At 70.2% G+C, this 56,155-nt stretch carries 55 protein-coding genes and 1 pseudogene (2 of these 56 only partly in view); 30 read left to right on the top strand and 26 right to left on the bottom strand.

What is annotated here, in order from left to right:
• Positions 1–138: pseudogene (locus OG194_RS20565) on the top strand (DUF5994 family protein); its annotated part reaches 318 nt to the left of the window's first position; the annotation flags it as partial.
• A gap of 10 nt (positions 139–148) precedes the next feature.
• Here the strand turns inward: OG194_RS20565 and OG194_RS20560 are convergent.
• A complete protein-coding gene (locus OG194_RS20560; protein WP_327402279.1) occupies positions 149–973 on the bottom strand; it encodes a SigB/SigF/SigG family RNA polymerase sigma factor in 825 nt (274 codons plus the stop codon).
• 252 nt (positions 974–1,225) lie between these two features.
• Between OG194_RS20560 and OG194_RS20555 the strand changes: the two genes are divergently transcribed.
• Entirely contained in the window at positions 1,226–1,900 is a 675-nt protein-coding gene (locus OG194_RS20555; RefSeq protein WP_327402278.1) for a hypothetical protein, read from the top strand.
• A 151-nt stretch (positions 1,901–2,051) separates the two neighbouring features.
• Here the strand turns inward: OG194_RS20555 and OG194_RS20550 are convergent, their stop codons facing one another.
• The 4 genes from OG194_RS20550 to OG194_RS20535 all read right to left on the bottom strand — a co-directional run bounded on the left by OG194_RS20550 (position 2,052) and on the right by OG194_RS20535 (position 5,971).
• Positions 2,052–2,441 carry an ANTAR domain-containing protein gene (locus tag OG194_RS20550; protein WP_327402277.1) on the bottom strand — a complete coding sequence of 130 codons (390 nt, stop codon included), beginning with the start codon at positions 2,439–2,441 and terminating at the stop codon, positions 2,052–2,054.
• Between the two features lie 81 nt (positions 2,442–2,522).
• Positions 2,523–2,855 carry an SCO4225 family membrane protein gene (locus tag OG194_RS20545; protein ID WP_327402276.1) on the bottom strand — a complete coding sequence of 111 codons (333 nt, stop codon included), beginning with the start codon at positions 2,853–2,855 and terminating at the stop codon, positions 2,523–2,525.
• A gap of 63 nt (positions 2,856–2,918) precedes the next feature.
• Positions 2,919–3,611: a response regulator transcription factor gene (locus OG194_RS20540; protein ID WP_327402275.1), complete on the bottom strand. Its 693-nt coding sequence runs from the start codon at positions 3,609–3,611 to the stop codon at positions 2,919–2,921.
• Complete coding sequence (locus tag OG194_RS20535) at positions 3,608–5,971, bottom strand: sensor histidine kinase (protein ID WP_327402274.1); 2,364 nt, start codon at positions 5,969–5,971, stop codon at positions 3,608–3,610. Before OG194_RS20535 ends, OG194_RS20540 begins: the two co-directional genes overlap by 4 nt.
• 207 nt (positions 5,972–6,178) lie before the next feature.
• Here OG194_RS20535 and OG194_RS20530 point away from each other — a divergent pair, with 207 nt between their 5' ends.
• From OG194_RS20530 to OG194_RS20515, 4 genes are all read left to right on the top strand, one after another.
• Entirely contained in the window at positions 6,179–6,643 is a 465-nt protein-coding gene (locus OG194_RS20530) for a DUF5707 domain-containing protein (protein ID WP_327402273.1), read from the top strand.
• 117 nt (positions 6,644–6,760) lie between these two features.
• Entirely contained in the window at positions 6,761–7,237 is a 477-nt protein-coding gene (locus OG194_RS20525) for a DUF3052 domain-containing protein (protein ID WP_327402272.1), read from the top strand.
• Positions 7,238–7,364: 127 nt separating this feature from the next.
• Positions 7,365–8,258, top strand: coding sequence for a glycosyltransferase family 2 protein (locus OG194_RS20520; RefSeq protein ID WP_327407147.1), 894 nt, complete (start codon positions 7,365–7,367; stop codon positions 8,256–8,258).
• Between the two features lie 479 nt (positions 8,259–8,737).
• Complete coding sequence (locus OG194_RS20515; protein ID WP_327402271.1) at positions 8,738–13,006, top strand: AfsR/SARP family transcriptional regulator; 4,269 nt, start codon at positions 8,738–8,740, stop codon at positions 13,004–13,006.
• A gap of 47 nt (positions 13,007–13,053) precedes the next feature.
• Here the strand turns inward: OG194_RS20515 and OG194_RS20510 are convergent, their stop codons facing one another.
• A complete protein-coding gene (locus tag OG194_RS20510; protein ID WP_327402270.1) occupies positions 13,054–14,742 on the bottom strand; it encodes a bifunctional 3'-5' exonuclease/DNA polymerase in 1,689 nt (562 codons plus the stop codon).
• Positions 14,743–15,006: 264 nt separating this feature from the next.
• Between OG194_RS20510 and OG194_RS20505 the strand changes: the two genes are divergently transcribed.
• On the top strand, positions 15,007–15,552 hold the full coding sequence (locus tag OG194_RS20505) for a Uma2 family endonuclease (RefSeq protein WP_327402269.1): 546 nt from the start codon (positions 15,007–15,009) through the stop codon (positions 15,550–15,552).
• 23 nt (positions 15,553–15,575) lie between these two features.
• On the opposite strand, the gene OG194_RS20500 is transcribed toward OG194_RS20505, so the two are convergent.
• Positions 15,576–16,292 carry a Clp protease N-terminal domain-containing protein gene (locus OG194_RS20500; protein ID WP_327402268.1) on the bottom strand — a complete coding sequence of 239 codons (717 nt, stop codon included), beginning with the start codon at positions 16,290–16,292 and terminating at the stop codon, positions 15,576–15,578.
• Between the two features lie 159 nt (positions 16,293–16,451).
• Between OG194_RS20500 and OG194_RS20495 the strand changes: the two genes are divergently transcribed.
• Positions 16,452–17,222 carry a hypothetical protein gene (locus tag OG194_RS20495; protein ID WP_327402267.1) on the top strand — a complete coding sequence of 257 codons (771 nt, stop codon included), beginning with the start codon at positions 16,452–16,454 and terminating at the stop codon, positions 17,220–17,222.
• A 62-nt stretch (positions 17,223–17,284) separates the two neighbouring features.
• Here the strand turns inward: OG194_RS20495 and OG194_RS20490 are convergent, their stop codons facing one another.
• Complete coding sequence (locus OG194_RS20490; RefSeq protein ID WP_327407146.1) at positions 17,285–17,728, bottom strand: TetR/AcrR family transcriptional regulator C-terminal domain-containing protein; 444 nt, start codon at positions 17,726–17,728, stop codon at positions 17,285–17,287.
• Positions 17,729–17,965: 237 nt separating this feature from the next.
• Positions 17,966–18,589: an HAD family hydrolase gene (locus OG194_RS20485; protein WP_327402266.1), complete on the bottom strand. Its 624-nt coding sequence runs from the start codon at positions 18,587–18,589 to the stop codon at positions 17,966–17,968.
• A 201-nt stretch (positions 18,590–18,790) separates the two neighbouring features.
• Here OG194_RS20485 and OG194_RS20480 point away from each other — a divergent pair, with 201 nt between their 5' ends.
• The gene (locus OG194_RS20480) at positions 18,791–19,906 is read left to right on the top strand and encodes a DUF2786 domain-containing protein (protein ID WP_327402265.1); all 1,116 of its coding nucleotides are present in this window, start codon (positions 18,791–18,793) and stop codon (positions 19,904–19,906) included.
• 6 nt (positions 19,907–19,912) lie between these two features.
• Here the strand turns inward: OG194_RS20480 and OG194_RS20475 are convergent, their stop codons facing one another.
• The 4 genes from OG194_RS20475 to rpmB all read right to left on the bottom strand — a co-directional run bounded on the left by OG194_RS20475 (position 19,913) and on the right by rpmB (position 22,167).
• Entirely contained in the window at positions 19,913–20,434 is a 522-nt protein-coding gene (locus OG194_RS20475) for a DUF4232 domain-containing protein (RefSeq protein WP_327402264.1), read from the bottom strand.
• A gap of 559 nt (positions 20,435–20,993) precedes the next feature.
• Entirely contained in the window at positions 20,994–21,470 is a 477-nt protein-coding gene (locus OG194_RS20470; protein WP_327407145.1) for a hypothetical protein, read from the bottom strand.
• A 155-nt stretch (positions 21,471–21,625) separates the two neighbouring features.
• Positions 21,626–21,931 (bottom strand): 30S ribosomal protein S14, encoded by a 306-nt coding sequence (gene rpsN / locus OG194_RS20465; RefSeq protein WP_327402263.1) that lies wholly within the window; start codon positions 21,929–21,931, stop codon positions 21,626–21,628.
• Positions 21,931–22,167, bottom strand: coding sequence for a 50S ribosomal protein L28 (gene rpmB / locus OG194_RS20460; protein WP_327402262.1), 237 nt, complete (start codon positions 22,165–22,167; stop codon positions 21,931–21,933). Before rpmB ends, rpsN begins: the two co-directional genes overlap by 1 nt.
• Positions 22,168–22,242: 75 nt before the next feature.
• Here rpmB and rpmG point away from each other — a divergent pair, with 75 nt between their 5' ends.
• From rpmG to OG194_RS20435, 5 genes are all read left to right on the top strand, one after another.
• Complete coding sequence (rpmG, locus tag OG194_RS20455) at positions 22,243–22,407, top strand: 50S ribosomal protein L33 (RefSeq protein WP_327402261.1); 165 nt, start codon at positions 22,243–22,245, stop codon at positions 22,405–22,407.
• A gap of 5 nt (positions 22,408–22,412) precedes the next feature.
• On the top strand, positions 22,413–22,661 hold the full coding sequence (locus tag OG194_RS20450) for a type B 50S ribosomal protein L31 (RefSeq protein ID WP_327402259.1): 249 nt from the start codon (positions 22,413–22,415) through the stop codon (positions 22,659–22,661).
• Between the two features lie 2 nt (positions 22,662–22,663).
• A complete protein-coding gene (locus OG194_RS20445) occupies positions 22,664–24,019 on the top strand; it encodes a GTP-binding protein (protein WP_327402258.1) in 1,356 nt (451 codons plus the stop codon).
• A 2-nt stretch (positions 24,020–24,021) separates the two neighbouring features.
• A complete protein-coding gene (rpsR, locus tag OG194_RS20440) occupies positions 24,022–24,267 on the top strand; it encodes a 30S ribosomal protein S18 (protein ID WP_327402257.1) in 246 nt (81 codons plus the stop codon).
• A 287-nt stretch (positions 24,268–24,554) separates the two neighbouring features.
• Positions 24,555–24,773, top strand: a complete 219-nt coding sequence (locus tag OG194_RS20435; RefSeq protein WP_405953234.1) for a DUF397 domain-containing protein — start codon at positions 24,555–24,557, stop codon at positions 24,771–24,773.
• A gap of 74 nt (positions 24,774–24,847) precedes the next feature.
• Here OG194_RS20435 and OG194_RS20430 read toward each other — a convergent pair whose 3' ends face one another.
• Complete coding sequence (locus tag OG194_RS20430) at positions 24,848–25,360, bottom strand: ATP-binding protein (RefSeq protein WP_327402255.1); 513 nt, start codon at positions 25,358–25,360, stop codon at positions 24,848–24,850.
• A 353-nt stretch (positions 25,361–25,713) separates the two neighbouring features.
• Between OG194_RS20430 and OG194_RS20425 the strand changes: the two genes are divergently transcribed.
• From OG194_RS20425 to OG194_RS20400, 6 genes are all read left to right on the top strand, one after another.
• Positions 25,714–26,538 carry a helix-turn-helix domain-containing protein gene (locus OG194_RS20425; protein WP_327407144.1) on the top strand — a complete coding sequence of 275 codons (825 nt, stop codon included), beginning with the start codon at positions 25,714–25,716 and terminating at the stop codon, positions 26,536–26,538.
• A 119-nt stretch (positions 26,539–26,657) separates the two neighbouring features.
• Positions 26,658–28,118, top strand: a complete 1,461-nt coding sequence (locus OG194_RS20420) for an aldehyde dehydrogenase family protein (RefSeq protein WP_327402254.1) — start codon at positions 26,658–26,660, stop codon at positions 28,116–28,118.
• Positions 28,119–28,275: 157 nt separating this feature from the next.
• Complete coding sequence (locus OG194_RS20415) at positions 28,276–28,824, top strand: DinB family protein (RefSeq protein WP_327402253.1); 549 nt, start codon at positions 28,276–28,278, stop codon at positions 28,822–28,824.
• Positions 28,825–28,848: 24 nt separating this feature from the next.
• Positions 28,849–29,490 (top strand): PadR family transcriptional regulator, encoded by a 642-nt coding sequence (locus OG194_RS20410; protein ID WP_327402252.1) that lies wholly within the window; start codon positions 28,849–28,851, stop codon positions 29,488–29,490.
• Positions 29,491–29,564: 74 nt separating this feature from the next.
• Positions 29,565–30,590 carry an ATP-binding cassette domain-containing protein gene (locus OG194_RS20405; protein WP_327402251.1) on the top strand — a complete coding sequence of 342 codons (1,026 nt, stop codon included), beginning with the start codon at positions 29,565–29,567 and terminating at the stop codon, positions 30,588–30,590.
• Complete coding sequence (locus OG194_RS20400; RefSeq protein ID WP_327402250.1) at positions 30,587–31,348, top strand: ABC transporter permease; 762 nt, start codon at positions 30,587–30,589, stop codon at positions 31,346–31,348. Before OG194_RS20405 ends, OG194_RS20400 begins: the two co-directional genes overlap by 4 nt.
• Positions 31,349–31,621: 273 nt before the next feature.
• Here the strand turns inward: OG194_RS20400 and OG194_RS20395 are convergent, their stop codons facing one another.
• Together OG194_RS20395 and OG194_RS20390 are read right to left on the bottom strand one after the other, a co-directional pair.
• A complete protein-coding gene (locus OG194_RS20395) occupies positions 31,622–33,028 on the bottom strand; it encodes a glutamate decarboxylase (protein WP_327402249.1) in 1,407 nt (468 codons plus the stop codon).
• Between the two features lie 38 nt (positions 33,029–33,066).
• Positions 33,067–34,350, bottom strand: a complete 1,284-nt coding sequence (locus tag OG194_RS20390) for an ion channel protein (RefSeq protein WP_327402248.1) — start codon at positions 34,348–34,350, stop codon at positions 33,067–33,069.
• Between the two features lie 137 nt (positions 34,351–34,487).
• Between OG194_RS20390 and OG194_RS20385 the strand changes: the two genes are divergently transcribed.
• On the top strand, positions 34,488–35,273 hold the full coding sequence (locus tag OG194_RS20385) for a MerR family transcriptional regulator (protein ID WP_327402247.1): 786 nt from the start codon (positions 34,488–34,490) through the stop codon (positions 35,271–35,273).
• Positions 35,274–35,293: 20 nt separating this feature from the next.
• Here the strand turns inward: OG194_RS20385 and OG194_RS20380 are convergent, their stop codons facing one another.
• Positions 35,294–35,659, bottom strand: a complete 366-nt coding sequence (locus OG194_RS20380; protein ID WP_327402246.1) for a YbjQ family protein — start codon at positions 35,657–35,659, stop codon at positions 35,294–35,296.
• Positions 35,660–35,800: 141 nt separating this feature from the next.
• Here OG194_RS20380 and OG194_RS20375 point away from each other — a divergent pair, with 141 nt between their 5' ends.
• A complete protein-coding gene (locus tag OG194_RS20375) occupies positions 35,801–36,718 on the top strand; it encodes a DedA family protein (RefSeq protein WP_327402245.1) in 918 nt (305 codons plus the stop codon).
• 95 nt (positions 36,719–36,813) lie between these two features.
• On the opposite strand, the gene OG194_RS20370 is transcribed toward OG194_RS20375, so the two are convergent.
• The gene (locus tag OG194_RS20370; RefSeq protein ID WP_327402244.1) at positions 36,814–38,469 is read right to left on the bottom strand and encodes a threonine/serine ThrE exporter family protein; all 1,656 of its coding nucleotides are present in this window, start codon (positions 38,467–38,469) and stop codon (positions 36,814–36,816) included.
• 104 nt (positions 38,470–38,573) lie between these two features.
• Complete coding sequence (locus OG194_RS20365) at positions 38,574–39,065, bottom strand: inorganic diphosphatase (RefSeq protein ID WP_026151575.1); 492 nt, start codon at positions 39,063–39,065, stop codon at positions 38,574–38,576.
• Between the two features lie 79 nt (positions 39,066–39,144).
• Here OG194_RS20365 and dacB point away from each other — a divergent pair, with 79 nt between their 5' ends.
• The 6 genes from dacB to folE all read left to right on the top strand — a co-directional run bounded on the left by dacB (position 39,145) and on the right by folE (position 46,894).
• Positions 39,145–40,839, top strand: a complete 1,695-nt coding sequence (dacB, locus tag OG194_RS20360; protein ID WP_327402243.1) for a D-alanyl-D-alanine carboxypeptidase/D-alanyl-D-alanine endopeptidase — start codon at positions 39,145–39,147, stop codon at positions 40,837–40,839.
• Between the two features lie 114 nt (positions 40,840–40,953).
• Positions 40,954–42,075, top strand: coding sequence for a zinc-dependent metalloprotease (locus OG194_RS20355; protein WP_327402242.1), 1,122 nt, complete (start codon positions 40,954–40,956; stop codon positions 42,073–42,075).
• A gap of 193 nt (positions 42,076–42,268) precedes the next feature.
• Positions 42,269–43,309, top strand: coding sequence for a tRNA lysidine(34) synthetase TilS (gene tilS, locus OG194_RS20350; RefSeq protein WP_327402241.1), 1,041 nt, complete (start codon positions 42,269–42,271; stop codon positions 43,307–43,309).
• A 65-nt stretch (positions 43,310–43,374) separates the two neighbouring features.
• Entirely contained in the window at positions 43,375–43,935 is a 561-nt protein-coding gene (gene hpt / locus OG194_RS20345) for a hypoxanthine phosphoribosyltransferase (protein ID WP_019064278.1), read from the top strand.
• 186 nt (positions 43,936–44,121) lie between these two features.
• On the top strand, positions 44,122–46,155 hold the full coding sequence (gene ftsH, locus OG194_RS20340) for an ATP-dependent zinc metalloprotease FtsH (RefSeq protein ID WP_327402240.1): 2,034 nt from the start codon (positions 44,122–44,124) through the stop codon (positions 46,153–46,155).
• Positions 46,156–46,288: 133 nt separating this feature from the next.
• Positions 46,289–46,894, top strand: coding sequence for a GTP cyclohydrolase I FolE (gene folE / locus OG194_RS20335; RefSeq protein ID WP_317773667.1), 606 nt, complete (start codon positions 46,289–46,291; stop codon positions 46,892–46,894).
• Between the two features lie 120 nt (positions 46,895–47,014).
• On the opposite strand, the gene OG194_RS20330 is transcribed toward folE, so the two are convergent.
• From OG194_RS20330 to OG194_RS20305, 6 genes are all read right to left on the bottom strand, one after another.
• Entirely contained in the window at positions 47,015–47,503 is a 489-nt protein-coding gene (locus OG194_RS20330) for a DUF3180 domain-containing protein (protein ID WP_033286138.1), read from the bottom strand.
• 59 nt (positions 47,504–47,562) lie between these two features.
• Positions 47,563–48,174, bottom strand: a complete 612-nt coding sequence (folK, locus tag OG194_RS20325; protein ID WP_327402239.1) for a 2-amino-4-hydroxy-6-hydroxymethyldihydropteridine diphosphokinase — start codon at positions 48,172–48,174, stop codon at positions 47,563–47,565.
• The gene (folB, locus tag OG194_RS20320) at positions 48,171–48,530 is read right to left on the bottom strand and encodes a dihydroneopterin aldolase (protein WP_019064273.1); all 360 of its coding nucleotides are present in this window, start codon (positions 48,528–48,530) and stop codon (positions 48,171–48,173) included. The genes folK and folB overlap by 4 nt, the downstream gene beginning before the upstream one ends.
• 246 nt (positions 48,531–48,776) lie before the next feature.
• Positions 48,777–49,280, bottom strand: coding sequence for a nuclear transport factor 2 family protein (locus OG194_RS20315; protein WP_327402238.1), 504 nt, complete (start codon positions 49,278–49,280; stop codon positions 48,777–48,779).
• Positions 49,277–50,185 (bottom strand): dihydropteroate synthase, encoded by a 909-nt coding sequence (folP, locus tag OG194_RS20310; protein ID WP_327402237.1) that lies wholly within the window; start codon positions 50,183–50,185, stop codon positions 49,277–49,279. Before folP ends, OG194_RS20315 begins: the two co-directional genes overlap by 4 nt.
• Before the next feature lie 535 nt (positions 50,186–50,720).
• On the bottom strand, positions 50,721–52,532 hold the full coding sequence (locus OG194_RS20305; RefSeq protein WP_327402236.1) for a phosphatidylglycerol lysyltransferase domain-containing protein: 1,812 nt from the start codon (positions 52,530–52,532) through the stop codon (positions 50,721–50,723).
• A 224-nt stretch (positions 52,533–52,756) separates the two neighbouring features.
• Between OG194_RS20305 and OG194_RS20300 the strand changes: the two genes are divergently transcribed.
• Positions 52,757–53,893 carry an alpha/beta hydrolase gene (locus OG194_RS20300; RefSeq protein WP_327402235.1) on the top strand — a complete coding sequence of 379 codons (1,137 nt, stop codon included), beginning with the start codon at positions 52,757–52,759 and terminating at the stop codon, positions 53,891–53,893.
• Positions 53,894–53,981: 88 nt separating this feature from the next.
• Positions 53,982–55,373 carry a hypothetical protein gene (locus OG194_RS20295; RefSeq protein ID WP_327402234.1) on the top strand — a complete coding sequence of 464 codons (1,392 nt, stop codon included), beginning with the start codon at positions 53,982–53,984 and terminating at the stop codon, positions 55,371–55,373.
• Between the two features lie 7 nt (positions 55,374–55,380).
• Here the strand turns inward: OG194_RS20295 and OG194_RS20290 are convergent, their stop codons facing one another.
• Positions 55,381–56,155 carry the 3' portion of a PH domain-containing protein gene (locus OG194_RS20290; RefSeq protein ID WP_327402233.1) on the bottom strand. Its footprint extends 578 nt past the window's final position, so only the last 775 of its 1,353 coding nucleotides appear in the window; the start codon falls outside the window, past its right edge; its stop codon occupies positions 55,381–55,383.

Here is a 56,155-nt window from a genome sequence, read left to right as displayed (position 1 = left end):
TACCGGACGAGCCGCTGGGACCTGCTGGTCGTACCCCCTGAGACGGACCCGACCACGGCGGCCTGGCTGATGACCGCCGCGAGTGATCCGCTGCGTACGTCGACCGGGAGTCAGCTGGTCGCCGAGGCGGCGGACCTGCCGGGTGTCGTTACGACGCCTTCCTGAACGCGCGCGGTTCGGCCATCACCTGGTCGTGCAGGCGGGCGCAGGTGCGGGTGATCAGGCGGGAGACGTGCATCTGGGAGACGCCGAGCCGCGCGCCGATGCGGGCCTGGGTCATCTCGCAGTAGAACCGCATGTAGAGGATCTCGCGCTCCCGCTCGGGCAGGGCCCGCAACAGGGGGCGCAGGGCCTCGCGGTTGACGATCAGGTCGAAGTCGGGCTCGACGTCGCCGAGAGTGTCCGTCAGTGGGTGGCCGTCCGTGGGATGGCCCGGTACGGCGTCCAGGGACCAGGCGGTGTAGGCCTCCAACGCCCCCTGGCCCAACCGTACTTCGGCCTCCGTCAGCCCGGTGTGCGCGGCGATCTCCCCGACGGCGGAGACCGTTCCGCCCCGCGTGGCACTCAACTCGTGGTCGGCGGACCGGACTTGACCGCGCAGCTCCTGCACCCGGCGCGGGACGTGCACGACCCAGAGCTCGTCACGGAAGTGCCGCTTCACCTCGCCGAGGATCGTCGGGATCGCGAAGCTGGGGAAGGCCGTACCGAGACTCGGGTCGAAGCGTGACACCGCCTTGACCAGGCCGAGTTGGGCGACCTGCGTGAGATCCTCGGCGGACTCGCCGCGGTGCCGGAAGCGCCGGGCCAGCCGTACGGCCATCGGCATCCACGCGCACACCACCTCCTGGCACAGCGCGGCCCGCTCCGGACCGTTCGGCAGGGTGGCGATACGGCGGAACGACTCGGCGGTGTCGGGGGAGTCGTCGTAGGAACGCTTGGTGGTACGGGTCCTACGGGTGCGGTCGGCCTGCATGGGGACGTGCTCCCTCTTCGGTGGTGTCACTCACCGTGGGGTCGGCGGACCGCAGCACACTGGGGAGCAGCGAACACCGCTCCCACGGGGGTGCCTCCGGTCCGAAGCACACCGGACGAGTGCCCGGGGGGACGGCTTTCAAACGGGCTCATTCGAACGGGTTTTCGTGATACCCGTGGCTATGCTGCTGTACAGACGTCCCGGACCCCGGCGCCGCACCACCCCACCGAGTCTTCCGAACCGAGGCGTCGAATGAGCAGCCCGCTGCAAGCGCACGAACCCGAAGGCCAGAAGCCGGAGCCGACCGTCATGGGCGTGGCGGACGCCCTGGACACGGTGCGGCTGCGCCGGCTGAACCGCTGGCAGGCCGAGGGCCTGCGGGAGGATCTCGCGGACCTGTACGTCGAGTCCTCCGACGCCGAGGCTGGCGAGGAGTTCAACGACCGGCAGAAGTTCCTGCTCCGGCTCGCCGACGACGTGAAACTGCCCGGCTTCGACATGCTCGTCGCCGAGGCGGAGGCCCTGGCCGGGTGTGTCTGCGGCTTCTCCGTGCCGCGTGACGGGTCCTGGTGGCAGGGATTCGACGGGCAGTTGCCCCAGAACCTGGAGCAACTCACCGCGTCCGGGCATGTGTTCGCGATCCTGGAGACCCTCGTCCATCCGCACCAGCACGCGCACGGACTCGCCCGGATGATGCAGGAGCGGCTGCTCACCGACCACCAGGCCTCCCTGGGCGTCACGTTGGTGGACGAGTCCGCCCGGTGGGTCCTGGCCGCGCTCAAGGGCTGGGGGTGGCAGGAGGTCGGGCGGATCCAGCGCGAGGACGATACAACTCCCGTACAGGTACTGGTACTTCCGCTCGGCGAGCGTACGGAGGACCATCCGGACGGGCTGGCGCACAACGACCGGACGCAACGTCCGGAATAGGTCCCGGACGGGTCCCGCAGTTCACGTAGTTCTCGAACTGTTTAGGTTCGCCGGGCCGGGCTACCCAGCAGGGGCGTCCGTCGGCCGTTCTGAACGAAGGCACCGGAGAGTTGGAACCACAGCTCCCGGTGCCGACCCCATCCTGCACGGGCTACGGCCGGTCCGCCGCGTGGAGGCGGCGCAGTGCGCGGCGCAACTCCCGCCGGATGTCGGCCGGGAGCGTCTGGTCCTCCGTCGTGGCCACCAGCGCCGCCGCCACGACCCGGAGCTTGATGTTGCAGTGCTGGGAGACGCCCACCAGCAGGTCCCAGGCCCGTTCGCCGGTGCACGGCGCGAGGGCCATCACCATGCCGCGCGCCTGGTCGATCACCGCCCGGGTCTCCAGCGCCAGCGTCAACTGGGTGTTCTGGGCGCGTAGTTGGACCAGTTCGGTCAGCAGGTCCAGGTCGGGGGGAGGGGGAACGGCCGTCAACAGAGGTCGTAGGGGCCGTTCTTCGTGGGTTGTGGTCGGTTGGTGCGTGGTGCAGGGCGCGTGCCTCATGCCGCAGTCCTTCGACGCGGTGGTTGTGCCCGATGCGAAGCAGGGCGAACACCGCGCCGCCAGCCTAGTCCTGCCCGGGGCTCAGCGGGTCGCGTCCGACTGGTTGCCGCGGCGCAGGGCGCGGGCGCACCAGCCGATGACCGAGGCGTTCACCAGAGCTCCGATGGCGACGGCGACGACGAACATGGCCTTGCCGCCCGGCAGTACGAGGAACACGAGACTGCCCGGGGCGGTCGCCAGGATCGGGACGACGCCCGCCATGGACTCGCCCGAGTCGTCCATGACGCTCACGACGACGGTCCAGACGAGCAGGGCCACGCAGAGCGCGAGGTAGGCGAGGGCGAAGGGGTTGCGGAGGTTCCGGCCGAGCCGGTGGAGGGGTGAGCGGGCGGCATTGGCGTCGGTACTGGGCATGGCTGTACTCCTAAGTGACGGTGGATGAAGGGTTGTTGCACGGACGCGGGTGGTGACGGAGCGTCAGAGGTGGTCCGTGCCCGGCGGGTTCGGGCGGGTGATGCCGAGGTCGTAGGCGAGGATCGTGGCCTGGACGCGGTCGCGCAGGCCCAGTTTGCGGAGCAGGGCGTTGACGTGGGACTTGACCGTGCCGACGGTGATGTCCAACTCCGCCGCGATCTCCGCGTTGTTGAGGCCCGAGGCGAGCAGGGCGAGGACGTTGCGCTGGCTGCCGGTGAGGCTCTCCAGTTCGCGCGGGCCGTTCTCGGCGTCGGAACGGAAACCGGCGCCCGCGCCGGACGCGTAGTGGCCGATCAGCCGCCGGGTCGCGGACGGGGCGAGCACGCTCTCGCCGCTCGCCACCACCCTGATTCCCGCCAGGAGTTCGGAGGCGTGCACGTCCTTGAGGAGGAAACCGGAGGCTCCCGCGCGCAGGGCGTCGAAGACGTACGCGTCGAGGTCGAAGGTGGTCAGCACGAGGACCCGCGGCGCGTTCTCCCTGCCGGTGATGATCCGGGTGGCGGCGATGCCGTCCAGTTCGGGCATCCGGACGTCCATCACGACCACGTCCGGGGCGAGTTCGGCGGCCAGGACCACCGCGGTGGCGCCGTCGGCGGCCTCGCCCACGACCGTCATGTCGTCCTCGGCGTCGATCACGGCGGCGAAGCCCGCCCGGACGATGCCCTGGTCGTCGACGACCAGCACCCTGAGGCTCATCGTTCTCTCTCCTCGTCGTCCGGTGCCGTGAGCGGCAGCCGGAGGTGGACCGTGCCCGGTGGGCGGCCGGCCGTCAGGGTGCCGCCGAGCGGCGCGATCCTTGCCGTCAGGCGGGCCTGTACGGCGGGGTCGGTGGCGCGGGGTACGCCGGTGGCCGTGATCGTCAACGTACTGCCGTCCGCGTCGAGTTCGAGTACGGCGGGGTCGTTGTCGCCGGTCGCGAGGAGGGTTTCGGCGACGTGGTAGGCGGCGAGGTCCACTTCCGTGGGGAGCCTTTCCGGTACCCGGTCCGTCACGCGTATCTGTACGTCGCGGCCGGTGGCTCGGCACTGGTGGGCGAGCAAGTCGAGGGCCTGGACGGTGGGTTGGGGGCGGAGGACGGGGGTTGTCGTTTCGTCGGCGTCCCGGACCGCGTCCAGGAGGGCGCGCATCGCCGCGAGGGCCTCTCGGGCGCGGGTCGCTGTTTCGTCCAGGTGGCCTGCCTCTGCCTCGGTGATCATGTCTGCGGTGCGGGCGAGGACGGTGGTTTCCAGTCCCGCCGCGATGCGGCGGCGTTCTGCCCAGGCGTCTCTTACGGCTTCCTCGGTCCAGGTGGCCAGTTGTTCTGATTGGGCGCCCTGGGTTGCCCTGTTGCGGTGGGCGATCAGGGATCCGGCGTAGTAGGACGCGCCAAGTGCCAGTGCGACAGCGGTGGTTGCCGCCGTGGGCACCGCCCAGGTGGGGGTGGTTGTGCCTCGGTGCAGGATGGCGATCGTCAGGGCGGTGGTGTGTGCGGCCGTGGCTGCGATGAAGAAGACAGAGACAGGGACTTGAGGTAGTCGGTAGGTGCGGGTCGCGTGTGGTTGGTCGCGCCCCGCGGCGGAGCCGTAGATCGATACAGCCCCGCGCCCCTTCAGGGAGATCACCGCCGTGCATGTTGCCAAGGCGCTCAGTGTTGGTGGTAGCAGTACCGGGCCTGTGTAGTCGCCCACCGACATTGCCATTGGCCACAGCAACGCCAAGGCCAGCAAGGCGAGTTGGACGGTCCTCGGTGCTTTGCGCAGCCACAGCAGTGCCACCGCCTGGGCTGCTGCCAGCAAGGTGAACAGGACCCCCGCCGACACATGTGTGCCGGTCGATGTCGAGTTCGCGTGGATGATCAGGACCGGTAGCAGGGGCTGGAAGCACAGGCCGATCGCGGCGACGACCTGGGCCGCGCGGTAGCTGCGGGGGAGGGAGTGTTCCATCGGGGCCGCCGTGCGGCCGGGGAGGATCGCGCTGACCTCCCAACCGCCTTCCGGTGTGGGGCCGGTGGTGAGGGTGCCGCCTGTTTCCCGGGCCCGGGAGCGGAGGAAGCCCTGGCCTCGGCCGCCGCCCAGGCCCGCGCCGTGGGCCGGGGCGGCGGACGGCGGGGCCGCGCTGGTGACCGCGATGTCGGTGCGGGTGTCGCCGTAGCGGACGGTCACCGTGGTGTGGGCTCCGGGGGCGTGGCGGGCCACGTTGGTGAGGGCCTCGCGGACGATGCCGTAGGCCGCGTCCGCGACGGCGCCGTCGGGGAGGGGGTCGATCTCGTACTCGACGGGTTGGTTGAGGCGGCGGAAGCCGGCGATCAGCGAGTGCAACCGCTCTTCGGGGGACGGGAGTTCCTCGCGGGACGGGGCCGGGGCACGGACCGCGCCCAGTGCCCGGGTGACCTCGCGGCCCGTCTCGGTCGCGAACTCCAGTGCCTCGGCGGCGAGTTCGGGGCGGCGTTCGCGCAGGCCGAGCGCGGCGCCGGCGGTGACGACCACGGCGGTCAGATGGTGAGCGCTGACGTCGTGCAACTCCCGTTCCATACGCCGCCGTTCGGCCGCCGGGAGCCGGTGGCGCTCGGTCTCGGCGCGGTTCAGGAGGAGTTCGGCGGCCTGGCGGGCGCGCCGGGTGCGTCGTACGGAGAAGCCCGCGCCGCACGCGGTGGCGTAGAGCAGGGTGATCAGGACCAGGTCGAGACCGTTGTTGTCGCTGAGTCCGTGCAGGGTGATGTTCTGCAGGAACTGCCAGAGCGCGAGCGTGACCACGCACAGGACCGTCGTGAAGGTGTCGCGCTCGGTCGCCACCGTGAACAGGGCGATCGCGACGCCCGCGGTGCCGAGGACCGCCATCGCCCCGGTGGGCAGCGGGCCGGCGCCCACCGCGCAGGCCGCGGCGACCACGATGAGCGTGATCACCGGGCGGGTACGGCGCAGGGCGAGCGCGGCCGTCACGGTTCCCGCGACCAGCGCGGCCACGAGCAGGTCGGCCGCGGTCGGCACGGTGCCGCGCAGCAGCGGAGCCACCGGCCACACCAGGGCCTGGGCACAGATCAGCAGGACCGGGAGCAGCCGGTCGTCGGTTCGTTTCATGACACTCAAAGGCTATGGGTGCAGGTGAGGGGGCTGGGTCAGGCGGAAGGGGGATTACGGTCCCGCCCTTCTCTATCTCTGGTTCGACGCGGCAGCCGTCCTTCCGCCGGAGGACCGGACCGCGTCCCGCTCCTAGGCTCGATCACATCGAGGGAAGCGGTCGACCACCGCCTCCCGCACCATCCACACCACACAGGGGGATCTCCCATGTCCATGACCAAGCGCACGCTCCTCTTCTCGCTCGCCGGTGTCGCCGCTGTCGGCGGAGTCGTCGCAGGCGGTCTCGCCGCGTCGGCCGCCCCGGCGGCCCCCGAGAAGCCGGCCCTGGCGAACGGCTCGGCCCACTACACCGCCCCGTCCGCGAGCGGCGCCGGTTCCTTCACCTACACCGTGGACGTCAGCGACAACTCGGGTATCAAGGGCCTCAAGGTCGTTGCCTGGCCCGCGAGTTCGAAGCTGAAGCCGACCGCGGCGGACCTGCGCGACGTCGAGTCCGCCACGTGCAGGAGCACCTCGGACGACACCTCGCGCTGCACCTACACGTTCAAGGTCACCAAGAAGGAGGCGGCCGAGGCGGCCAAGGGCACCTGGTACGTCTCGGCGCTCGCCACCGCCAAGGACGGCGACACGACGTTCGTGTCCAGTGCGGCCACCTTCGACATCACCGGCTGACATCGCCGGCTGACACCAGAACGCTGACACCGGCGCGCTGACGCCGGCACGCGGTCACGTGGGATACGGTGCCCCGTCTCGATCGAGACGGGGCACCGGTCGTTGTCGTAGAAGGCCATGGACGTTCGTAGAAGGTCGGAGAAGAGCATGGTCAACTCCCCTGCGGCAGCCGGAGGTTACTCCGGCACCCCGCTCGCCAGGAAGATCGGCGTCAAGCCCGGCCACCAGGTCCACCTGCATCACGCCCCCGCCCCCTGGACCGTCCCTGGACTCCCCGCCGACTGCGACGTCACCGCCGGTGGCACCCGTGGCGCGGACGTCACCCTCGCCTTCTACCGGGAACGGCGGCAACTGGCCGCGGAGGCCGTGGAGTTGGTGCTCGGCCTCGCGGACGCCGCCATGCTCTGGATCGCCTGGCCCCGCAAGGCCGCCGGGCATGTCAGCGACATCGGCGAGAACGACCTGCGCGACCTCTTCCTCCCGCTCGGTGTCGTCGATGTGAAGGTCGCCGCGCTGGGGGACGACTGGTCGGGGCTGAAGTTCGTGCGGCGGAGGGAAAACCGGCAAAGCCACAACAAAGGTCCCGCAAAATGAACTTGAGTCGGAGCAACCGGCCGACCTGAGGCAACATCTTGGTGAACGGTGAGTGCCGCGCGGTCAGGGCGCGGGCATCGCCGGATGGCCGGATGGAGCCAGAGACGTGCCGGATGGAGTGAGCGACGTGGTCGGACCGAGGATCGCCGTCGCCGTGGTGACCATGGGAAACCGGCCCGCCGAGGTCGACGCGCTGCTGGAGTCCGTGGCCAAGCAGGACCTCCCGCCGAGCCGGATCGTGATCGTCGGAAACGGCTGCCGGCTCCCGGAGTTCACCGACCGGCTCTCCCTCCCCGGCGAGGTCACCACCATCGACCTCGACGAGAACCTCGGCTGCCCCGGTGGCCGCAACGTGGGTCTGGCCCGGCTCCGCGCGTTCGGTGACGTGGACGTCGTGGTGGAACTCGACGACGACGGACTGCTCGTCGACGCGGACGTGCTGCGCCGCGTGCGCGATCTGTACGCGGCCGAACCCCGCCTGGGCATCGTCGGGTTCAGGATCGCCGACGAGCACGGGGAGACCCAGCGGCGCCATGTCCCGCGGGTCGGCGCGGGGGATCCGATGGAGGGCGGGTACGTCACCGGGTTCCTCGGCGGCGGGCACGCGCTGAGCATGGCCATGCTCGCCGAGACGGGGGACTGGCCGGCCGAGTTCTTCTTCGCGCACGAGGAGACCGACCTCGCCTGGCGGGCCGCCGACGCCGGCTGGAGCATCCTGTACGCCCCCGAGCTGCTCCTCCAGCACCCCAAGACCTCGCCCGCCCGGCACGCCATCTACTACCGGGTCACCGCCCGCAACCGCGTCTGGCTGGTCCGCCGCCGGCTCCCGCTCGCGCTGATCCCGGTCCACCTGGGCATCTGGACGCTGCTCACGCTCGTACGGACCCGGTCGGTCGCCGGGCTGCGGGCCTGGTTCGGCGGGTTCGTGGAGGGTGTGCGGGAATCGGCGGGGGAGCGGCGGCCGATGCGGTGGCGGACGGTGTGGCGGCTGACGCGGCTGGGGCGCCCGCCCGTCATCTGACCGGCCCGTAGTACCCGTAGTACCCGTAGTACCCCCGTAGTGCCTCAGAGGTGCCCGGCCGACCCGTAGTACCTCAGGTGTCGCTGACCGTCCCGTAGTACCTCGGATGTAAGGGACGAGGGCCCCGGTCGTTCACCTCCGCCGACCGGGGCCCTCTCGCGTCCCCGGACCCGGCCGCGACGGCGACACTCCCCCGAGCTGCGCGTCGTACGCGCGCACCGTCGGGCCAGATCCGATGATGTGATCACATCAGGTCGCACCAACGAATCGCTAACATGTGGCCCATGGTGTGCACGATGCTCCTGGGTCGCGTGGCCTGAAGTCGCCGGACGGCGACGGGAGACACCCGGTACGGCAACGGTTCCGGCGTTCGGCGGCCGGTGCAGGGTGGCGGGAAACCGCCGTGAACAGGGCGGATATCCGCCAAGGGGCAGGCACGGTCACGAGAGGCCGCGCGGAAGGGCGACGGGTTCGGTGTGATGCGGTACGAGCTGCGGTTCGGACTGCTGGGCACGCCCGTCCTTTTCGACGCCGACGCGAATGCCAGGGCCAGGACCAGGACCAGTGCCAGTGCCGGTGCCATTGGCTACGACGATCCCGTGCACCCCATCGGCAGCCCCAAGGTGCGGGTCCTGCTGGCCGCGCTGCTCCTGGAACCCGGCCGGGTGGTCTCCGTAGAGGCGCTCAAGGACGCCCTGTGGGGCGGTTCACCGCCGGCGTCCGCACACGCCTCCCTGCACAACCACGTGACCCGCCTGCGCCGCCTCCTCGACGACCCCGACCGGTTGCGCGCGGTCCCGCCCGGCTATGTACTCCGGGTCGACGAGGGCGAGTTGGACGTCAGCGTCTTCGAGTCCCACGTCGCCAGGGCCCGCACCGCGCACGCGGCGAAGGACTGGTCGGCCACGGTCCGCGCCTGCACGGCGGCCCTCGCCCTCTGGCGCGGCACCCCGCTCACCGGCCTCCCCGCCGAACTCGGCGGCTACGCCTTCGCCCAGCGCCTGACCGAGGCCCGCCTCCTCGCCCTCGAATGGTGCTACGACGCGGAGTTGGCCCTGGGCGGCCCCCGACTCGGCGCGCTCGTCCCCGAGTTGGCGGCACTGGTCGCCGACCACCCCCTCCGCGACTCCTACCACCGCCAGCTGATGCTCGCCCTCCACCACACCGGCCGCCAGGCGGAGGCGCTCGCTGTCCACCGGGACTTGCGCAATCGGCTCATCGAGGAACTGGGGATCGAGCCGGGTGCGGGGGTTCGGGGGGCGCACGCGGAGGTGTTGCGGGGGGCGGGGGATGGGGCAGCGTGGGTGGAAGGGGTGCGGGGGCCGACGGGGGCGGAGGTGAGTGGAGAGGCGTCGGGTGGAGGGACGTCGCGTGGAGAGACGTCGGAGGGAGAGGCGTCGGGTGGGGCGGTGGTGCGGGAGACGTACGGCGAAGTGGCGCAGGGAGCTGTGGCTGCGGAGGTGCCGTCAGGGGAGGTGGCTCGGGAGGCGCGGCGAGGTGAGGTGGCTCGGGATGCGCGTGCAGCGGTGCGGCGAGGGGAGGTGGCTCGGCATGCGCGTGCGGAGGTGCGGCGAGGTGAGGCAGTTCGCGATGCCCACGTGACGATGCCGCAGGGCACGGAGGTGCGGGAGCCGTGGGATCTGCCGCGAGGGGCGGCGGCAGGGCGGGACGCGGGTACGGGACGGGCGGCGGACGGCGATCGCGTCGGGGGCGCCGAGGGCGCCGGGCGGATCGGGGACGTTGGGGAGGCGGGGGACCCGGGGTGCATCGGGGGCGCCGGGCACGCCGATCGTGTCGGGCGGGCCGGGCAAGCCGGCGACGCTGCGGCTCCGGGGCGCGCCGGAGCTGCCGAGGTCGGCAGTGCGGACGCGTCGGCGAGAGTGCCCCGTGGGCACGGGTCTGTCGGGCACGCGGATGACACTGAGGACACCGCCGGGGACACAGGGCAGGCCAGGAAGGCCATGGCTCCGGGTCGCCTCGGAGCCTCCGGGACCACCGGCGAGGACGAGCCGGCCAGCGCGCCTCACGCACTCACGCCTCACCCCCCGGTGCCCGACACCCAGACCCCGCTGCCCCACGCCCCGGGCACCCAAGCCCCTGCCTCAGACGCCTCCGAGCCCACCGCCTCCGAGCTCGGCATCTCCAACCCCACCGCCTCCAACCCCACCGCCCCCGACCCGACCGCCTCCAACCTCACCACTCCGACCGCTCCCCGGGACCACCGGACCCCCCACTCGCCCCTCTCACCCCGCCCCGCCCAACTCCCGCCCCCACCAGCCAACTTCACCGGCCGCGCCGAAACCCTCCCCGCCCTGCACGACACCCTCGCCCCCCTCTCCGCCGACCCTGGAGCGCAACCCCTCGCCGTCATCACCGGCATGGCCGGCGTAGGCAAGAGCGCGCTCGCGTTGCACGCGGCCCATGCGTTGAGGAACCGTTTCCCCGATGGGCAGTTGTATGTGAACCTGCACGGCGCCACCCCCGGCATGACCCCCCTCACCTCCGGCCAGGCACTGCACGCCCTGCTCCGCGACCTCGGTGCCGAACCGCGTCACATCCCCGAACACCCGGACACGGCAAGCGCGTTGCTCCGCTCCCTGCTCGCCCCGACCCGCACGTTGATGGTGCTGGACGACGCCGAGAACGCCGCCCAGGTACGGCCGTTGCTGCCGGCCGGCACCGGGTGCGCGGTGATCGTCACCAGCCGTTCGCCGCTGACCGCGCTCGACGGCGCCCGCCGCTTTCCGCTCACACCCCTGTCCGGCGAGGACAGCGCCGCACTGCTGCGCGCCGTCTCCGGCCGCGACGGCCTCGACGCGGCCCACCCGCTCGTCGAACTCACCGGCCGCCTCCCGCTCGCCCTGCGCATCGTCGCCGCCCGACTGGCCGCCCGCCGGGCCCTCGCCCCGGACGTCCTGGCCGGCCAACTCGCCGCCACGGAAGGCCGGTTGCAGCATCTGGAGTACGACGACCTCAGCGTCCGGCGTTCCCTGGCCGTCGCCCACGACGCCCTCGCCGCCTCCGACCGCGAGACCGACCGCGACGCGGCCCGCACCCTGCACCACATCGGCACCCTCGACCTCCCGGCCTACGGCGCCCCCCTGCTCGCCCGCCTCGCCGACACCGACGAACGCCGAGCCGCTGCGGCCCTCGACCGCCTGGTCGACGTAGCCCTCTTGGAGGAGACGTCGTACGGCCGCTACGCCCCCCACGACCTGGTCCGTGACTTCGCCCGTGAACTGGCTTACAGGGGAGTGGAGTTGAAGGGGGATGGGGTCAAGGGAGGCGGCAGGGAAGGGGAGGCCGCCCTCACCGACACAGCCCTCACCGACACAGCCCTCACCGACGCAGCCCCCGCCGACACCGTCCTCGCCAACTCCACCCTCGCGGAAACGCCCCCCGCTGACATCGACCTCGCAGGCACCGCTCTTGCCGAAACCGACCTCGCAGACGCCCCCTCCTCCCAATCCCCCCTCTCCGAAGTCACCCTCCCCGACCCCACCCCGGCCGACCCTGACCCCATAACAACCGCCCTCGCCTGGTACGCCGCCCACGCCGAACGCACCCTCACCGCGATCGTTGAACCAGGCCTCGACCAGGACGACCGCCGCCGACCGACAGCGGCCCAACTCCCCGATCACGCCGCGGAGGTCGCGGCCGCCACTCCCTTCCCCCGCCCCGAAGACGCCTTCGCCTGGGGCGACTTGGAGCTGGAGAACGTGGTGACGCTCGTGACCCGGTACCGCGACACCCCCGATCTCCGCCGGACCGCCCACGTCTCGACGCTCGTCCGGCTCCTCTTCCCCTACGTCCTGCGCAGCGGCCGCGTCGCCGAGACGGAAGTGCTCGGCCGGGCCGCCCTCGGTGCGGCGCGGCGGCTCGGGGACGCGGCGGCGGAGGCGTACGCGCTGGGCGATCTCGCCGGACTGCACTTCCTGACCGGCCGGCAGAACGAGGCGCTCGTCCTCAACGACCAGGCCCTGGCGATCTGGTGGCGGCTCGACACGGTCTCCTGGATCCGCCGCTGCCTCAACAACCGCGGCCTGCTCCTCGAAGGCCTGGGCCGTTACGCCGAGTCCGGGGTCGCCCTGCGCCAAAGCCTCGCCCACTCACGGCAGTTGAACGACCCGTACGGCGAGGCCGTGACCCACAGCCACCTCGGCAACCTGTACGAACACACCGACCCCCGCGCCGCCATCGAACAGCACCGCCGCTCCCTCGCCATCGGCGACGAGATCGGCGCGGTCATCGTGCAGCACTCCGCGCACTGCAACATCGGCTACGCCCATCTCGCCCTCGGCGAACCGGCCGCCGCCGTACCGCACTTCGAGGAGAGCCTGCGCATCCTCGGCGGCCACGGCGACTGGCACGGCGAGTCACAGACCCGCCTCGGCCTGGTCCGCGCCCTCCGCCTCCTCGGCCGCACCGAACGCGCCGACACCGAACAGGCCCGCACCGAAAGCGCCGACACCGTACAAGCCCACACCGCACAAGCCCACACCGAACGCGCCGCCACCGAGTGCGCCGAACTGCTCCGTCGTGCGGACGCCCGCGCCGACCGCTACATGGGCGGCCTGGCCCGCCACCAACTCGGCCTGCTGCTACGGGAACAGGGCCGCGCGGACGAGGCGTACGACGAATGGCGGACGGCCCTCGACGCCCTCGACGGGACGGACGAGAAGGCCGTCGTCCAGGAACTCGGCGAGCTGTTGTCGCAGCGTGACGCGCGTCGACCACCGCAGCCGTAGACCCTGGCCGCCCCGGCGACAGGCCCTGCACACCGCAGCCGTAGGCCCTACTTGGCATCGGCGTAACACTCAACCACCGCCACCGTGAAGGGAAACCGCACCGGCGACTCCCCGAACGTCAGCCGCCCGGCGAGGTCGGCCGCCTCCTGTATCGCGGCGGCGACGGTATCGGCCTCCGCCTCCGGGCAGTGCACGATCACCTCGTCGTGCTGGAAGAAGACCAGCTCGGCCGCCAGCTCGGCGCAGGACCGCCGGAGCGCGGCCAGCATCAGCAGGGCCCAGTCCGCCGCGCTTCCCTGGACGACGAAGTTTCGGGCGAAACGGCCCCGGGCACGGGAGTTGGTCGAGGCGTAACCCGGCACCCAGCCCTGGTCGGCGGGGGCCGTGACGGGGTCGTCCTGGGGGATGCCCGCCTCCTCCGCCGCGTCCTCGCCCCCGGCCACCGGCGGGCAGGTCCGCCCCAGCCAGGTCCGGACGAGCCGCCCCTCCTCGCCCGCCTTCGCGGCATCGTCGACGTACGCCACCGCCTTGGGGAACCGGCGTCTGAGCGCGGCGAGGTTCTTGAGGCCGTCGCCGGAGGTCTGGCCGTAGACCGCTCCGAGCACGGCGATCTTGGCCTGGTCGCGGTCGCCGGAGAAGGCGCGGTCGGACACGGACTGGTAGAGGTCGGTGGCGCGGCCGGCCACCTCCATCAGCCCGGGGTCGCGGGAGATCGCGGCGAGCACCCGCGGTTCCATCTGGTCGGCGTCGGCGACGACGAGCCGCCAGCCCGGGTCGGCGACCACGGCCCGCCGGATGACCTTGGGGATCTGTAGCCCGCCCCCGCCGTTGGTGACCCAGCGCCCGGTGACCGTCCCGCCCGCGAGGAACTCCGGCCGGAACCGCCCGTCCCGCACCCAGTCCTGCAACCAGGACCAGCCGTGAGCGACCCAGATCCGGTACAGCTTCTTGTACTCCAGCAGCGGTTTCACGGCCGGATGGTCGAGGGACTGGATCTCCCAGCGCCGGGTGGACCTGACCTTGATCCCGGCTTCGGCGAACGCCTTGACCACGTCGGCCGGCAGATCGGGCCGCACCCGTCTCCCGAAGGCGGCGGACACCTCGTCCGCCAGCTCGGCGAGCCGTCGCGGCTCACCCCCGCCCGCGTACCGCTCGCCCAGCAACTCGTGCAGCATCTCCCGGTGCACATCGGCGCTCCAGGGCAGCCCGGCCCGGTTCATCTCGGCCGCGACCAGCATCCCCGCCGACTCGGAGGCGGTGAGCAGCCGCATCCGGTCGGGGTGCGTGGTGGCGTCGTGCCGCCGCTGCTGCTCGGCGTACACGGCGAGCAGGTCGGCCAGCGGGAGACGGACGCTCTGCGGCTCGAAGAGCGAGGGCTGCGCGCCCGGTTCGGCCGCCCGCTGCGGCGGATCCGGCGGTACGGCCCCGCCCCGCAACCGGGCCAGCGCGGCCGCCGCCGACCGCGGTTCACCGTGCCGCCCCTCGTGCCCGAGCAACAGCGTCTCGGCGTCCTCGACGTCGTAGCACCGCTCCACCCGCACCCCCGCGGCGAGCAGCACCGGATACACCTCCGCCGTGGACCGCCACACCCAACGCCCCACGTCAGGCCGCCCCCGCACGGCCTCGACAAGATCCGCCTCCCGCCCCACCGCCCCCACGGGCAGCCCGTCCGGACCGAGGGCGGCGACCTCCACACCACCGCCCTCGGCCGGAGCGAGCGCCCAGCGATCGGTCATGCTGGCGAGTGTGGCACGCGGGTCTGACAACGCCCGTGACCTGCGCGAATCGCGTCGCCCGCACAGCGTCTCCGAGCGAAGAAACGTCACGCGCACACTCGTACGGGTGACGCGTCACGAGATCACGGACGGCCCTCTCGCCTACGCTGACAGGGTCGCTCCGTACGAAGGAGGTCCGCCGTGGCACTGACCGCCCCAGAACGCCGACTGAGCCCTCATCCGAGTCCGATGAGTCCTCATCCGAGTCCGACTGAGGAGAGGCACATGGAGGCTTCGGTCGAGGCCGCCTTCGACGCGTTCGACGCTGCTGCCCCGGAGGGTTGGCGCGTGGAGTTGATCGAAGGGAAGATCCACGTGGTGCCTCCGGCGAATGGGGAGCATGAGGAGATCGTGTCCGAGACGGCGGAGCAGGTCACGCTCAACCGTCACGACGGCGATCTGCGTACGTACACCGGTATCGGCCTGGACGCTCCGGACGCGTCCCTCACCGGCAAGGTGGTCCCCGATCTGGTGATCGCTCCGAAGGGCAGTTTCGCCGACGACCAGCGCTATCACGACCCCGCGCCCGTCGTGCTAGTCGGTGAGGTGACCTCCGAGTCCACCGCCGTCAACGACCGCGGTCCCAAACTGCGTGGCTACGCGCGCGCGGGCATCCCCTGCTACCTGTTGATCGACCGCGAGGCCGGGACGGTCATCGTCTACAGCGAGCCCACCGGCGACCGCTACACCCGTGCCGCCGAGATCGAGATCTCCAAGACCGTGGCTCTGCCCGAGCCGCTCGGGTTCGACCTCGACACGAGCCGGTTCTGACCCGAGCGGCGGGCTTGCCCGTCTCAGCCCTGAAACCCGCTGAGCATCTCCGCGATGTGGTGTTCGGTCGTCGGCTTGTCGATGCCGAGGCCATTGAGGACGCCCTCGCCGTTCTCGTGCTCCAGCAGGGCGAGCAGGATGTGTTCGGTGCCGATGTAGTTGTGGCCCAGGCGCAGGGCCTCGCGGAAGGTGAGTTCCAGGACCTTCTTGGCGTCGGGGCCGTAGGGGACGAGGTCCGGGACCTCGTCGGCGGCCGGCGGGAGGGCCGCGGTGGCGGCTTGCCGTACGGCGTCCAGGAGGACCCCCTGCGCGACGATCGCCTTGCCCGCGAGGGCATCCGGTTCGGCGAGCAGGCCGAGGATCAGGTGCTCGGGGCGGCCCTCGGGGTTGCGGGCGGCGACGGCTTCGTTGTGGGAGGCCATCACCGCGTTGCGGGCGCGCGGTGTGTACCGGCTGAACCCCTGACTGGGATCGAGGTCGGCCGACTCCTTCGCCACGAAGCGCTTCTGGGCGGCCTGCCGGGTGACGCCCATGCTCCTGCCGATGTCCGTCCAGGAGGCACCTGAACGCCTGGCCTGGTCCACGAAGTGGCCGATCAGATGGTCGGCGACATCGCCCAGGTGGTCGGCTGCGATGACCGCGTCCTCAAGTTGGTCGAGCGGCGCGGGGTGGACCTTCTTGATGGCCGCGATGAGGTCGTCGAGGCGCACGGATGAGGTGACGTTCGGGTTGGTCGTCATGTGTCAACCGTAGGTTGACAGCGTAAGGGTGTCAACCCCGAGTTGACACCTGTCCGGCAGGTGAAGGTGAGGGTGTGATCAAGTAAAAGCCGGACCGCATCGATTTCGATAATGATAGATATGGCAGGTCATCACCCCCACCTCCCCGACGGAGTTATCGTGCAAAAGGTCATCGATTACATAGAGGAACGCCGGGCGTCGTACGAAGGGCATGAATTCTTCACCGACTTATTGGCCGACGAGTCGCTCCCCGGCGAAAAGCGCCTGGCGTGGGGCCCCAGTGTGATCCCGTTCATCATGGGTTACTCCGACCTGAACAAGTACGTCTTCCGCAAGAGCGCCGAGGAAGCCGAACGCGACCAGTTGCAGTCCCTCCTCAACGCCCACACGTACGAGGAGGACTTCCACTGGCAGTGGATGCTGACCGACCTGGAGAAGCTGGGCGCCGACCGCGAGTTGCCCCTCTCGGACGCCACCCGCGTCCTGTGGAGCGCGGACTTCCAGCACTCCCGACGCCTCGTCCTGGAACTGGCCGCACTCGCCGCCGACGCGCCCACGTACGCCGTCTTCGCCATGGTCGAGTCCATCGAGGCGGTCTCCATCACCATCTTCACGCACTGCCGGGGAATCGCCCTGCGGGACGGTCGTGAATGCGAATTCTTCGGCACGAAGCATTACCTGGCGGAGGCGTCGCACAGCATCAAGTCACCGGAAGTCGAAGAAACGAGCCTGCCGTCCCTCGACGAGGCCCAGCGCGAGGAATCCAGGCGCATGGTGGACCGCACGTTCGCGCTTTTCGACGACTGGTCCGGCGCTCTCCTGCAATTCGCGCTCGCCAACTCGGACCCCGACCGCACCTACGCGCGGATGATCCAGCAGAGCAAGGACCTGCTGCCGGAGGCCGAGGCGGCGGCAGCGAGCGCGTTCTAGCCGACAGGCGCAAGTGACCACTCCGTAGACGATCACTCCGTAGGCGGCTACTTCGTAGGCAACTACTTCGTGAGTGACCCGGCGGCGCCGGTCAGCAGCCAGTCGAGGCCGCGTTCGAAGCTCGACTCCGGGTCGTCGTTGTGGCGCAGCTCGGAGAAACCGGTCTCGGCGAGGTGGGGGAGCCTGCCGGCGTCGATCTGCTTCTGGACGTACTCCGTGGTGGCCGCGCGGCGGGCGGTGTCGGCCTCTTCGGTGGTCCGGCGCCGGATCCCGCCGGACAGCTCGGCCATCACATGCCCGAGCGTGAACGTGTCGACCGCGAGGATCAGCGCGCGCAGCACGGCACCGTCGGCGTCCAACCCCCGTACCGCGGCGGCGGATTCGTCCATGCGCTTCAGCGAGGCGGGGCCGACCGGGCACCCCGTGTCCCGGGTGGCCGGCAGCCACGGGTGGCGCAGGGCCGCGGCCCGGTTGGACCGGTGAGTACGCGCAACGCCTCGCGCCAGTCGGAGGGGACGTCTCCCACGAGCGTCTCCTCCGCGGCGGCGTCATGCTCGGCGTTCTCCGCACACCCCGCCGACACCCATTACCTGGCGCAGGACGCCGCGCTTCTTGAGTTGATCGGCGATGCGCGAGCAGACCGCGTGTGATGACCGCAGGACCGGGTCGGCCACCGGCAACACCCTTGAGGGGAAACGGAGTTCACCGCCGTAGCCCCTGCCCCTACGGCCCCGGCCTCCGCCTCACCCCCGGCGCAGCAACGGCGCGACCGCGTCCCGCAGTTGACCGACGTGCCCGTAGTGCAGTCCCGTCAGCCCCGCCTCCCGGGCCGCGACGACATGGCCGGCGGTGTCGTCGACGAACAGGCAGCGCTTCGGGTCGGCTCCGACGCGCCCGGCGGCCAACTCGAAGACGCGCGGGTCCGGTTTGGCCACGCCGACGCGGGCGGTGTTGACCACCGCGTCGAACGCCTCGGACAGGCCGATCGCCGCGAGGTAACTCTCCAGCCTGGTCGTGGCGTTGGAGAGCAGAACCACGGGCACCGTGCGCCGGACCTCGGTGAGCAGTGCCATGACGTCGGGGTCGACCCGGCCGGTGAGTGCACTCCACGCGGCCACCAAGTCACGGGCCCGTTCGGCCGAGCCGCAGACCGGCGTCAGGTCGTCGGCGATCCGGGACCGCCACTCCTCGTCACCGAGTTGCCCCGTCACGGCCGCCCGCAGCGACCCGCCCTCGAACGCGGCCCCGGCCAGCGTCCCCTCGGCCAGCCCCCAGGCCCGGTCCAGCGCGGTCATCCCGTCCGGATCCCACACGTGCACGACCCCGTCGAAATCGCACAGCACGGCGTCGAACGGCAGCGTCTCCATACGAACCGATCTTGCCACGCGGGCCGAAGCCCCACCGCCCCACCGTCCCAACGCCCTGGCGTCTACGAGGAGTTGGTTTTCCACAGGGTGTGGACGGACCGAGGCGCGACCACCGATCGGGCAGACCGGACCCTGCCCTATCCGGCGTCCTCGGAACGTATCCCGCCCCGTCTCCCCGCCACCCCATGACACGATCAAGCCGTGACCAGCAAGACCACCACCGTCGAGCGAGCCTTCGAGGCCGCCCTCTACACCGACACCCACGACGCCCTCGACGCGGGTGCCTCGATCCTCGCCGCCGACCCCGCCGCGGACCCCGAACTGGCAAGCCGTGGCCGGGAGTTCGTGGCATCGGCATGGCGGCGCGGCTGGCAGCCGGCAGACGTCGTACGGCTGGTTCGGCGGGAGTTGGACGACGTACACGTACGGCTCGTCTCGGCGCTGATCCGGGCGCAGGCACCGGACGACCGGGCGCGCGGCCCCCGTTGGGCGGCGCAGCTCGACGACCTGACCGTCGAAGAGCCGGCCCGCACCGACCGTTTCTCGCACGCCGGCACCGTGCTGGCGCTGTACCGCCTGCTGCTGCGGCTGCCGAGCCTCGAACCCCTCGACGAGCACGAACCGGGACGGCACGAGATCCGCCGGCCCGCCTCCCGCATGCTCACCCGCATCCGCGCGCTGCTCGCGAAGGCGGAGGCGACCGGGTTTCCGGAGGAGGCGGAGGCGTTGAGTGCCAAGGCGCAGGAGTTGATGGCGCGGCACAGTATCGACGAGGCGCTGCTCGACGCGCGGGCGCCGGCGAAGGACGCGCCCGGCGCGTGCCGGATCGGGGTCGAGGCGCCGTACGAGCAGGCGAAGGCGGTGCTGCTGGACGCGGTCGCCGGTGCGAACCACTGCCGGGCCGTCTGGAACGAGGCCTTCGGTTTCTCCACCGTCGTCGGTTTCGAGGGCGATCTGGAGGTGGTCGAACTCCTCTACACCTCGCTCCTCGTGCAGGCCACGACCGCGATGACGCGCGCGGAGGCGGCCCAGCGCGCGGGTGGCCGCCGGCGGACGAAGACCTTCCGGCAGTCCTTCCTCGCGGCCTACGCCCACCGCATCGGGGACCGGCTGGCGCGGGCCGCCGGGACGCAGGTGACCGACGACCTGCTCCCGGTGCTCGCGACTCGCGAGGTCGCCGTCACCGACCGCGTCGACGCGATGTTCCCGGAGACGACCACGACCCGCCTGCGCGGGATCACCGACGAGGCGGGCTGGACGGAGGGCGCCGAGGCGGCGGACCGGGCCCAGGTCAGGGCCCGACCGCCACTGGACTGACAGACGTCAGTCGCCGGCCTGCGTGAACGCGCTGACCGAGGCGTCCGAATCGGTCACGGAGGTCTTGCCCTGGACGGGTCCGTACGACCACTTGTAGCTCGTGGTGTCGCTGCTGCCTGGCAGGGCGATGACCACCTTCGTCGCGGCCAGGCTCAGCTTGTCGCCCGCCTTGCCGCGCACGTAGGTGATGGTGAAAGAGGCTGCGTCGCCCTTGGCGAGCTTCAGCTTCTGCGCCTTGGCGCCCTTCTGGGTGGAGAGGACGACCTTGGTGCCGCCGGCCTCCAGCGTGGCACCGGGGAACCCGTTCAGGTCGCACGGCTTGCTCTGGTTGGTGAGCGAGACGGGCACCTCACCGGTGTCACCGGCGGCCGGAGCGGTACTGGCCGGCCCGACCTGGACGGCGACCCCGTCGAACGAGCAGGCCGACCCGTTCTTGCTGTCGGAGGAACCACCACCGCTGCCACTGTCGCAGGCGGTCAGAAGCAGAGCCGACGCGAGCGCGGCGACGGCGAGGGGAACAGTGCGCATGAGGGGATCATCCCGCACCGAACCCCCCTCCGCCGACCGGCCTACACTCCAGGAGCCGCACACGGCCCCCACCTCAAGTCCTACAGCCTCAGGGCCATGACAGGTCCAGGCCTCCGGGGTTACGCCAGGTCTACGGCCCCAGGGCTGGGCAGGGCTTCCACCGCGAGGCCTACAGCTTCAGGGCCACGCCAGGTCTAAGCCTCCGGGGATACGCCAAGTCCACGACCCCGAGGGCTACGCCAAGTCCACGACCCCGAGGGCTACGCCAGGTCTACGACCCGAGGGCTGGGCAGCGCCCCCGCCCCAAGGCCTACAACCCCAGAGCCACGCCAGGTCTACGACCTCAGGGCTGGGCAAGGCTTCCACCCCGAGGCCTACAACCCCAGAGCCACGCCAGATCTACGACCCCAGGGCCACACAAGACCCGTGCCCCAAGGCCTACGCCCTCAGCGCTACGCCAGGTCTACGACCCAACGCACCCGCCCGTCCAGAACCACCCCAGGCCCACGCCCCAAGACACCCGCCCCCGGGGCCACCCGGACCTGCCTCACCCCTACGACTACGACCCCAAGCTCGCCGTAGGCAGACCCGACGGCAGCTTCCCGCCCTCGGCCCGGGTGTACGTCTCCTTGCCGGTACTCCCCGACCAGGTGACCGCGAGGCTCGACTTGCTGACGGAGTCGATCATTCCGGTCGCCCGGGTCTTGCTGCCGTCCGTGCACTTGAGGTGGATCATCTGCATCCCCGCCTCCTCGCCGGCCGTCCCGTTGCACACGGTGCCACCGGTCGTGAACAGCGCGGCCTGCTTGCCGGTGACCACAAGGACCAACGCCTTGCCGCCCGCCGTGGCGAGCCAACTGCCCTGTAGTCCGTCGGACGCGGCCGACGGACTGCTGCCGGAGCCACCGGAGTCCGCCGTCGCGGTCGACGTCGCCGACGAGGACGCGCTCGGCGTGGACGAGGAGTCGTCCGAGGAGTCACCGCTGCACGCGGTCAGGACGAGCGCGCCCGCCAGACCGGCGGCGGCCGCCGCCATCCGTACCGTCGAGACCGTCGAAAACGCCGTAGTCACTGGTAGCTCCCAAGCTGTAGCCGGACGCGGACGGTCGCCCGGTCGGCCTTGGCCTGGGGTTTTGGCCTCGGGCCCTGGACGCGGCCTCGGCCGGAACGACCGCAGCAAGCTACCAGTGGTTACCAGGAGGACTTGCGGACACCGGGTAGGTATCCGCTGTGAGCCTGTCCGCGCAGGTTCACCCGGGACAGTCCGAAGGTACGGAAGTAGCCGCGGGGGCGTCCGTCGACCTGGTCGCGGTTGCGGACCCGCGTGGCGCTCGCGTCGCGCGGCTGGCTGCGCAACTCCCGCTGCGCGGCGGCCCGTTCGGCCTCCGTCGAACCGGGTCGGCGGATGATCTCCTTCAGCTCGGCCCGCCGCGCCGCGTACCGCGCGACGACCTCCCGCCGCCGTTCGTTCGCCGCGATCTTGCTCTTCTTCGCCATCAGATCCTCACCCCGCGCTCGCGGATCCTGGCCACGGCCGCCTCGACGCCGATCGCGTCCACGGTCTTGATCCCCTTCGTGCTCAGCCGCAGCTGTACGTACCGGCCCTCGCCGGGCAGCCAGTAGCGCTTGGACTGGATGTTCGGGTCGAAACGGCGCGAGGTGCGCCGGTGTGAGTGGGAGATGCGGTTGCCGAAACCGGGCTGTGCGCCGGTCAGCATGCAGTGGGCGGACACGAGTGACGTACCTCTCCTCGATCGGGGCCGTAGCCAGTGCTGCTAATGGAATTCATTTTCAGTAAGGTATCAGGCATGGCTCGCAACGAACTCCGCCCGGTCATCAAACTCAGGTCCACCGCCGGCACCGGCTACACCTACGTGACCCGCAAGAACCGCCGAAACAACCCCGACCGCCTGACCCTGCGCAAGTACGACCCGGCCGCCGGCCGCCACGTCGACTTCCGAGAGGAGCGCTGACCGAGATGCGCGAGAACACCCACCCGCCCTACGGCCCCGTCGTCTTCCGGGACCGAGCCGCGAACCACGCCTTCCTGACCCGCTCGACGATGACGAGTGCGAAGACGATCGCGTGGGAGGACGGGAACACCTACCCCGTCGTCGACGTCGAGATCTCGAACGTCAGCCACCCCTTCTACACCGGCACGGCCCGCGTCCTGGACACGGCCGGCCGCGTGGAGCGCTTCGAGCGCCGCTACGGGAAGCAGGCCTGACGGTGTCCGACCTCTCCGTCGCGATCGTCGCCGGCCTGCACGCAGACGCCCGCAGAGCGACCGTCGCCCAACTCCTCCACGACGTCCCCGGCAGCGTCGTACTCCACCACGACCTCGCTACGGCCGCCGCCGGCACGGTCGTCCGCACGGTCAGGGACGCCACGGGCATCCTCGACGCGGGCGAGACCCCGCTGGTCAACGACTGCGCGTGCTGCGCGCTCCGCGAAGACCTGGTCCCGGAGCTCCGCCGGCTCGCCGCGGCCGGTCAAGTCCGGCTCGCTGTCGTCGAGTTGTGGGACTCCGTCGAACCCAAGGCCATGGCCGAGGTGATCACCGCCGGCGGCCTCACGGTCACCGGCGTCATCACCGCCGTGGACCCGTCCCTGCTCCTCCCGTACCTCGGCAACGGTGACGACCTCGCCGAGACCGGCCTAGCGGCGGCGGCCACGGACCAGCGGACCGTCGCGGACACCTTCGCCCGCCAACTGGAGTACGCCGCGGTCCTCGCCGTCCTCGACTCGGCCGACGCCGACGACGAAGACCGGGAGCTACTGGACCAGTTGCACCCGACGGCCCGCCAAGTCCCGGTCGGAGGCGGCGACTTGACGAGAAGGGCCGGTCACGACGCCCCGGCACAGCTTCCCGCCCCGCCCACCCCCAACCCCCCAGGGGCGCGGGGAACTGCGCGACCAGCCCCCACCGACCCGCACCCCGCAAACAACCCGAACCACCCACCCCCACCCCGGTCCCCCCAACGCACCCCCGCCAACGCCACCCCGCCCCCGCGCGACGCCTCGACCTACCCCGCCCCACCCCCACGCAGCGTCCTCGCCCGCGCAGCCCTCGCCGGCTTCGACGTGGAAGCCGCAGCCGCCGCCCAACACCCCGCCTGCGCCCTCCTCCCCGTCGAGGCGGACGCGCACGGCGTGACCACGCTCGTCTGGCACCGGTGTCGGCCCTTCCACCCGGAGCGGCTGTACGCGGCACTTGAGGACATCACCTGTGCCGCCGCCCGGAGCCGGGGGCGGTTCTGGCTCGCGGACAAGCCCGACTCGTTGCTGCACTGGGACGCGGCCGGGGGTGCCCTGTGTGTGGAGAGCGCGGGGCCGTGGCTCGCCTCGTTGCCGGACGCCGCTTGGGAGTTGGTGCCGCCGGTGCGTCGGGCCGCCGCCGCGCTCGACTGGCATCCGGAGCACGGGGACTGCTGCCAGCACCTTGTCTTCACGTCTCCCGGCCTCGACCGCGACGGGCTCGAACTGCTCCTGGAGTCCTGCCTGTTGACCGATGCCGAGTACGCCGCGGGCCGTAGCGCCTGGAAGCGCATCCCGTCCGCCTTCGACACCCTTCTGGAGATCTGACCGTGCCCCGCAAGCCCGACCTCAAGTCCGCGCGCCGGCCCGCCAAGTCCCGCCGTAATCCCTTGGAAGCGGCCGGAGTTGAGTACATCGACTACAAGGACACCGCGCTGCTGCGGAGCTTCGTCTCCGACCGCGGCAAGATCCGCAGCCGTCGGGTCACCGGCGTATCGGCGCGGCAGCAGCGGCAGTTGGCGGCTGCGATCAAGAACGCCCGGGAGATGGCATTGTTGCCGTACTCGACCCGATAGCCGCCCGCATGGAACACAAGGGCCCCCGTACACGTCTTCCCTAGTACATGTCCTGCCCGGTCCTGGGCAGACGCTGGAACGGCATCGGTAAAGCAGTCGTCAAAGCTGTAACCGGAGGGCCACGCCCCGTGCACGTGCATCTGCTCATGCAGCTGCACATGAACAGGGCTATGATCCGGAACAGTTGACCACTGCATCAATGGCCACACCAGCCAGTGCACAACCGGGAGCGACCTGTGGACCACCGCGTTGACAGCGTGTACTTGGGGTTCGACGTGTACAACGGCATGGCTGCCACGCAGCTGGACGGAGTGGCCTGGCAGAAGAGCCGGCACAGCAACTCGCAAGGATCCTGCGTGGAGTTCGCGCGACTGCCCGGCGGCGACGTCGCGGTACGCAACTCGCGCTTCCCCGACGGCCCGGCGCTCGTCTACACCCGCGCCGAGATCGAGGCGATGCTCCTGGGCATCAAGGACGGCGAGTTCGACCACCTGACAGCGGGATAGCGGGACAACGCGCCGACCTGCGGAAACGGCGGCAACGCGCGTAGAACCGCGGCCTCAAAAAGAGCCGCGGTTCCTCACGCGTTCTGCTGCGCGGCCTCGCCCTGGAGCCGGAACAGCGCCCAGACCACCTTGCCGCTGAGCGTCCCCGCCAGCGGGTGCCAGCCCCAGCCGTCGGCGAACGAGTCGACGAGGAACAGGCCGCGGCCCGACTCCGCCGAGAAGTCCTCCGTCTCGCGGGCGACGGGGCTGTCGTGACTGGGGTCGCGCACGGCGCACACCAGCCGCTCGGTCCAGCGCATCAGGTGCAGCCGCACGGGCGGGTTCTGCTCCGGGACGCGCGGGGTGTTGGCCGGCAGGGCATGGCGCAGCGCGTTGGTGACCAGTTCGGAGACGACCAGGCAGACGTCGTCGAAGCGGTCGCCTATGTCCCACTGGTCGAGCGTGCGGCGGGTGAACTGCCGTGCCTCGCGCACCGCTTCGTAGCGGGCGGCCAGAGCACACGACGCGGCGCTGGACACGGCCGAAGGGTCCAGCGGCGGAAGGCCCTGCCGTAACGGCTCGAGCATGGTCGATCCATTCGTCCCCATGCGAGGCACTCCCGGGAATTCGCGGTCGTTGCGATGCAGCGGTGGCGCGAGACCATGGTTTCGGATGCGTACAGCAGATGCAAGGGCAGATGCACGTGCAGCTGACCGAATTGGACCCTCCCGTACCGCTTGTTGGCCATTTTTTCCGCCAACTTCACGCCGTTCTCGCCCTCCGACCTTGCTTCTTCCTGACGTCTTCCTGACAACTTCCTGTGAACGGGCGTCCCTTCTTTCCATTTCTGTAACCGAACGAGTACTGCTCGAAGTGTTTTAGTGGCAGACTGCGGCCCCTGAAGAGGTTGGGGAGGCTGGCGAACGTGAGCGCGGGAGAGCCCGGATCGGTGGTGCGGCGGATGCTGCTCGGCTCGCAACTCAGGCGACTGCGGGAAGCACGCGGGATCACCCGAGAGGCGGCGGGGTACTCGATCCGCGCTTCCGAATCCAAGATCAGTCGCATGGAGCTGGGGCGAGTGAGCTTCAAGACCCGGGACGTAGAGGACCTCTTGACGCTGTACGGCATCACGGACGAGGCGGAGCGCATCTCACTCCTCTCCCTCGCGAAGGAGGCCAACGTAGCGGGCTGGTGGCACAGTTACTCGGACGTCCTGCCCAGTTGGTTCCCCACCTATGTGGGCCTGGAGGGCGCCGCCTCCCTCATCCGCGTCTACGAGGTGCAGTTCGTCCACGGACTCCTCCAGACCGAGGCCTACGCCCGCGCGGTCGTCCGGCGCGGCATGAAGGGCGCGAGTGCGGCCGACGTGGAACGGCGGGTGGCGCTGCGACTTGAGCGGCAGAAGTACCTGGTGAACGAGAACGCGCCGGACTTCCACATCGTCCTGGACGAGGCCGCCCTGCGCCGCCCGTACGGCGACCGCGAGGTGATGCGCGGTCAGTTGCAGCATCTGATCGAGGTCTCCGAACACTCCAACGTCCGCCTCCAGGTGATGCCGTTCGGCTTCGGCGGGCACGCTGGCGAGTCCGGTGCCTTCACGATCCTGTCGTTCCCCGAGTCCGACCTCTCGGACGTCGTCTATCTCGAACAGCTCACCAGCGCGCTCTACTTGGACAAGTCCGAGGACGTGGCCCAGTACGAGAAGGCGCTGAAGGAGCTTCAGCAGGACAGCCCGGGCCCGGACGAGAGCCGGGATCTTCTCCGGGGACTGCTCCAACTCTCTTGAAACACAAGTACGATGACGTGTGATCAGACCGTGATGATCGTGATGGATCGTCCGGTCTGCTGTTGATCGTGTCTGCAACTGATCGTGCCTGCTGACGATTTGAGCGATTGAGGGATCACATGTCGTCCTACTTCACCGACCTGGCTCAGCAGTACATCGACGGTGAGTGGCGCCCGGGCACCGGCTCCTGGGACATCATCGACTTCAACCCGTACGACGGCGAGAAGCTCGCGTCGATCACCATAGCCACGGTCGACGAGGTCGACGAGGCGTACAAGGCTGCCGCCCGCGCGCAGAAGGCGTGGGGCGCGACCAACCCCTACGCCCGTCGTGCCGTGTTCGAGAAGGCCCTGTGGCTCATCGAGGACCGCGAGCAGGAGATCGCCGAGGTGATCATCGCCGAACTCGGCGGCACGCACCTGAAGGCCGGCTTCGAACTGCACCTCGCCAAGGAGTTCCTGCGCGAGGCGATCCACCTCGCGCTGCGCCCCCAGGGCCGGATCATCCCCTCGCCGGTCGACGGCAAGGAGAACCGCGTCTACAGCGTCCCGGTGGGCGTCGTCGGTGTGATCAGCCCCTTCAACTTCCCGTTCCTCCTCTCCCTCAAGTCGGTTGCCCCCGCACTGGCGTTGGGCAACGGCGTGGTCCTCAAGCCGCACCAGAACACCCCGATCGTCGGCGGTTCCCTGGTCGCGAAGATCTTCGAGGACGCGGGCCTGCCGGGCGGTCTCCTGAACGTCGTCATCACGGACATCGCCGAGATCGGCGACGCGTTCATCGAGCACCCGATCCCGAAGGTCATCTCCTTCACCGGCTCCGACAAGGTCGGCCGCCACGTCGCGACCGTCTGCGCCGCGCAGTTCAAGCGCACGGTGCTCGAACTCGGCGGCAACAGCGCCATCGTGGTCCTCGACGACGCCGACATCGACTACGCGGTCGACGCGGCGGTCTTCAGCCGCTACGTCCACCAGGGCCAGGTCTGCATGGCCGCGAACCGTGTCCTGGTCGACCGGTCGATCGCCGACGAGTTCACCGAGAAGTTCGTCACCAAGGTCAAGTCCCTCAAGGTCGGCGACCCGCGCGACCCGCAGACCGTCATCGGCCCGGTCATCAACTCTCAGCAGGCGGATGCCCTTTCGGGTGTCGTCGAGCAGGCGATCGCGGAAGGCGCGACGGCTCTGGTCCACGGCACGACCACCGACAACCTGGTCTCCCCCTCGGTCCTCACCGACGTCCCCGCCGACTCGGACCTGCTCCGCCAGGAGGTCTTCGGCCCGGTCGCCTTCCTCATCCCGTTCGACGGCGAGGAGGAGGCCGTGAGCATCGTCAACGACACGCCGTACGGCCTCAGCGGTGCCGTCCACACCGGTGACATCGAGCGCGGCGTGAACTTCGCCAAGCAGATCGACACGGGCATGTTCCACGTCAACGACGGCACCGTCCACGACGAGCCGATCGTCCCCTTCGGCGGCGAGAAGGCCTCGGGCGTGGGCCGCCTCAACGGCGAGTCGATGCTGGACGCGTTCACCAGCCTGAAGTGGATCTCGGTGCAGCACGGGCGGAGCGGCTTCCCGTTCTGATCCCTTGAGCAGCTGGTTTTCCTGAGCAGCTGTTTTTTTGAGTACGACACCGTAGCCCGGGCCATTGAGGACAGAACCTGACCTCGATGGCCCGTAGCTTCATCGACGTCGGGCAGGGGGACAGGCTCCCGGTCGGCACCGGCGAAAGGCGAAGGCCATGGTCACGCACGTACCCGCGGACGCACAGGGCGACGAGCGAGGGTCACTGCTCACGTTCATCGAGGACCAACGGGGCGGTATCCGCAGGGCGTTGCTCGGGCTGACCGAGGAACAGGCCGCGAGCAGGCCGAGCGCGAGCGAGCTCTCCCTCTCCGGGCTGCTCAAGCATGTCGCCGACGTCGAGCAGGGCTGGATCGCCCGGGCGAAGCAGGAACCGCCGGCCGTCCAGCGCGACCAGGCCAACTGGCACGAGACGTTCCGGCTGGTCGACGGCGAGACCGTCGAGTCGCAGCTCGCGTACTGGGAGAAGGTCGCCGCCGAGACCGAGGCGTACATCCGCTCGGTGCCGAGCCTCGACGACACCTTCCCGGTCCCGAGCGAGCCCTGGTTCCCGCCGGAGGGCCGCGTCTCCGTGCGCTGGCTCTGCCTGCACCTGATCCGCGAGACCGCCCGGCACGCCGGCCATGCCGACATCATCCGCGAGTCCCTGGACGGCGCCACCGCCTTCGAGCTGTACGTGAAGGAGCGGGGTACGACCCGGGGCTGACCTGCCGGGTTCTACGCTGAGCCCATGTCAGCGATCCGTCTCCTCGTGCTCAACGCCGTGCGCCAGCACGGGCGGGCCCACGGTTACCAGGTGCGCAACGACCTGGAGTACTGGGGCGCGCACGAGTGGTCCAACGCCAAGCCCGGCTCGATCTACCACGCGCTGAAACAGCTGGCCAAGCAGGGTTTCCTGCACGCCCACGAGATCGCGCCGTCCACCGTCGGGGGCCCGCCGCGCACGGAGTACGAGATCACCGACGGGGGCACCGAGGAGTACTTCCGGCTGCTGCGCGAGGCGCTGTCGTCGTACGACCAGCAGATGGACGTGAAGTCGGCCGCCATCGGGGGCATCGTCGATCTGCCCAGGGCCGAGGTGGTGGCGCTGCTCCAGGAGCGCACTCGGGGTATCGCCCAGTGGCGGGCCTCGGTCACCGAGTACTACATCCCCGAGGGAGGCCCCGAACAGCTGGGCCACATCGGCGAGATCATGAACCTCTGGATCCACACGGCCGACGCTGAGGCCGCGTGGACCCAGGGGCTGATCGAGCGCATCGAGGGCGGGGCGTACACCTTCGTGGGGGAGGGTGCGCCGTTCGTCGGTGTCCTGCGGGACGACGAGGAGAACCCGTACGCGACGGGGGAGCGGCACCCGGGGGATAGTCACTAATCAAGTTTGACTAACGAGGGTTACGGCGTTACTTTCGAGCGTGTAGTCAAGTTTGACTAGCGAAGGGGTGTCCAGTGGCCGACGCGGCGATCATCGTCGAGGACGCGCACAAGACGTACGGGGAGAAGAAAAACCGGAAGGCTGAGGGGGGTGACGGCTCCAAGGGGGGCAAGAAGGCGTTGGACGGGCTCGATCTGCGGGTCGCGCGCGGCACCGTGCACGGGGTGCTCGGGCCCAATGGCGCGGGCAAGACCACTCTGGTCCGTGTTCTGTCCACCCTGTTGCGGCCCGACTCCGGCCGGGTCGAGGTCGCGGGGTACGACGTGCTGAGCGAGGCTCGTGCGGTTCGGTTTCGTATCGGGCTGCTCGGTCAACATGCGGCGCTGGATGAGGAGTTGGGTGGTCGGCAGAACCTGGAGATGTTCGGCCGTCTTCATCACCTGGGTGCCCGTCCCGCGCGTGTGCGTGCCGATGAGCTCCTGGAACGTTTCGATCTCGCCGACACCGGTCGTAAGCCGGTTCGCGCCTACAGCGGAGGCATGCGGCGGCGGCTGGATCTCGCCGCCTCGCTCGTCACCGCACCGGAGATCCTCTTCCTGGACGAGCCGACGACCGGTCTCGATCCGCGTGGTCGGGCCGAGGTGTGGACGGCGGTCCGTTCCCTGGTCGGGGGTGGTACGACGGTTCTGCTCACCACGCAGTACCTGGAGGAGGCCGATCAACTCGCCGACCGGGTCTCGGTAGTTGACCGGGGGTGCGTCATCGCCGACGGGACCCCGGACTCGCTGAAGTCTCGTATGGGTGGCGACCGTATCGACGTTGTTCTACGTGACGCGGGTCAACTGGGCGCCGCTGTCGCGCTGTTGCCGCTGCCTGTCGGCGACATTCGGGTCGATGCGGATCGTCGGCTGCTCAGTGCGCCGGTCTCCGACCGGATGGCGGCGCTCTCCGGGGTCGTACGGGCGCTGGAGGAGGGCGGGATCGATGCGGAGGATGTGGCGTTGCGGCGGCCCACTCTGGACGAGGTGTTCCTGCATCTCACGGGAGACGGTGACGGGGCGGGCGCGGACCGTCGTACGAACGTGAAGGAGGCCGTGTGAGTGCCTACGCTCTGACCGATTCCTGGACCATGACCCGGCGTGAACTCGCCCACTGGGCGCGGCAGCCCGTGCAGGTCGTGGTGAGTCTGGTTTTCCCGGTGATGCTGTTGTTGATGTTCGGGTATCTGATCGGCGGTGGGCGGGCGGTCGAGGGTGACTACGTCGACTACCTGGTGCCCGGGATGCTCGCGCTGACCATGGCCTTCGGGCTTGAGGGGACGATGGTCGCCGTCACACAGGATCTCAACAAGGGGGTGATCGATCGGTTCCGGTCGATGCCGATGGCTGACGGGGCGGTGTTGGTGGGGCGTTCGGCTGCGGACATGTTGCAGTCGGCGATCGGTCTTGTCGTGCTGATCGGGGTTGGGCTCGGGCTTGGTTGGCGGCCGCATGCCGGGGCTGGGCAATTCCTGGGCGCCGTGGGGCTGTTGCTTTTCTTTCGGTTCGCCATGTTGTGGGTCGGGATCTATCTGGCGCTGGTGGCGGGGCGGCCTGAGATGGTGCAGGCCGTGCAGATTCTGGTGTGGCCGGTCGGGTTTCTGTCCAACGCCTTGGCTACGCCGGCTGCCATGCCTGGGTGGCTGGGCGTGGTTGTTCAGTGGAATCCGATGTCTCAGACCGCGACTGCTGTGCGGGAGCTTTTTGGTGGGCCCGGGGGAGAGTCGGGGCATGTTTGGGCCGCTGTGGTCTGGCCGTTGGGCTTGCTGGTGGTGTTTTTTCCGCTGGCTGTGCGGCGGTTTCGGGGGATTGGGGGGTGAGTTGTCGGGTGCGGGCCGGTGGGGGCTGGTCGCGCAGTTCCCCGCGCCCCTGGGTGGTTGGGGGTGCGGCTTTGTGTCTTGGTGCGGGTGCGTTGTTGTTCGCCTGGGGTGCGTTGGGGGTCGGCGCCGCGCCGGGGGGTGTCCGTCCTCGGATTGGCGCGGGGGCTGTTGGCCATCGGCTTGACCGTGTTTGACGCGCCAACCGCTGCGGGCGGACACCCCCCGACACGTCGCCTTCTCGCCGTACGCGGGGGGCGGGCCGTGGCCCCCGGATCAGTGGTGGAAGCCTGTTGCCGCTCCCTTGTCGGGGGTGAAGGGGTGGGGCTGGCGGCGTAGTTCGGGGAGGAGGCGGGTCAGGTCGTCCAGGAACAGTTCGGCGAGGTCTGCGGAGAAGCCGTTGCGGCTTACGATCCGGAGGACCGAGAGGTCCTCGCGGTTGGCCGGGAAGGTGTACGCCGGGACCAGCCAGCCGTGTTCGCGTAGGCGGCGGGAGACGTCGAACACGTCGTACGTCGTGACGCCCGGGGCGGTGGTGAAGGCGAAGACCGGCAACTCGTCGCCCCGGGTGAGGAGTCGGAAGTCTCCGAGGGCCTCGATGCGGTCGGCGAGGCCTCGGGCCACGTTCCGGGTGGACTGTTGGACCGCGCGGTAGCCCTCGCGGCCCAGGCGCAGGAATGTGTAGTACTGGGCCACTACTTGGGCGCCGGGGCGGGAGAAGTTGAGGGCGAAGGTGGGCATGTCGCCGCCCAAGTAGTTGACGCGGAAGACGAGTTCCTCCGGGAGGGCCTCCTTGTCGCGCCACAGGGCCCAGCCGACGCCCGGGTAGACCAGGCCGTACTTGTGGCCCGAGGTGTTGATCGAGGCCACGCGCGGGAGGCGGAAGTCCCAGATCAGGTCCGGGTCCAGGAAGGGCGCGACCATGGCGCCGGACGCGCCGTCCACGTGGACCGGGATGTCGAGGCCCGTGCGCTCCTGGAGTGCGTCGAGGGCGGCGCACAGGTCGGCGATCGGCTCGTAGGAGCCGTCGAAGGTGGAGCCCAGGATGCCTACGACGCCGATCGTGTTCTCGTCGCAGAGTTCGGCGGCGGCCTGGGGGTCGAGGTGGAAGCGGTCGCCCTCCATGGGGACTTGGCGGGCCTCTACCTCCCAGAAGTTGCAGAACTTCTCCCAGCAGACCTGGACGTTGACGCCCATCACCAGGTTCGGGCGGGCCGCCGGGTAGCGGTCCTTGTTGCGTTGTGTCCAGCGGCGTTTGAGGGCCATTCCGGCGAGCATGCAGGCCTCGCTGGAGCCGGTTGTCGAGCAGCCCACGGCGGCTGAGGGATCGGGTGCGTTCCACAGGTCCGCGAGCATGGCCACGCAGCGCTTCTCCAGCTCCGCGGTGCGGGGGTACTCGTCCTTGTCGATCATGTTCTTGTCCCGGCACTCCGCCATCAGGACGCCGGCTTCCGGCTCCATCCACGTGGTGACGAAAGTCGCCAGGTTCAGGCGGGAGTTGCCGTCCAGCATCAGCTCGTCGTGCACGAGCTGGGCCGCCGTCATCGGGGGCAACGGCGTGTCCGGGAGCCGGTGCTTGGGCGGGGCCTCGGTCATGCCGCCGACCGGATTGGCCTCCCCGTAGAAGGGGTTCACGGACATGGGGCGTTCGGCGGGCTGGTCGGGACCTTGGTGCAACGGCATGGCGTGCCTCCGATAAGGATCAAAAGAACCAACGGGTACTAGCGAACCGGAGTTCCGTCCGCGCGCAACTGCATCTGCGGTCTCCCGGTCACCAGCAGCCAGGCCGGCAACGAGCCGATGCACAGGAGGGCGAGGATCGCCGGGGAGGACACGAGGATCGCCGCCGTGAAGAGGCTTACCCAGCCTTGTCGAGTGATCGCCAGGAGCATGCCCAGGACGCCCGCGGCGACCGCGAGTGCCGGGTCCACGGCCGGTACGACCGCGTGAGCGAAGAGGCCGAACGCGACGCCGATGAAGACGGAAGGGAAGATCCGGCCGCCCCGGAAGCCGCAGGACGCGGCGACCAGCAGTGCCGCCAGTTTCACGACGGTCATCGTCGCGAACTGGCCCGCCGACCAGCCCTCGGGGTCGGCCGCCAGCTCCCCGACCTCGTCCAGCCCCTTGAAGAGCGTCAGATGGCCGCCCACGGCCGCCAGAAGGCCCAGGACCAGTCCGCCGGCCGGCAGCGCCAGCATGGGGTGTCTGAGGCGGGAGAAGGCGCCGTGGGCGTACGGGAAGAGGTAGACGGCCGCCATGCCGAGCGCCGCCGCCAGGGGTGCCAGCACCAGGACCGCCAGCAGATCGCCCCAGCCGGGCCGACCGAACGCGGGCAGGTGCAGGTCGAAGGTCGGATGGGCCACCAGGGTGGTCGTCATGGCACCCGCACCGGCGGCGGCGAGCGGTGCGAACACGTTGTCCCAGAGGGCCCCCTTGGTATTGCGCCCGGCCAGCGCCTCCGAGATGAGCAGCGCCGCCGCGACCGGCGTCCCGAACAGCGCCCCGATCGTCGCCGACTCGGCCAGCGCCCCCCACACCCCGCCCGGCACCCTCGGCGCCAGCCTGCGCCCCGCCCACAGCGCGAGCCCCACGTTCACGGCGATGATCGGGTTCTCGGGACCCAGGCTCGGCCCGCCCGCGAGCATCAGCGCGGTCGCCAGGACGAGGCCCGGCAGCACCATGGGTGGCAGCGGTACGGCCTCCAGGCCTGTGGTCGCCGGATCGGGACCCGCGTGCCCGGGCACCTTCCACACCACCAGCCCGACCACGATGCCGGTGGCCGTCAGCATGACGAGCATCCAGAGGACCGAGTAGCGGCCGATGCCCAGGGCGTCGGGGAGGTTCTTCCAGAGCACGTGCTGGAGCTGTTCGGCCGCCTCGCTGACCCCGATGAAGAGCAGGCTCGCGAGCACGCCCACGAGGAGAGCGGGGACGATCAACGGCAGCAGGGTGCGCGCCGGGGTCGTAGGGGCAACGGGTGCCTGTTGCGCGCTGTCCTGGGCCACGGGCTCACCATAAGCGGGCAAAACGGAGCGAACATCTTGAGGAAGCGAGCACTACGGGGCCGGGAGGCTTGCGGGGCTTGCACCTCACGTGGCGTGAGGCCTCAGCGTGGAGCGCAGATGGAAGAAGGGAGCGGGAAGTGAGCTACTCCGTAGGGCGGGACGACTCCTACTCCGTAGGGCAGGTCGCCGGGTTCGCCGGGGTCACCGTGCGGACGTTGCACCACTACGACGACATCGGCCTGCTGGTCCCGAGCGAGCGCAGCCACGCGGGGCACCGCCGTTACGGCGACGCCGACCTCGACCGGCTCCAACAGATCCTGTTCTACCGGGAACTCGGCTTCCCGCTCGACGAGGTCGCGGCCCTGCTCGACGACCCGGAGACGGACCCGCGCACCCACCTGCGCCGCCAGCACGAGCTGCTGACCGCCCGGATCGAGAAGCTCCAGAAGATGGCCGAGGCCGTGGAACACGCCATGGAGGCACGCACGATGGGCATCAACCTCACCCCCGAGGAACGCTTCGAGGTCTTCGGAGACAAGGACCCCGAGCAGTACGCCGAGGAAGCAGAACAGCGCTGGGGCGGCACCGAGGCCTACGCCGAGTCGCAGCGCCGGGCCGCCCGCTACACCAAGGACGACTGGAAGCGACTCCAGGCCGAGGTCGACGCCTGGAGCGAGCGCTACGCCACCCTGGTGACCGCCGGCGAACCCCCGACCGGCGACGCGGCGACGGCCCTCGCCGAGGAACACCGCCTGCACATCGACCGCTGGTTCTACGCGTGCTCCTACGAGATGCACACCTGTCTGGCCGAGATGTACGTCTCCGACGAGCGCTTCAAGGCGTTCTACGACGCGATGGCCCCGGGCCTGGCCGAGCACCTCAGGGACGCGATCCTGGCGAACGCGTCCCGGCACACCTCCTAGAGCCCGGCCCGGGGGTACCGCTACTCCCGGGCCAGGACCACCGCCGTCCCGTAGGCGCACACCTCGGTGCCGACGTCCGCCGCCTCGGTCACGTCGAAGCGGAACGCCAGGACGCCGTTGGCCCCACGCGCGCGTGCCTGCTCGATCAGCCTCTCCATGGCCTGGTTGCGGGTCTGCACAAGGGTCTTGGTGAGCCCCTTCAATTCACCGCCGACCATCGACTTCAGACCGGCGCCGATCTGGCTGCCCAGATGCCGTGAGCGCACGGTCAGCCCGAAGATCTCGCCGATCACCTGCTCGACCCGGTAGCCGGGGACGTCGTTCGTCGTCACGACCAACACATCGGCCTGCGGCCCCTGGCCGCCGCCGTACTCTTCGATACCCATGGCTCACAGCTTTGTCCTATGGGGTGCACAGTGCATCCTGGAGTCACCGGTGGAACCTGGGACGGACACATCGCGTTGATAGCTTTGTGCGGCTGTACCTGGACGCTGGCACCTCCCTCCACCCCTCAGGAGCCCGGAACCGTGATGACGCTCGCCCTCGGCCCGAGCTGGCTCGATCCGAACACCATGCTCGACCGGTTCGGGATCTGGGGCCTCCTGCTCGTGGTCTTCGCGGAGTCCGGCCTGCTCATCGGGTTCTTCCTGCCGGGTGACTCCCTGCTCTTCACCTGCGGCCTGCTGATCACCGCGGGCACCCTCGACTTCCCGCTGTGGGCGGCCGTCGCGCTGATCTGCGTCGCCGCGATCCTCGGCGACCAGGCGGGTTACGTCTTCGGCAAGAAGGTCGGCCCCTCGCTCTTCAACCGCCCGGACTCACGCCTCTTCAAGCAGGAGAACGTGGTCAAGGCGCACGAGTTCTTCGAGAAGTACGGCCCCAAGTCCCTTGTCCTGGCCCGCTTCGTGCCCATCGTGCGCACCTTCACGCCGATCATCGCCGGCGTCAGCGGCATGAAGTACCGCTCCTTCATCACGTTCAACGTGATCGGCGGCGTCCTGTGGGGCGCGGGCGTCACCCTGCTCGGCTCCTGGCTCGGCAACATCGACTTCGTCCACAAGAACATCGAAGCGATCCTCATCCTGATCGTCCTGATCTCCGTGGTCCCGATCATCATCGAGTTCCTGCGCGCCCGCTCCAAGGCCAAGAAGAACCCCCAGGCCTCCGGTGAGCAGCCCGGCGACCCGGCCGCGACCCAGCCGTTCCCGGTGATCATGGACGACTCGACGACCCAGCTCCGCCGCATCGACGAGCCCCAGAACAACACCGGTTACGACCAGAACAACGGCTACGACCAGTACTACGCCCAGCCCCAACAGCAGCAGCCGTACCAGCCGCAGCAACAGCCGTACGGCAACGAGCAGTACGGCAACCAGCAGTACCCCCCGTACAACAACCAGGGCCAGGGTCAGGGTTACTCCCAGAACGGCTACCCACAGGGCTAGCGACAGCGCGCCCCATAGGGGCGCGGGGAACTGCGCGACCAGCCACAACGAGCCTGCACTCGCCCACAAACAGCCCGCCCCGAGCTACTAGGCGCTCAGAACCCCCGAGTCCGCTTGGCCGCCCGCCGCGCCCCCGCAGACGCCCCCGGAATCCGCAAGAACAACCGCGAGATCTCCGACCCCAGATTGACCCCGATCGCGATGGCCATGGCGAGAGACGCCGCCGTGGCCAACGACACCAGCCCCTTGTCGACCTCGTTCTGCGCGATCGCCAACAGCCCGAAGTAGGTGGCGGACCCCGGCAACAGGGGCCCGATCGCCGCGGTCGTGTAGGGCAACGCCGACGCGAACCGATACCGCGACAGCAACTGCCCGAACAACCCGACCAACCCCGCCGCAACGGCCGTAGAGGCAACCGGCGAGATCTCGGCGACGAAGCGCATCGCCCCGTAGACGGACCAGGCGACACCCCCGTTGAGGGCCACCAGGAGCACGGTGGATCGTTCCTGCTGGAGCAGTACGGCGAAGGTCAGCGACAGCAGGACGGACGCGCCGATCTGCCACAACGGCCGGTCGGAGTTGCCGAGGGCCACGTCCGGATTGAGCTGCGCGCCGAGCTTCACGCCGAAGTACAGGACGATCAGGACGCCGGCCACGATGCCGACGAAGAAGTACATGACCTCCAGGAGCCGGGCCGACGCGGTGATGTAGAAGCCGGTCAGTCCGTCCTGTACGCCCGCCACCAGCGCTCGCCCGGGCAGCAGGGCGAACAACCCACCGGTGATGACCGCGGAGGCCTTCACATCGACGTTGGCGACCGTGAGAGCGACCCCTATCGCGGCGGGCGGCATCGCGGCGACCGTGAACTGGTAGAACTCCGGCAGCCCCCGCCCCGCGCACAGCCACGCCAGCCGGTCGCCGAGCATCGCGCCGAGCGCGGCGGCGAAGAACACGATGATGTCACCGCCGACGAGCACGGAGGCGGCACCGGCGAGCAGCCCGCTGGCGGAGGTCAGCACCCAGCCGGGGTACGGGTGCCGGTTGCGCCGCATCTCCGCGAGCCGCCGGTAGGCGTCCTCCAAGGAGAGTGCGGTCTCCGGATCGCTGAGGTCCTGGACCAGCCGGAACACGGCCGCGAGCCGCGTGTAGTCGGTGCCCCGGCGCCGTACGGTCCGGGACGCGGTCACCGGATCGTCCACCAGGGAGGGCTGATAGGAGATCGACAGCAGGGTGAAGGTGACGGTCGGCTCGCAGCGGTCGAGGCCGTAGGAGCGGCAGACCGCGAACATCGCCGCCTCGACGTCCTCCGCGCCCTCGCCGCCCGCGAGCAGCAACTCGCCGATGCGGAGCGTCAGATCGAGCACGCGCGGTACGGCGGGGCCGCTGTCGTCGGGCTTCTGCACCGGCTCCGGAGCGGGCCGTTCGGCCACCGGCATGCGCAGCATCGTGCGCATCCGGTCCTGCCAGGGCACATCCTTGGTGAGGCTGACGACGGGAATCCCGGTCGGCGGTGTGAAGGCGGGCGGCGCCTTGCGCGAGCTGTACAGGCTGGGCGGACTGAACGCCGAGCCCTCGGAGTCCTCGACAGCCGGGGCGTGCGTCACGTCGAGCCCGCTCGGAACGGCGAACTCGGAGGTCGTGGACGACTCCCCGTCAGCTGCCGCCACGGCCATCGCCTCGACGCCCACCGGAGCCGTGAAGGCACTCCTGGCCTCGTCCGACTGCGGCTTGCGGTCCTCGGCTTCCGTCACTCCGTAGCACTCCCTGTACGACACCTCCAGCGATCTTCAGTATGCGCACAGACATGGAAACAGGCCGCACGCGTGTGCGTGCGGCCCGTCAGTGCGCGGGAGGCTCAGTGGCCGCCCTGCTCCTTGAGTCGCTTGTACGAGCGCTCGATCTCCGCCTCGGCGTCCACGCGGCCCACCCAGTTGGCACCCTCGACCGACTTGCCGGGCTCCAGGTCCTTGTAGACCTCGAAGAAGTGCTGGATCTCCAGGCGGTCGAACTCCGACACGTGGTGGATGTCACGCAGGTGCTCCACACGCGGGTCGGACGCCGGGACACACAGCAGCTTGTCGTCGCCGCCGGCCTCGTCGGTCATCCGGAACATGCCGATCGCGCGGCACTTGATGAGGCAGCCGGGGAAAGTCGGCTCCTCCAGGATGACCAGCGCGTCGAGCGGGTCGCCGTCCTCGCCGAGAGTGTTCTCGACGAAGCCGTAGTCGGCCGGGTAACTGGTCGAGGTGAAGAGTCGACGGTCCAGGCGGATCCGACCGGTCTCGTGGTCCACCTCGTACTTGTTCCGCGAACCCTTCGGGATCTCGATCGTGACGTCGAACTCCACCGGTGGCTCCTCCATGATCAGCACATGTTTCTGGTGGTTAAGTGTCCCTCACGCAGGTGTGTGATCGCGAAAGGGGCTGGTGGTCGTGCCGGAGCTGAGGCCTTGGCAGGCCGCGAGACCGCATGTGACGCGGGTCGCGCGAGCCGTCCGGCCCCGTCTCAAGCGGGCCGTACAATCCGTGAAACCGCAGGTCACACGGCTCACACAAGCCGTGTCACCCCAGGTCACGCGACTCACCGAAGCCGTGAGACCCCAGGTCACGCGGCTCAATCAAGCCGTGTCACCGAAGGTCGCCCGGCTCGTCGGATCCGTGTCACCTCAGGTCGCGAAGTTGCCGCGGCCGAACAGGACCTGGCAGTTCACCGCCGTCGCCGCCACCGCCGGAATGGCGCTGGCCGCGGGTGTGGTGACCGCCGCCGGTCCCTGGGACTCCTCGGGTCAGCGTACGGCCGAGCGGGACCACGCAGCCGCACAGGAACAGTCAGGTGGCGTAGATCACGGCCGTAGTTCCGATACGTCCGCCAAGGCACCCCGACCCGCCCCCAGCGCCGCATCCGTCCTCGTCGGCCTCGGCGGCGCCGCCAACACCGTGAAGTCGGCCCCGACCGGCACGGCCCTCGCGGACGTCCTCACGCCCCTCCTGGGCAACTCGGCGCTCGGCACCCGCCACACGGCCGCCGTCGTCGACGTCTCGACCGGAAAGCGCCTCTACGGAGTCGGTGCCGACGACGCGTTGACCCCGGCCTCCACGACGAAGATCGCCACCGCGACGGCCGCCCTCTCCGCGATGGGCGCCGACCACCGCTTCACCACCCGCGCCGCCCTGGAGCCCGACACCGAGGAACTCGTCCTGGTCGGCGGCGGCGACCCGACGCTGACCGCCCACAAGGACGCCGAGGGCTGGGCCAGCCTGCGCACGCTCGCCGACAGCACGGCGGTCGCCCTGAAGAAGCACGGCACGCACGCGGTGACGCTGTCGTACGACACGACCCTGTACGCCGGTTCCGAACTCCACCCGATCGGGGTCAACGACAACCTCGCCCCGGTCAGCGCCCTGATGGCCGACGAGGGCCGTACGGACGACTCGTCCAGCGGCCAGGTGCTGCGCGTGACGGACCCGGCGGCGGACGCGGCCAAGAAATTCGCGGGCTTCCTAAAGAAGAACGGCATTACGACGACGTCCCCGGGCCCCTCCAAGGCGACCGGCCGCGCCGCCACCCTCGCCACGGTCTCCTCGCCCCCGCTCTCCGACATCGTCGAGCGGATGCTGACCAACAGCGACAACGACATCGCGGAGGCCCTGGCCCGCCAGACCGCCGTCGCGACGGGCAAGCGCGCCGACTTCGACGGGGGCGCCGCCGCGATCGCCGCCCAGCTGAAGAAGCTTCAACTCCCGGTCAAGGGCGCCGTGTTCAACGACGGCAGCGGCCTCAACCGCGACGACCGCCTCACCGCCGACCTCCTGACCGCCCTCCTGGTCAAGGCCGGTTCCCCGGCCCACCCCGAACTCCGCCCGGTCCTCACCGGCCTCCCCATCGCCGCCTTCACCGGCACCCTGACGACCCGCTACACGGACGCGACGGGAGCGGCGGGGGTGGTGCGCGCCAAGACGGGCACCCTGACGGGCGTCAACACGCTCGCGGGAACGGTCGTGGACAAGGACGGCCAACTCCTCGCCTTCGCCTTCCTGGCCTCCGACACGACGAACACCCTGGAGGCCCAGGCAGCCCTGGACCACACGGCAACGGCGTTGGCGGCCTGCGGCTGTAGCTAGACCACGGCCTGCGCTGGGCGGACAGTCGACAGTGCCGGGCAACGTTCCGACCAAGCTCGCCCTTGCCCACCTCGTGCCCTGCCCCAAGCGGCAGCGCTCACGTACGGTTGACGCATGACGAGCATCGGTGGTGCCGAGATGGTCGACTGGAATCTCGCGGTGGCGACCGCGACCCGACTTGTGCGGCCGGGCCCCGAGGTGAGCCGTGACGAGGCCCGGGCCGTCGTCGCGGAGCTGCGCCGGCATGCGAAGGCCTCGGAGCAACACGTCCGGGGATTCACTCGGATGGGCACGGACGACATCCACGACACCCCGATCCTGGTGGTCGACCGCCCCGGCTGGGTGCGGGCGAACGTCGCCGGGTTCCGGGAGGTCCTCAAGCCGCTGCTCGACAAGATGCAGGAGCGGCGCGGCAACACCCCCGGGGGCGCGGTCTTCGGGGCGGTCGGCGGCAAGGTGACCGGCGTCGAGCTGGGCATGCTGCTGTCGTTCCTGTCCTCGCGTGTGCTCGGCCAGTACGAGACGTTCGCCCCGGCGTCCCGCGAGCTGCCGGCGGGAGCGAAGGGCGGGCGGCTGCTGCTGGTCGCGCCGAACATCGTGCACGTGGAGCGCGAACTCGACGTAGAACCCCACGACTTCCGCCTGTGGGTGTGCCTGCACGAGGAGACGCACCGCACGCAGTTCACGGCCGTGCCCTGGCTGCGTGACCACCTGGAGGGCGAGATCCAGTCGTTCTTGGGGGAGACCGAGGTCGACCCCATGACGGTCCTGGAGCGCATCCGGGAGGCCGCCCAGTCGTTGGCGGGCGGTCGTCCCGAGGGTGAGGAGGACGACGAGGGCCGCTCCCTCGTGGAGATCGTGCAGACGCCCGCGCAGCGGGAGATCCTCGGCCGGCTCACCGCCGTGATGTCCCTCCTGGAGGGGCACGCCGACTTCGTGATGGACGGCGTCGGTCCGGACGTGGTGCCGAGCGTCGCGGAGATCCGCGAGAAGTTCCAGCAGCGCCGCGCGAAGGGCGCCTCCCGCCTGGACTCGGCGCTGCGCAAGCTGCTCGGCCTCGACGCCAAGCTGCGGCAGTACCGGGACGGCGAGCGGTTCGTACGCGCGGTCGTCGAACAGGTGGGCATGGACGGCTTCAACCGGGTGTGGACCTCGCCGAACACGTTGCCCACGAAGACGGAGATCGCCAAACCGGCGGACTGGGTCGCGCGGGTGCACCGCAAGGCCGAGTCGTGAACCGGTCGCGGATGTGGTGAAACGGATTCGGCCGACGGCAGGCGAACGCCCCTGCAATCACCCGTCCGAGGGACCGTGAGCGATGGGTAGGCGTGCGATGCTCGGGGAACGCCCAGGTTCTGTCACCATCTACACACTCTGAGTGACCGAACCTCGGGCCAACCCCCCGAAAACTTCATGAAGGGAACCGGACATGGGTCCCCATCCTGCGGTCGCGGCGATACGCCTGGCGGTCCGCCGCGTCCTCCACGACATCCTCACCGACCACGAGGCCCTGCAGACCGCCGGCGCCTCCCGGCACACCTCGCACGAGCGCCCGCCCTCGCCGCTCGTGCTCGTCGCATGCTCCGGCGGCGCCGATTCCATGGCCCTCGCCTCCGCCCTCGCCTTCGAAGCCCCCAAGCTGGGCATCAGGGCCGGCGGCATCACCGTCGACCACGGCCTCCAGGCCGGCTCCGACCTGCGCGCCGACGAGGTCGTCCTGCGCCTGCGCGAACTGGGCCTGGACCCCGTGGAAGCCACTTCCGTGACCGTGGGCCGCGAGGGCGGCCCCGAGGCAGCCGCCCGGGACGCCCGCTACGCAGCCCTCGACGACTGCGCCGCACGACACGGCGCCGCCGCCGTCCTGCTCGGCCACACGCGCGACGACCAGGCGGAAACCGTCCTGCTGGGCCTCGCCCGCGGCTCCGGCATCCGCTCCCTGTCGGGGATGGCCGCGGTCTCGGGGGCCGACGGCCGTTACCGCCGCCCCTTCCTCCAACTCGACCGGCAGACCGCCCGCAAGGCCTGCATGGCCCAGTCGCTGCCCGTCTGGGACGACCCGCACAACGCCGACCCCGCGTACACGCGTTCCCGTCTGCGCCACGAAGGCCTGCCGGCCCTGGAGAAGGCGCTCGGCAAAGGGGTCGTAGAAGCGCTCGCCCGTACGGCACAGCTCTCCCGGGACGACGCCGACGCCCTCGACACCTGGGCCAGCCAGGCCGAGGCCTCCGTACGGGACGCCACCGGCCTCCTGGAGTGCGCCAAGCTCTACGCCCTGCCGCCCGCCGTACGGCGCCGCATCCTGCGCCGGGCCGCCATCCAGGCCGGTGCCCCGGCCGGTTCGCTGTTCGCCCGTCACATCGAGGAAGTCGACCGCCTGATCACCGGCTGGCGCGGCCAGGGAGCCATCAATCTCCCGGGCAAGGTCGTCGCCCGTCGCCAGGGTGGCAGACTGGTGATTCGGCAAGGCTGAATCGACACCCCCTCCGGGCCTCCGGGGGAGGGGCCAGGTAGTAGCCGGTTGGACGACCGAAAGTGATGCGGGTGGACGCGAAAGACATGGGTGACGACCTCCAGTCGGTGCTCATCACCAAGGAAGAGATCGACGCGAAGCTCGTGGAGCTCGCCGCGAAGATCGACGCGGAGTACGCGGGCAAGGATCTGCTGATCGTCGGCGTCCTCAAGGGCGCGGTGATGGTCATGGCGGACCTCGCCCGGGCGCTGTCCACCCCCGTCACCATGGACTGGATGGCCGTGTCGTCGTACGGCGCGGGCACCCAGTCCTCCGGTGTCGTGCGGATCCTCAAGGACCTCGACACCGACATCAAGGGCAAGCACGTCCTCATCGTCGAGGACATCATCGACTCGGGTCTGACCCTGTCCTGGCTGATCTCCAACCTCGGCTCGCGCGAGCCCGACTCGTTGAAGATCTGCACCCTGCTCCGCAAGCCGGAGGCAGCCAAGGTCGCCATCGACGTGGAGTGGGTCGGCTTCGACATCCCGAACGAGTTCGTCGTCGGCTACGGCCTCGACTACGCCGAGAAGTACCGCAACCTGCCGTTCGTCGGTACGCTCGCGCCGCACGTCTACGGCGGCTAGAGCCACTCGGCCCAAGCCCCGTAAGACGATCGGGAACCCCAGCGGGCCTCGCGCCGTTGGAGCATGCAGACGCGTCTCCCAGCCGTCCCGTGAGACTTCGGGCAACATGGCTGGGGTACGGTCAGAAGAACTGTCTTTATCAAACTCACTATGGCAGGAGGGACGGAGCGTTCTCGCTCCGTATGGATGGACGTGAAGCGATACTTCCGTGGGCCGGTCATGTGGATCGTGCTGGCCGTCCTTGCCGTGGTCGTGTTGATGCAGGTCGTCGGCTCGTCCGGCGGCTACAAGACGGTGGACACCGGCCAGATCGTCCAGGCGATCAATGACAACAAGGTCGAGTCGGCCAAGATCACCACCGGTGACGAGCAGACCGTCAAGGCCACGCTCAAGGACGGCGTAAAGGTCGAGGGCAGCTCCAAGATCCAGGCGAGCTACATCGGCGACCAAGGCGTGGACCTCGCGGCCACGCTGCAGACCAAATACCAGGACAAGCAGATTCCGGACGGCTACACGGTGTCGCCGACGAAGCAGAACGCTTTCGTCGGGATCCTGTTGTCGCTGCTCCCCTTCGTCCTCATCGTGGTCGTCTTCCTGTTCCTGATGAACCAGATGCAGGGCGGCGGCTCCCGAGTCATGAACTTCGGGAAGTCCAAGGCCAAGCTCATCACCAAGGACACCCCGAAGACGACGTTCGCGGACGTCGCGGGCTCCGACGAGGCCGTCGAGGAACTGCACGAGATCAAGGAGTTCCTCCAGGAGCCGGCGAAGTTCCAGGCCGTCGGCGCCAAGATCCCCAAGGGCGTACTCCTGTACGGCCCTCCCGGCACCGGCAAGACCCTGCTGGCGCGCGCCGTCGCGGGCGAGGCCGGGGTGCCCTTCTACTCGATCTCCGGTTCCGACTTCGTCGAGATGTTCGTCGGTGTCGGTGCCTCCCGAGTCCGTGACCTGTTCGAGCAGGCCAAGGCGAACGCTCCGGCGATCGTCTTCGTCGACGAGATCGACGCGGTCGGCCGCCATCGCGGCGCCGGCCTCGGCGGCGGTCACGACGAGCGCGAGCAGACGCTGAACCAGCTGCTCGTCGAGATGGACGGCTTCGACGTCAAGGGCGGCGTGATCCTCATCGCCGCGACGAACCGGCCCGACATCCTCGACCCGGCCCTCCTGCGCCCCGGCCGCTTCGACCGCCAGATCGCGGTCGACCGCCCGGACATGCAGGGCCGTCTGGAGATCCTCAAGGTCCACCAGAAGGGCAAGCCGGTCGCACCGGACGTCGATCTGTCTGCCGTCGCGCGCCGTACGCCGGGCTTCACCGGCGCGGACCTGAGCAACGTCCTGAACGAGGCCGCCCTGCTCACCGCCCGAGGCAACCGCAAGCTGATCGACAACTCCATGCTGGACGAGGCGATCGACCGTGTGGTCGCGGGCCCGCAGAAGCGGACCCGGATCATGTCGGAGAAGGAGAAGAAGATCACCGCGTACCACGAGGGCGGACACGCCCTGGTCGCGGCGGCTTCCCCGAACTCCGACCCGGTGCACAAGATCACGATCCTCTCCCGAGGCCGTGCTCTGGGCTACACGATGGTCCTGCCGGAAGAGGACAAGTACTCGACCACGCGCAACGAGATGCTCGACCAGCTGGCCTACATGCTGGGCGGCCGCGCGGCCGAGGAACTGGTCTTCCACGACCCGACCACGGGCGCCGCGAACGACATCGAGAAGGCCACCGCGACGGCCCGCGCGATGGTCACGCAGTACGGCATGACCGAGCGCCTCGGCGCGATCAAGTTCGGCGGCGACAACACCGAGCCCTTCCTGGGCCGGGAGATGTCGCACCCGCGCGACTACTCGGAAGAGGTCGCCGCGCTCGTCGACGAAGAGGTCAAGAAGCTCATCGAGAACGCGCACAACGAGGCCTGGGAGATCCTGGTCGAGAACCGTGACGTGCTCGACGCGCTCGTGCTTCAGCTGCTGGAGAAGGAGACGCTGAACAAGGAGCAGATCGCCGAGGTCTTCACTCCGATCATCCGGCGTCCGGCCCGTCCCTCCTGGACCGGCTCCTCCCGCCGTACGCCGTCCACCCGCCCGCCGGTGCTCTCCCCCAAGGAGCTGTCACTGACGAACGGGACGAACGGCGCGGGTCCCGCGATCACCGCCGGTGCGACCACCGAGTCCTCTCCCACGCTGGAGAAGGCCCCGGAGGAGCGCCCCGACAACTGACGCGAGTCTCACACGGCTCGAAATGGAAGCCGCGCCCCCCTGGATTTAGCCTGGGGGGCGCGGCTTTTCCATATGCCCGCAACTGAGGCGTGTGTCCGCACACGCGCGACCCGCACAGGAACGAGGCACCGACATGACCGACCCCGTGACGCTTGACGGCGAGGGAACGATCGGCGTCTTCGACGAGAAGCGCGCCGAGAACGCCGTACGCGAACTGCTGATCGCGGTCGGCGAGGACCCGGACCGTGAGGGGCTCAGGGAGACGCCGGCGCGGGTGGCGCGGGCGTACAAGGAGATATTCGCGGGGTTGTGGCAGAAGCCGGAGGATGTGCTGACGACGACGTTCGACCTGGGGCACGACGAGATGGTCCTGGTGAAGGACATCGAGGTGCTGAGCAACTGCGAGCACCATCTGGTGCCGTTCGTCGGAGTCGCCCATGTCGGGTACATCCCGTCCGCCGACGGGAAGATCACCGGGTTGTCGAAGCTGGCTCGGCTGGTGGACGTCTACGCTCGGCGGCCGCAGGTGCAGGAGCGGCTCACTACGCAGGTCGCGGACTCTCTGATGGAGATCCTGGAGCCGCGGGGGGTCATCGTCGTCGTCGAGTGTGAGCACATGTGCATGTCGATGCGGGGGGTGCGGAAGCCTGGTGCCAAGACCATCACGTCTGCGGTGCGGGGGCAGTTGCGGGATCCGGCTACGCGCAATGAGGCGATGAGCCTGATCATGGCTCGCTGACGGTTCGCCTCGCTGGAAGGACCGTGGCGGGTTGTCGGTCGGGTGCGGGTTCGTCGTGGCTGGTCGCGCCCGCGCGGCGGAGCCGCTGATCGACACTGCCCCGCGCCCCTTTCGGGGCGCTCAGGTGACCGGCGTTGCCCCCGCCGCGTTGTTGTCGTCGTCCTCCGGGAGCTTGCAGACGCGCTCCAGGAAGATCGCCGCCGCTATTACGGCGATGCCCGCTACGACCGAGAAGCCGGCGTAGATGGCCTGGTCGCGGCGGGCGGGGATGTCCAGGGACTCCAGGAGGTAGGCGCCCGTGCCGCCGTACATGCCGGCGACGAGGGCGGCGACCAGGGCGCTGGACTGGCCGAAGACGACCGCGCGGGCGGCCATCAGGGGGTCTACGCCTTTGGCGCCGGGGCGGCGCTCGCGCTGGGCCTTGAGGCGGGCGCGCAGGGAGAGCGCCGTGGCCAGCAGGACCACCGCGATCACGGCGAGGACGATGGGCGCGGCCAGCGGGACGCTCGGCAGGGTCCCCACCGCGCTCCACAGCCGGGCCCCCGCCCAGGACAGCACCCCGGCGATCACGAACACGCCGGCCAGCACCCTGATCCGCAGCTCTCTCACGGTGTCCCTTCAGCTCCCCGTGCCCTGTCCGGGCGTAGTGGTCGTCTCGACCTTAACGACTACTCGGGCAGCCGGAGTTCCAGATCCTTGCGGGGCGCTACGCCGTCACGCGTGACGCTGTCGAGGAGAGTGGCGACCGGGCCGCGGCCGGGCAACTGCGCCTCGGGCTCCACGTCGTGCCACGGCGCGAGCACGAAGGCCCGCTCGTGGGCGCGCGGGTGGGGGAGCGTCAGCACCGGGTCGTCCGAGACGACGTCGGCGTACGCGACGATGTCGACGTCGATCGTGCGCGCGCCCCAGCGCTCCTCGCGGACCCGGTGGAAGGCCTCCTCGACCGCGTGCGCCCGCTCCAGCAGGGAGGACGGGGGCAGGGTGGTCTTGAGGACGACGACCGCGTTGAAGTACGAGGGCTGGCTGCCGGGCTCGACGCCCCACGGCTCCGTCTCGTAGACCGGCGATACGGCCTTGATGCGGACGCCGGGGGTGTCCTCCAGGGCGTCGATGGCGCCCTGGAGGGTCTCCAGGCGGTTGCCCAGGTTCGCGCCGATGGAGATCACGGCGCGCCTCGGGTTGCTGAGGGTGGTGTCGGCGGCGTCCACCTGCTGCACCACGGAGGCGGGCACCGGCTGGACGGTCGGGTCGCTGTGACCCTCGGTGAACGAGAAGGTCATACTCGGCTCCGGGTGATGGTGACGGTCACATCGTCGAAGGGGACGGTGATCGGGGCGTCCGGCTTGTGGACGCGGACCTCGACCTCCTCGACCCCTTCGTGCTTCAGGCAGGTCTGCGCGATGCGCTCGGCGAGGGTCTCGATGAGGTTGACGGGCTCGCCCTGGACGACGGCCACGACCTCCTCGGCCACGATGCCGTAGTGCACGGTCTTCGTCAGGTCGTCGTCGGCGGCGGCCGGCCGGGTGTCCAGGCCCAGGACGAGGTCCACGATGAAGGTCTGGCCCTCCTCGCGCTCCTTGGGGAACACGCCGTGGTGCCCGCGGGCCTTCAGGCCGCTCAGCGCGACACGATCCACGCGAATCACTCCTGCAATCGTCGGTGGTGGCTGGTTCGTACCGTGTGCGGGCGGTACCCCGGCCTCGAACGAATCTACCTGCGGGCACTGACAATGCCGGGCCACGAGGGCGCGGGCACTGTCCGGGGCCAGAGGGTTCATCGAGCGTTTCCCCTGGGGAACCCGGTGGCTCATGGGTCGGTAGCCGCCCCTACCCCGGGGTTCGTGATTCCAACCACTTCTTGGTCCTGATGGGCGCCTACCCACTCAGGTGGGGGTGTCCTCGCTGTCGTCCTCGTCGTTTTCGGCCAGAACGGGGGACGCGTGGTGCGACCAGAGCTTCCAGCCCTCGGGGGTGCGCCGGAACACGTTCGTGGCGACCACGAGCTGGCCGACCAAGGGGCCCAGTTCGTCGCTGTCGTCGGGGGAGGGGCCGCCGCTGAGGATGTTCTCCGTGCAGGTGACCAGCGCGGTGTCGCCGGTCACGGAGACGTGCACGTCGGTGAGGAAGAACTGGATGTACTCGGTGTTCGCCATGATCAGCGCGTACGACCGCAGGACCTCGCCGCGGCCGGTCAGCACCGGCCAGCCCGGGTGCACGCAGGAGATCACGCCGCTGTCCGCCGGGTCGTGGTACTCCTCGTCGACGCCGAGGTCGGCCGGGGTCAGCCAGAGCGCGGACAACTCGTCGAAGTCACCGCGCTCCAGCGTCTCGTAGAACGCGGTGTTGGCGAGTTCCACCTGCTCGACGTCGATGTGCGGGGCGGTCACAGGGCGGCCTCGGAGTTGGTGTGCGCGGTCGGTCGGGCGCCGGGGGCGCGCGCTCCCTCCACGGCGCGTGCGACGCGTACGGCGTCGGCCGTGGCGCGGACCTCGTGGACGCGCACCGCCCAGGCGCCGGCGTGCGCCGCGAGCGCGGAGACGGCGGCCGTGGCGGCGTCGCGCTCGCGCGCGGGCGGGGGCGCTCCCTCGGGGCCCGCGAGGACGCGGCCGAGGAACCGTTTGCGGGAGGCGGCGACCAGGAGGGGGTGGCCGAGGGCGAGCAGGCGGTCGAGGTGGGCGAGGAGGACGAGGTCGTGCTCGGCGTCCTTGGAGAAGCCGAGGCCCGGGTCGACGACGACGCGGTCGGGGGCGACGCCGCCGGCGAGAACGGCCTCCACGCGTGCGTGCAGTTCGTCGACTACTTCGGTGACGACGTCGTCGTAAACGCCCCTGACGTTGCCGCCCTCCAGGAAGCCGCGCCAGTGCATGACCACGAAGGGGGCGCCCGAGGCGGCGACGACCGGGATCATCGCGGGGTCCGCGAGGCCGCCGCTGACGTCGTTGACGAGGGCGGCGCCGGCGGCGAGGGCCCGCTCGGCGACGGAGGCGCGCATGGTGTCGACGGAGACGGTGACGCCCTCGGAGGCGAGGCCGCGCACTACGGGGATGACGCGCTTGAGTTCCTCGGCCTCGTCGACCCGGGAGGCGCCGGGGCGGGTGGACTCACCGCCGACGTCCACCAGGTCGGCGCCCTCGGTGACCAGGTCCAGGCCGCGCTTCACGGCCGCCGTGGTGTCGAAGAAGCGACCGCCGTCGGAGAAGGAGTCGGGGGTGACGTTCACGACTCCCATGACCGCGCACCGGTCCCACTCCGGAAGACCCGTGACACGCGCGCGTCCGCTCTGCTTGCTCATACGTTCAGCGTAGGCCCAGGAGGAGGGGGTACGGCCCCGTGGGCCGGGTGGAAGCGGGCTGGTCCGCAGGGGGAGGGGGGCGGGAGCCTGTGGGTGGGGTCCTCGGCCGTGGGCCTTCTTTGCGGTGGTGGTGCGCGGGTGCGGCGTGCCGGTTCGCGGCCCTGGAGCGTGTGTCGGCGGGCGTCGGCCTGTGCTGTGGTCGCCCGCGACCTTCGGCGGAGTGAACAGGGCTCCTGCGGTCGGCCTGCTCCGCAGGGGGAGGGGCGCAAGAGCCGGTGAGTGGGGGGCTCGGCCGTGGATCGTCCGGCAGCGGCCTGGCTTGGCGGTACTGGCCTGCTGCCTTGGATTGTCTGGGGGTGGCCGTCGGCCCGTGCCGTCGTCGCCCGCGGCCCTCGGCGGATCGGAGCGTGCCCGTCGCCGTAGCGCGCCGCGGTCCGTGCGGAGGTCTCCGGGGCGGCCGGGCGGAAACCTTCGGCGCGGCCCGAGCGGTGCCCCCAGCCGGAGCTGAGGGGGCCGCTCGGGCCGCGCCTGTGGGTCAGGCTGCCCGTACATCCCGTTCCGCCAGCCCGTGGGTGCAGGCCGGGGCCGCGGCCGTGCGGCGGCGGAGGAAGCGCGGGAGGGGGAGGGCCAGGTTGACGAAGCCTTCCGCCTGCATCGCGGCGAAGCCGATGCGGGGGAGGTCGCCGGAGGCGCGGTAGACCACGAAGCGGGGTTCCCAGCGGGGCTGGAACTTCGCGTTGAACTTGTACAGGGACTCGATCTGGAACCAGCGCGACAGGAAGACCAGCAGTCCGCGCCAGGCGCGCAGCACCGGGCCCGCGCCGATCTTCTCGCCCCGCGCGAGCGCCGCGCGGAACATCGCGAAGTTGAGCGACACGCGCGTGATGCCGAGCTTCGGTGCCGCCTGGAGGGAGGCCACGATCAGCAGTTCGTTCATCCCCGGGTCGGCCGCGCGGTCACGGCGCATCAGGTCCAGCGACATGCCGTCCGTGCCCCAGGGCACGAAGTGCAGGATCGCCTTCAAGTCGCCGTACTCGCCCGGCTGTTCGTCCGTCTTGTGGGCGGTGGCGATGAAGCAGTCACCGTCCTCGGGGTCGCCGATGCGGCCGAGCGCCATGGAGAAGCCGCGCTCGGTGTCGGTGCCCCGCCAAGCCTCCGCGGCGAGCCGGATGCGCTCCAACTCGCCCTCGCCGAGGTCACGTACACGCCGTACCCGGGTTTCGTAGCCGGCCCGCTCGATGCGCTTCACCATTTGGCGTACGTTGCGCATCGCGCGCCCGGCGAGCGAGAAATCCGCCACGTCGACCACCGCCTCGTCGCCCAGTTCGAGGGCGTCGAGACCGGTCTCGCGGGTCCACACCTCGCCGCCCGTCTCCGAGCAGCCCATCACTGCGGGCGTCCAGGAGTGGGCCTTCGCCTCGTCCATGAAGCGCTCGATGGCGCCCGGCCAGGCCTCCACGTCGCCGATGGGGTCACCACTGGCGAGCATCACTCCGGAGACCACGCGGTACGTCACCGCCGCCTTGCCGCTGGGCGAGAAGACGACGGCCTTGTCGCGGCGGAGCGCGAAGTGACCGAGCGAGTCGCGTCGGCCGTGCTTCTCCAGGAGGGCGCGCAGATGCGTCTCGTCCTCCGGGGTGAGCTGCGCGGCCGGGTGCTCGGGCCGGAACGCGAGGTAGATCGTGGTGACCGCGGTGAGCAGACCCAGGGCGCCCAGTGAGAAGGCGACCGTCCAGGAGGTGCTGCCCTCGTAGTCGACCGGGCCCTCGAAGCCGAACAGGCCGTACAGGACGTGCGTAATCCGATCGGCCAGGCTCGGGTCGCCGACCATGCGCTTGGAGTGGACGCTGACGATGACCAGTCCGAGGACGAGGGAACCGGCGCCCATGAGCACGAAGTTGGCGAGCGCGCGCCACCTGCTGCGCGGGTCGGGCAGCGCCCGGAACTCGTCCCGGTGCAGCAGCAGCGGCGCGAGCAGCGCCGCCGAGATGACGACTCCTATGAGGGAGTGCCGGTACGCGAACTGCGCCACGGCGCCCGCCGGAAGCAGCGCGACGGCGGCCCGCCAGGCCCGGCGCTTGCGCCGCCTGAGCCCGTGCGCGAGGAGCAGCAGCAGCACGCCGGCACTGAGCGAGAGCGCCGCCGCGAAGGGACCGAGCGCACCCGGCAGCACCTCCGCCATGGTGTGCATACGGCTGTGCCGGAAGCGCGGGAACACCCCCGCGGCGATGTCCAGCAGGCCGACGAGGGCGCAGGCCCTGGCGACGAGCGTGGGAACGACCTCGGGGCGCGGACCTCGGACTATGCGCCGGACCCGACCTGTTCGGCTCGGAACCCCACCCGACATTTCCCCATCTATCCTGACAGACATCGCATCCCGTAGTTCTGCGAGAGACCTTGGATCCGGGCCCGATTCGGGCATCCGGCGACATTGCGCCCTCTAGGACGGTGTCTAGAGGAAGGAGGTTCCTTCCTTACCGAAAAGCCGGTTCAAAGGCAGAGGAAAGCCCGGGGCAAGCGTTCGCGAAAGTTGCGTGCGCCATGGGCGGAAAGCGCAGGCGGGGACAGCTGATGGGACTCACGAGCAGGAAAGTGCTGGTACTGGCGGTCGTTTGCGCCGTGCTGCTGTTCATCGGCACAGTATGGCTGTGGCCCCGCCTGGCCAGACGCAACTGGCGGGCCGTCAGCGGGCGCGTGGGCCTGCTGCTGGCAACGCAGTTGGTGCTCTTCGCCTCGGTCGGCCTCGGCGCCAACCAGGCCTTCGGTTTCTACGCCAGCTGGTCCGACCTGTTCGGCAAGGAGACCGGCCAGGGAGTGGTCGTCGACAACTCGGCGCTCCAGGGCGCGGGCGGACCGGTCCAAGTGGTCGAGACCCGGCGGGTGGACGCACCGGGCGGCTCCTCACGGCCGCAGAGCGTGGGCCAGGTGCAGCGGGTCGACATAGCCGGCCGTACGACCCACATCACCACCCCCGCGTACGTGTACCTGCCGCCGGAGTACTTCCAGCCGCAGTACCGCACGCGTTCGTTCCCGGCGACAGTCGTCCTCACGGGGTACCCGGGCACCGCCCAGGCGCTCGTCGACAAGCTGAACTACCCGCGCACGGCCCTGCAGTTGGCCAAGGCCGGTCGGATGCAGCCGATGATCCTCGTGATGATGCGGCCCACGGTGGCGCCGCCGCGCGACACGGAGTGCGTGGACGTCCCGGGCGGGCCGCAGACCGAGTCGTTCTTCGCCAAGGACCTGCCCGATGCCGTGTCGGCCCACTACAGGGTGGGCAAAAAGCCCGGGAGCTGGGGAATCATCGGCGATTCCACGGGCGGTTACTGCGCCCTGAAACTCGCCATGCACCACCCCGGGGTGTACGCCGCGGGGGCCGGCCTGTCGCCGTACTACAAGGCGCCGAGCGACCCCACCACGGGCGACCTCTTCCAGGGGGACAGCACGCTGCGGAACGAGGCGAACCTGTCGTGGTACCTCAAGCACCGGCCCGCGCCCGACACCTCACTGCTCGTCACCAGCAGCAGGATCGGGGAACACAACTACAAAGACACCCTGAAATTCATCGAACAGGTGAAAGCCACGAACTCCACCCGTATCGCGTCGATCATCCTGGACAGCGGCGGCCACAACTTCAACACCTGGCGACGGGAGATCCCGCCGGCCCTCCAGTGGATCAGCGGACGGCTCACCGACTGGTGGAAGTGACCACCGAACCCGTGTGAGGGAAGAGGGGTGGCTGTGTTTTTACCGGGCGGGGCACCATGATTCGCCTACGCGCGGTAAGTTTCTGGCCATGCCACGTGGACGTCACCGCCATTCCCCGCCGTTGCACCGGCTGTTGCCCCCCTCGGCGATCGCAGGCGTGTCGCTCGTCTGTGCCTTCGGGCCCTGGGTCTTCTCGCAGCCGGCGGCGCTCCGCATAGTCGCGGCGATCGCCGCCGCGACCGCGCTCGTCGGGGCGGCGTTCATGCGCCGCTGGGACACACAGGCGGGCAAGCAGGTGGCCGACCTGATACGCGCGCGTACGAGCGACGAGTGGCGCTACGAGGAGCGGCTCGCCGAGCTGGAGTCCGACCTCGACGAGTCGCGCGAACTCCGCGTCAAGCTGGAGCACAAGCTGCGCGCCAAGCGCACCGAGCTGGCGGGCCTGCGCAACGAACACGCGGCCCTGCTGCGCCGGTACGCCACGGCCGAGACCGAGCGCGCGAGCGCCCTGGAGGGCCGCCGCCTGCTGGAGATAGAGGCCGCGGAACCCGCGCGCGCGTTGCCACCGGTTCCGGCGGACGGTGACGACGACGCCTCGGCGGACGTGGACGCCAACGCGGACCTGGAACTCCAGGACGACGACGTCGAGACGGACGACACCGAGGCTGTGGCTGCTTCGGCCGACTCCGAGGACGAGACGGACGTCGAGGGCGGGACCGACACCGACGCCGAGGGCGGAACCGAGGACGACGAGTCGGAGGCGGCCGAGGTCGCCGCGGCCTCCGAGGCCGTCGCGGAGAAGCCCGCGGAGCCCACGGTGTTCTCCCCGGAGGGGTCCAAGCTGTTCCTGCGCGCCAAGGCGGCCCTGGTCCGGCTCGACGACGACCACGAGACGCCGGCGCCCGCGCCGAAGGACTCCGCGCCGAGCGACCCCGCACCGAAGAACTCCGCACCGAAGGACCTCGCACCGAAGGACGACGACTCCGCGCGGGCCGAGCCAGCCCCGGTGCCGGCCGACAGCGGCGGTACCGAGTCGGAGGCCGCGCAGGAGGACGAGGCGGAGGGGAAGCCCGAGGCGGTCGACGGGCATGAGCACGCGGCCGCCGTTCCCCCGGCCGCGACATCCGCGCAGCCCGCCCAACTCGCCCCGTCCGCCCAGCCGTCCGGGCACTTCACCGTGCCGACCGCGGTGGCGGTCGTGCCGGCGTCCCCCGTACGGCGCCCGATCGAGGGGGGCTTCGACTTCTTCGGCATGCAGAAGGGCGCGACGTCCGCCGCGATGGACGCCGTGCAGAACGAGGACCTCGCCGACGTCGTGGGCGAGGAGGCCCTCGCCGTGCACAAGGCCGAGGCGGAGGCGCAGTTCAAGCCGGCCGACGAGCGGTCGCGCGATGTCGGCGTCGGCCAGGTCATCGACCTGACGGCCCACGACGAGACCGAGCAGATCAACCTCCACGGGCTGCGCAGCGCGGCCTCCTGACCGACCCTCAGGCCATCCAGCGGTCCGGGCGCGCGTCCCTGCGGCCCGTCCGTGACCGTTCGGCCTGACCGCGGAGCAGCTCCGCGGCCTCCTCCGCGCCCCGCAGACGCGCCGTGACGGTATTGTTGGCCCCCGTGTCCACGTGCACCTCGGCAAGCCCCCAGAGGCGCTGCCAGGGCCCCTGGCCCAGCCGTACGCTCTGCACCTTCGCGTGCGGCACCAGCGCCAGGCTCCGGCGGAGCAGGCCGTGCCGGGACGCGAACACCGTGTCGGTGACCGCGATGCCGTAGCCGCGCCACCACAACGGCATGCACCGGCCTGCCTGTCGCGGCGGGCGGGACAGCGCCTCGCGGGGCGGCACGGTCACGCCGGGCAGTACGCGCGCGACGACCGCCTCGGCGATCTCGCGCGGGGCGACCGGCACCAGCACGGAGTTGGACGAACCGGCCACGTCCAGCTCGACCCGCACCCAGCCGCGCCGCCGCCACAGCAGCGGCTCGACGATCCGTACGGTCTGCACGCGCCCCGGCGGCACCGTCTCGTGCGTGCGGTCCAGCAGCCCGTGGTCGATGCGCAGCCCGTCCGGGGACTCGCCCACCGTCCAGTCGTACTCGCCGACGAACCGCCCCACACTGCTCGCGCCCGCCGCGCCCAGCAGCGGCAGCGCGGTCGCGAGGACCGTCCACACGCTGTGGGTGGCGAACCACAGGAGCGGCGGTACGACGAGTGCGGCGGCCAGCGAACCCCAGGTGGCGCCGGTCAGCACCAAGGAGACCGCGAGG

Origin of the sequence: Streptomyces sp. NBC_01288 (genome assembly GCF_035982055.1) — a bacterium.
GTDB lineage: Bacteria > Actinomycetota > Actinomycetes > Streptomycetales > Streptomycetaceae > Streptomyces.
This window is presented reverse-complemented; position numbering and strand designations above follow the sequence as displayed.

What these genes read in the sequence shown, in the direction of transcription:
- OG194_RS20395 (WP_327402249.1), bottom strand. Translation starts at nt 33,028, where the DNA reads ATGCCGTTGCACCAAGGTCCCGACCAGCCCGCCGAACGCCCCATGTCC.
- OG194_RS20525 (WP_327402272.1), top strand. Translation starts at nt 6,761, where the DNA reads ATGGACGTTCGTAGAAGGTCGGAGAAGAGCATGGTCAACTCCCCTGCG.
- folK (WP_327402239.1), bottom strand. Translation starts at nt 48,174, where the DNA reads ATGACCTTCTCGTTCACCGAGGGTCACAGCGACCCGACCGTCCAGCCG.
- OG194_RS20410 (WP_327402252.1), top strand. Translation starts at nt 28,849, where the DNA reads ATGTCAGCGATCCGTCTCCTCGTGCTCAACGCCGTGCGCCAGCACGGG.
- OG194_RS20305 (WP_327402236.1), bottom strand. Translation starts at nt 52,532, where the DNA reads ATGTCGGGTGGGGTTCCGAGCCGAACAGGTCGGGTCCGGCGCATAGTC.
- OG194_RS20380 (WP_327402246.1), bottom strand. Translation starts at nt 35,659, where the DNA reads ATGGGTATCGAAGAGTACGGCGGCGGCCAGGGGCCGCAGGCCGATGTG.
- OG194_RS20355 (WP_327402242.1), top strand. Translation starts at nt 40,954, where the DNA reads ATGACGAGCATCGGTGGTGCCGAGATGGTCGACTGGAATCTCGCGGTG.
- OG194_RS20415 (WP_327402253.1), top strand. Translation starts at nt 28,276, where the DNA reads ATGGTCACGCACGTACCCGCGGACGCACAGGGCGACGAGCGAGGGTCA.
- OG194_RS20485 (WP_327402266.1), bottom strand. Translation starts at nt 18,589, where the DNA reads ATGGAGACGCTGCCGTTCGACGCCGTGCTGTGCGATTTCGACGGGGTC.
- OG194_RS20550 (WP_327402277.1), bottom strand. Translation starts at nt 2,441, where the DNA reads ATGAGGCACGCGCCCTGCACCACGCACCAACCGACCACAACCCACGAA.
- OG194_RS20545 (WP_327402276.1), bottom strand. Translation starts at nt 2,855, where the DNA reads ATGCCCAGTACCGACGCCAATGCCGCCCGCTCACCCCTCCACCGGCTC.
- folP (WP_327402237.1), bottom strand. Translation starts at nt 50,185, where the DNA reads ATGAGCAAGCAGAGCGGACGCGCGCGTGTCACGGGTCTTCCGGAGTGG.
- rpsN (WP_327402263.1), bottom strand. Translation starts at nt 21,931, where the DNA reads ATGGCGAAGAAGAGCAAGATCGCGGCGAACGAACGGCGGCGGGAGGTC.
- OG194_RS20515 (WP_327402271.1), top strand. Translation starts at nt 8,738, where the DNA reads ATGCGGTACGAGCTGCGGTTCGGACTGCTGGGCACGCCCGTCCTTTTC.
- OG194_RS20475 (WP_327402264.1), bottom strand. Translation starts at nt 20,434, where the DNA reads ATGCGCACTGTTCCCCTCGCCGTCGCCGCGCTCGCGTCGGCTCTGCTT.
- OG194_RS20535 (WP_327402274.1), bottom strand. Translation starts at nt 5,971, where the DNA reads ATGAAACGAACCGACGACCGGCTGCTCCCGGTCCTGCTGATCTGTGCC.
- OG194_RS20300 (WP_327402235.1), top strand. Translation starts at nt 52,757, where the DNA reads ATGGGACTCACGAGCAGGAAAGTGCTGGTACTGGCGGTCGTTTGCGCC.
- OG194_RS20510 (WP_327402270.1), bottom strand. Translation starts at nt 14,742, where the DNA reads ATGACCGATCGCTGGGCGCTCGCTCCGGCCGAGGGCGGTGGTGTGGAG.
- hpt (WP_019064278.1), top strand. Translation starts at nt 43,375, where the DNA reads ATGCGGGTGGACGCGAAAGACATGGGTGACGACCTCCAGTCGGTGCTC.
- tilS (WP_327402241.1), top strand. Translation starts at nt 42,269, where the DNA reads ATGGGTCCCCATCCTGCGGTCGCGGCGATACGCCTGGCGGTCCGCCGC.
- OG194_RS20500 (WP_327402268.1), bottom strand. Translation starts at nt 16,292, where the DNA reads ATGACGACCAACCCGAACGTCACCTCATCCGTGCGCCTCGACGACCTC.
- OG194_RS20530 (WP_327402273.1), top strand. Translation starts at nt 6,179, where the DNA reads ATGTCCATGACCAAGCGCACGCTCCTCTTCTCGCTCGCCGGTGTCGCC.
- OG194_RS20540 (WP_327402275.1), bottom strand. Translation starts at nt 3,611, where the DNA reads ATGAGCCTCAGGGTGCTGGTCGTCGACGACCAGGGCATCGTCCGGGCG.
- OG194_RS20430 (WP_327402255.1), bottom strand. Translation starts at nt 25,360, where the DNA reads ATGGGGACGAATGGATCGACCATGCTCGAGCCGTTACGGCAGGGCCTT.
- OG194_RS20470 (WP_327407145.1), bottom strand. Translation starts at nt 21,470, where the DNA reads ATGGCGGCGGCCGCCGCCGGTCTGGCGGGCGCGCTCGTCCTGACCGCG.
- ftsH (WP_327402240.1), top strand. Translation starts at nt 44,122, where the DNA reads ATGGACGTGAAGCGATACTTCCGTGGGCCGGTCATGTGGATCGTGCTG.
- OG194_RS20420 (WP_327402254.1), top strand. Translation starts at nt 26,658, where the DNA reads ATGTCGTCCTACTTCACCGACCTGGCTCAGCAGTACATCGACGGTGAG.
- OG194_RS20295 (WP_327402234.1), top strand. Translation starts at nt 53,982, where the DNA reads ATGCCACGTGGACGTCACCGCCATTCCCCGCCGTTGCACCGGCTGTTG.
- OG194_RS20450 (WP_327402259.1), top strand. Translation starts at nt 22,413, where the DNA reads ATGCGCGAGAACACCCACCCGCCCTACGGCCCCGTCGTCTTCCGGGAC.
- OG194_RS20560 (WP_327402279.1), bottom strand. Translation starts at nt 973, where the DNA reads ATGCAGGCCGACCGCACCCGTAGGACCCGTACCACCAAGCGTTCCTAC.
- folE (WP_317773667.1), top strand. Translation starts at nt 46,289, where the DNA reads ATGACCGACCCCGTGACGCTTGACGGCGAGGGAACGATCGGCGTCTTC.
- OG194_RS20435 (WP_405953234.1), top strand. Translation starts at nt 24,555, where the DNA reads ATGGCTGCCACGCAGCTGGACGGAGTGGCCTGGCAGAAGAGCCGGCAC.
- OG194_RS20505 (WP_327402269.1), top strand. Translation starts at nt 15,007, where the DNA reads ATGGAGGCTTCGGTCGAGGCCGCCTTCGACGCGTTCGACGCTGCTGCC.
- OG194_RS20425 (WP_327407144.1), top strand. Translation starts at nt 25,714, where the DNA reads ATGCTGCTCGGCTCGCAACTCAGGCGACTGCGGGAAGCACGCGGGATC.
- rpmG (WP_327402261.1), top strand. Translation starts at nt 22,243, where the DNA reads ATGGCTCGCAACGAACTCCGCCCGGTCATCAAACTCAGGTCCACCGCC.
- OG194_RS20555 (WP_327402278.1), top strand. Translation starts at nt 1,226, where the DNA reads ATGAGCAGCCCGCTGCAAGCGCACGAACCCGAAGGCCAGAAGCCGGAG.